We start from the raw sequence: 56,592 nt of genomic DNA on the forward strand, positions 1-56,592 counted from the left end.
GATACGCTCGACGAAGCGGTTGAAGGCGTTGGCCAGCACACCGAACTCATCATTGCTGGCAACCTTAAGGCGCTTGGTCAGATCGCCCTCGCCCTGGGCGATGTCCTGCATGGCGCGGCCCATGTCGGTCAGCGGCGCCATCAGCACGCGGATCAGCATGCCCAGCAGGAGCAGGATGGCGACGATGGCGATGACAGTGGCGATGATAGCGGTATTGCGGAAGTCGCTGAGCATCGCGTAGGCGGAGTCCTTGTTGAGCACCAGCGCGACGTACCAGGTCACGCCCGGCAGGCCCTTCACCGGGGTCATGGAGACCAGCTGGTCTTCGCCGTTGATGCTGACTTCCTGCACGCCCGGCTGCACCTTCGGCGCGCCTTGCTGGTAGACCTCGCCGAGACTCTTGAAGATCAGGCTGCTGTCCGGGTGCAGGAGAATCTTGCCGGCGTCGCTGACCAGGAAGGCATAGCCGTCGCCGTCGAACTTCAGCGAGTTGATGATCGCTGTGATGGTTTCCAGCTTCATGTCGCCGGCGGCCACACCGACCAACTGACCGTTGCGCATGACCGGCATGGACATGGCGAGGATCTGCTCGTTGGTGCCGGCGTCAAGGAAGGGCTCGGTGACGATCAGCCGGCCTGCGGCCACGGCGTCCTTGTACCAGCCACGGCTGCGCGGATCATAGCCATCGGGCATCGGCGCGTAGGGGCGCATGGTGAACACGCCGCTGGCGGCTTCGCCCAGGTAGACCGATTCGAAGTTCTTCTGGAACACCTGTTGCTCCAGCACATGCTGGATGCGCTCGGGTGTCGGCTCGCCATCGGCCAGTTGCGCAGCTTCTGCTTCCACCAGCTGGATGCGACCTTCCAGCCAGCTCTGGATGTTGCTGGCAGTCAGCGTGCCGACCTCGGAAAGATAGGATTCGGTGTCGGAGTGGATCGCCTGGCGCTGGCGCAGATCGTTGAAGAAGATGAAACAGGCGAAGGCAAAGGTGACCACGAGAGAGGCCGCCAGGAGAATCTTCCTGGAGAAGGACAGCGAACGAAGCATCGGTAAAGCATCCTGCTGTGAAACGGGGTTGAGCAGGATGTATCGGCCGGGGTCATGGGAACTTGAGGGAGATATTTTCCACAAGCAATGAGAGGGAACTCCCGTGCGGCGGCACGGGAGTTTCTGAATTCAAGGAAGTACCAGGAATTAGCTGACGGCTTTCTTAACTTCGTCCTGAATGTTTTCCATGATCGTTCCGAGGTCGCCGCCAATAATGCTTGCGCCGCCGATAACCACTACCGAAATCAATCCGGCAATTACCGCATATTCGATTGCTGTTGCACCTTCCTGGTCGGCCGCGAATGCCTTGGCCTTGCAGTACAGCTTCAGGGTCAGGTTTTTTAAGGTCAGGTCCATCACGGGTGCTCCCTCGAAATACCACCGGGGCGGCGCCCCGACTTCATCGTCAGGCTAGGCGTCGTATGGCTGAATGCAATTGTTCAAATAGCATTAATACCAAGGTTATAGTCGGCTCGGTATATAAATAATTGCAGGTCGGAAATTTAACGGCCGCGGTTGACGCTATTAACACAGCTACTAGATTCAGCCTTGTAACAAGCAGAGTCTGGTTATGAGGAATGATTCTTACCGAACTTCCTCGTCTGGCCGAAACAACAATAAAGGTCTGAAGGAAACAGATCGGCAATGCCGGTCCTGGAACTTCTCACGACAAGGCCGTGGACCCTTGGTCCGCATTCCCGACATCGCCCAAGGAAGTGGTCATGAATAGCAAGGTGCTGATGGTATTCGCCGGGCTGTTGCTGGTGTGCGCCGGTGTGGTGGGGTATCTCGGACTCAAGGTCGGCAAGCCGGCCGCGCCGGTTGACGGCGTGGTGCAGGAGGTGGCACCGGCAGCAATGGCCGAGGCCGATAAGCTGCAACGCACCGCTGTGGTGGTGGCCGCCCGCGATCTGCCGGCCCTGAAGGTGATTGGCAAGGACGATGTCAGCGTGGAGATGCTGCGTACAGCCCCCGCTGGCAGCTATCCCAAGCCCGAGGCGTTGATCGGCCAGCGTGTCTGGATCGCCGTGCCGGCGGGCAATATCCTCACTTCCGCCGTGACCGAGCCGGGCGGCCCGCTGGCCCGAACCATCCGGCCGGACGAGCGCGCTATGGCGATTGCCGTGGACGAGGTGATCGGTGGCGGCGGTTTCGTGCTCCCCGGCGACTACGTCGACGTCATGCTCTTTGTCCAGGACCAGCAGAGCACCGAACGTAGCCTCAGCGCCCAGGTGGTGCTGCCGGGTGTGCGGGTGCTGACCTACGGTGAGCAGATCGCCGTTGCCACCGACGGCCAGGCACGCACTGCCGGTGACCCCAAGGACAAGACACCCAAACCGCCGCGCACTGCCGTGCTGGCGGTACCCGCCGAAGCCGCCTCGCGCCTGATGCTGGCCAGCCAGGCCGGCTCACTGCGCCTTGCCGTACGCAGCAAGGACGAGAACCTTTACGAGAAGGAGCAGCAGGGTCGCTATATCCAGGCCTCGCTCGGTGGCGCTTCCAGCCAGCCGATCACCCTCGAGCAACTTATTGGCAAGCCGCGTCAGGCCCAGGCGCCCGCCGTGCGACAGGTCTCCGCCCCGCAGGTCGACGCTGGCGTGGTGGTCTACCGCGGCACCACCGTTTCCCGTGAAGCACATTGAGCAAGGAGTGCATCGATGTCCAAGCGCTTCATCCTTCCCCTGGTCGCCTTGCTGGCCTGCGCCGTCCACTCCACGGCGCAGGCCGTGCCGAGCGCCTGCGCCGGCTTCGCTGATCAGCAACTGAACCTCGATGTCGAGCAGGGCGCCCAACGCGACCAGCAGCTGCCCGTGCCGATCAAGCGCCTGGCCATCGGCGACCCGAACATCGCCGACGTGCAGGTGCTGGACAAGCGCGACTTCCTTGTCACGGGCAAGGCCGAAGGATTGACCAGCCTGCTGATCTGGACCGCCTGCAGCGATCAGCCGATGCGTACCGTGGTGCGCGTGGGCGCACGGGCGGTGGGCGATGTCGGCGGAATCACCGGTGTCGGCGCTGGCAGCCTGCCCAATCAGGTGCAGACCGATATCCGCTTCGTCGAAGTCAGCCGTAGCAAGCTCAAGCAGGCCAGTACATCGCTGGTGCGACGGGGTTCCAATACCTTCGTGCTGGGCTCGCCGGGCAGCCTGGGTAACCTGAGCGTCGATCCCGTCGGCAATCTGGATGGCACCTTCGGCAACTCCAACGGCGGCTTCAACATCATCTGGGGCGGCGGCAGCAGCAAGTGGCTGGGCTTCATCAACGCCCTGGAAGGCAGTGGGTTCGCATACACCCTGGCGCGCCCCAGTCTGGTGGCCACCAGTGGGCAGACGGCATCGTTCCTGGCCGGTGGCGAGTTCCCGATTCCGGTTCCCAATGGCGACAAAGACACCATCACCATCGAGTACAAGGAGTTCGGCGTGCGCCTGACCCTGACCCCGACCGTGATGAATGACAAGCGCATCGCCCTGAAGGTCGCCCCGGAAGTCAGTGAGCTGGACTTCTCCAGCGGCATTCGTACCAACGACATCGCCGTGCCGGCGCTGACCGTGCGGCGCACCGACACCAGCGTGATGCTGGCCGACGGCGAGAGCTTCGTGATCAGCGGGCTGATCAGCAGCAGCACCATCAGCAACATCGACAAGTTCCCTTTCCTGGGCAGCATCCCGGTGATCGGCGCGCTGTTCCGCTCCTCGAACCTGGACAAGGATGACCGCGAACTGCTGATGATCGTTACCCCGCACCTGGTGCAACCGCTGGCCGTCAATGCCGCGCTGCCGAAGCTGCCTGGCGAAGGGCTGCGCGACTACGACCCTGGTTTTGGCGAGTTCTATTTCCTCGAGGACGGCCGTTTCGACAAGCGCAAGGCCAGCAGCGGGATGTCGCGCTGATGGATACCTACGAAGCGCTGACCCGCCAGAGAGCGGGAGGCAAGGCAAAGCAAGGGAGCACGGGCATGAGTCAGACTTTCGTGGCGCTGGTCCAGCATGCCGGTGAGCAGGAGTGGCTGCAGAGCAGCCTGGCCGGCTGCGGGCAGGTGGTCCTGGCCAACAGCGGGACCCTGGAGGAACTGCTGTCGCTGCTGGACGTCACCGGCGCTACGGTGCTGTTCACCAGCCTGAACAAGGCCAACCTGGTCTCCCAGGGCTCGCTCATCGAGGGGCTGGTTTCCGCGCGGCCGCTGCTTTCGGTCGTCGCCGTCGGCGATGGTCTGGACAATCAGCTGGTACTGGCTGCCATGCGCGCTGGCGCGCGGGACTTCGTCACCTACGGCGCTCGCGCCAGTGAGCTGAGCGGGTTGGTACGACGCCTCGGCGGTCGCCTGCCCACGGTACCGGTGAGCGCCACCCAGCAGGGCGAGCTGATCAGCCTGATCAGTGCGCGACCCGATGCCGACGGCGCTTTCGTCGCCCTGCACCTGGCGCTGGCGCTGCAACGCCAGCCGGAGCACCGCGTGCTGCTGGTGGATATCGGCCAGCCCACCGGTGAAGCGCTTGCCATTCTCGGCATGGACCCGGCCTTCACCTTCGCCGATGCGCTGCGCAACCTGCGCCGGTTGGACCAGACCCTGATCGACAGCGCCTTCACCCGCCACGAATCCGGCTTGCGCGTGCTCAGCCTGTCGGACGAGCCAGGCGTGCTGGAACGCATCACCACCGCCGAGCTGTATCTGTTGCTGGGCAACCTGCGCAGCGCCTTCACGCATATCCTGATCAACCTTACCGGCATCGCCGAGGGTGAGCTCAGCGGCCAATTGCTGATGCAGGCCAGCCGCGTGCTTTGGCTGGTGGATCAGAGCGTGCCGTCCTGCAAGAAGGGGCTGGAACGTCTGCGCCGCCTGCGCGAGCGCACTCCCTCGCTGCCGCGCATCGAACTGCTGATCGAGCGCTACTGGGCCTCGGTGCCACCGGATGCCCCGGCGCTGGGCAAGATGTTCGGCCTGGAACTCTTCGGCGTATTGCCGGCCTCGCCCGAAGCACGGCTGCGCGCCAAGAACGTCGGCCAGAGCCTCTTTGACCTCGCCCCGCGCGACCCCCTGACGCTGAAGCTGCGTGACCTGGCCGAGGCGCTGGGGGCGGGCGTGGCCGAAAAACGCGGGCTGTTCGGCTGGATCGGCCGGGCGAAGGCCGCTCGTTCATGAGCCAGTACTATGGCGGCGGTCACGGCCGTCACGACCAGGACCTGCAGACGCTGAAGATGCGCCTGCACCGCTACATCATCGACGAGATCGACGAAGACGGCATGAACCTGCTGGAGGGCGCGCGGCCGGCGGTGGCGCAGTACGTCTCCGAGAAGGTCTGCGAATACGCTTCGCGCCGCCAGCTGGCGATCTCCCGCTACGAACTGGACCGCCTCGCCGAAGAGGTGGTGGATGAGCTGACCGGCTTCGGTCCGCTGGAAATTCTCCTGCGCGACCCGGGTATCTCGGAAATTCTGGTCAATGGACCGGACCGGGTGTTCATCGAGCACGAAGGCCGGCTGTACCAGAGCGACCTGCGCTTCATCGACGACCACCATGTGCAGCGGGTGATCCAGCGCATCCTCGCGCCCCTGGGCCGGCGCCTGGACGAGTCCAGCCCGATGGTGGACGCGCGCCTTCCCGACGGCAGCCGGGTCAATGCGATCATCCCGCCGGTAGCGCTGGACGGTCCCTGCCTGTCGATCCGCAAATTCAGCAAGGAGCTGCTCAAGAGCGCCGACCTGCTCGGCTACCAGAGCGTCGACGAAGCCATGCTGGCGTTCCTTCGCCAGGCGGTGGCGAGCCGCTGCAACATCCTCATCAGCGGCGGCACCGGCACCGGCAAGACCACCTTGCTCAACGTCATGAGCAGCTTCATCGACGAGCGCGAGCGCATCGTCACCATCGAAGACACCGCCGAGCTGCAGTTGGGTCATGACCATGTGGTGCGGCTGGAAACGCGCCCGCCGAATGCCGAGGGCTTCGGCGAAGTCACCGCCCGCGACCTGATCCGCAACGCCCTGCGGATGCGCCCGGACCGCATCATCCTCGGCGAGATCCGCGGCGTCGAAGTGCTCGACGTATTGCAGGCGATGAACACCGGCCACGATGGCTCGATGAGCACCGTGCACGCCAACTCGGCAATGGATTCGCTGCTGCGCCTGGAGATGCTGGTGGGGCTCACCGGCCAGCGCGTACCGGAGCAGACCCTGCGGCAGATGCTCTGCTCGGCGCTGGACATCATCGTGCAGATCACCCGCCTGTCCAATGGCCGCCGCTGCGTCAGCGAGATCCTCGAGGTGCTGGAAGTGCGTGACGGTGTCTACGTCACCAACTCGCTGTTCAGCCTCGACCGGCGCGGCACCGGGCAATTTGTCCGCACTGCGCAGCCGAGCGGGCTGAAGTTCCGTCAGGTGCTGATGTGAGCGGCGCCCTTTGGATGGTCGTGGCCAGCCTGGTGATGGCGACGCTGGGTGTGCTGCTGGCCGGCATGAGCTGGCGCACACGGCACCAGGAACTGGTGATGCGCCGCCTGAGCGGGGAAAGCGTGGCTGCCAGCGGCAGTCGCGGGCGTAGCAGCCATTGGCTGGCACGGCGGATGCGCCGTGCGGGAATCGACGAAATGGGCCGTTGGGTGCTGGGGATGATCTTCGTCGCGCTCCTGCTGGGGCTGCTCGGGCAGCGCCTAATGGGGCCGCTGGGCGCGCTCTGCGGCGTAGGGCTGGGCGTGCTGGGCTTCCATGGGCTGCTCAACCTGCTGTACCGCCGCCGGCTGCAGAAGATGATCCGGCAGATGCCCAATTTTCTCGACCAGGTGGTGCGCAGCCTGCACTCCGGGCGCACCCTGGGCGATGCCATCACCCAGGCGGTGAACGTCGCCGACGACCCGCTGCGGGAAATCTTCTCGCTGGTGAATAACCACGTCCTGCTGGGCATCAGCCTGCCCGAGGCGCTGCAGGAAGTGGCGGAACTCTACGATGTCGAGGAACTGCATGTGCTCTCCCTCGGTGTGGCAGTGAACCACCGTTATGGCGGCAACACCACCGACCTGCTGGATAACATCATCAAGGTCATCCACGAGCGCGAGAAGCTCGGTCGCCAGTTACGCGCCATGACTGGCGAAACCCGCATGAGCGCCCTGGTATTGGCACTGCTGCCGGTGAGCCTGGGCGCCTACATCCTGTTCAGCAATCCGGGCTACCTGATGAACATGTGGCACGACCATGGCGGCCGCCTGATGCTGCTGACTTCCCTTGGATTGCAGATGCTGGGGTGCTACACGCTCTGGCGCATGCTCAAGAGCATCTGAGGAGGCCGGCATGCCCCTGATGTACGGATTGATGATGGTTATCCTGGCCCTGGCGGCGATCCTCCTGTGGCTTTCCCAGAGCCGCGCCGCCGGCCGCGAGCAGCGTCTGATCCAGCAGCGCCTGGGAGCGGACTCGTTGCCGCGCGGCGCCAGCCTGCGCATGGCACAAGCGTTCGACCGGATGAGCGACAGCGGCCTGGGCCGGCGGCTCCAGCTGCGTGACGAGGAAGTCCGGCTGCTGCTCAACCAGGCCGGTTGGTCGGGCAGCACGCCACGCCGGATCTACCTGATGTCGATCGTCTTGGTACCCATGCTGTTCGTGACCATCGTGCTGGTGATCCTCGCCATGCCAGGTCACGCCCACACCTCGCCGTTGCTGCCGCTGTCCTTCGCCGCCGGGGTCGGCTTCCTGCTGCCAAAGCGCGTGCTGGCCCATTTCGCCGGCAAGCGCCGGCAGGCACTGGCTGACGAAGTGATCCTGTTCATCCAGCTGATCCGCATCCTCTTCGATTCCGGCCTCACCGTGGAGCAGAGCCTGCGCGTGGTCTGCCGCGAAGGTCGAAGCATCGTGCCGGTGCTGGTGTACGAACTCGACGGCGTGCTCGCCCATGCCGAAAGCGGGCTGGACCTGGCGGACGAGCTGGAGCTGCTGAGCAAGCGCCTGGGGGTGGTTGAACTGACCGACTGCTGCAATGTATTGCGCCAGATGGTGCGCCAGGGGGGCAGTGCGCGCGGCTCCCTGATAACGCTCAAGGAACTCTTCGAAGACCGGCGCCTGACCGGCCTGCAGGAGAAAGTCAGCAAGATGTCGGCGAAGATGAGCCTGGTGATGATGACGCTGCTGTTCCCGGCGCTGCTGATCATCCTCGCCGGGCCCGGTTTTCTCGCGATCACCAAGGCCCTGGGGAGAATGGGATGAGAAACGCTTGCATGATCGGCCTGCTCGGGCTGGCGCTCGGCGGCTGTGCCAACCTCGACACCCTCGGCGGGCCGAGCGTCGGGCAGAACTGCAACGAAAAGCTCGGCCAGTCGGTGGAGCTGCAACTCAACCTGGCCCGCGAGATGCTCGACAACGGTCGCGCCCATGCGGCCCTGGCCAACCTGGAAACCCTGCCGCCCAACTCGCTGGAAGTGCGCGAAAGCAAGGCACTGGCCCTGCGGCGGATCGGCGATCCCAAGGCGCGGATCGTCTACGAAGGCCTGCTGGGCAGTTGCAAGGCCGCCGAAGCGCATCACGGCCTGGGGCAGATCGCCATGCGCGGCGGCAATACCGTGGAGGCGGAGCGCGAGCTGCGGGAGGCGGCGCGGCTGCAGCCCACCGACAGCGCCCTGCGCAACGACCTGGGCTACGTCCTGCTGCGGCGAGGCGAGCTGGAAAAGGCGCGCTTCGAGTTCATCACCGCCATGGAGCTGAACGAGCACGACAAGCTGCCGGCCACCAACCTGCTCAGCGTCATGCTCATCCAGGGCGAGAGCAGCGAGGCCAGCCGGCTGATCCAGAGTGTCGGGTTGTCCTCGGACCAGGTCCGCGCGGCCCAGGACCAGGCCCGGGACCTGCGTCCGGCCAGCCCGCCGATTCCGTCCAGCCCGCCGGCGGTCGAGGTGGAAAGCGTCAGCTATGTGGACGACCCGGTTGAGGACTCGCAGCCGGCGCTGGTGAATTCGACACCGGCAGTCGCGCGTGACGCCAAGCTGCTGGTCAAGGCCCGCTGAGATGGGCAGGGAGGGAAGCATGAAGACATGGATTCTGGCCGGCGCGCTGCTGGCGATGCCGGTGCCGGGCCAGGCGGCGGAGACCACCCACACCGAAGCTGGCACCACCGCTCGTGACCAGCAGGAGGTGCTGACCTGGCTGGATCTTCAGAGCAGCGGCAAGGCTGCCTCGCCCAACCGGCAGAGCGCCACGCCGGCCGAGCGTGACCGCGCCTACCAACGCTACCTGAAGAGCTATACCCACGAGATTCCCGAGTACCTGCTCGACGACGACAACGGCTTCAGCACAGACAAGAACTGATCCTTTCTGGAGGCTGCCATGGGACGTGAACGGCAGCGAGGCGCGATCGGCATCATGGCGGCAGGAACGCTGCTGCTGGCGCTGATCTGCCTGGCATTGGTGATCGACACCGGGCGGCTGTACTTCGAACAACGCAAGCTGCAGCGCGTGGCGGATATGGCGGCACTGGAAGCGGCCACCCAGGGCGGTATGTGCGGCGTTGCCAACGCCAATCTCACCGCCCTGGCCCTTGCCAGTGCTGCGCGCAACGGCTTTGTGCCGGCTGCCGGCGATTCGCTGACTGCGACACTGGGCAACGTGAATTTCGATGATCAATACGGCAGCGCGGAATCCCGCCGCATCTTCGCCACCGGCGGCGAAATGGCTGATGCGGTGGAGATCAAGGCCAGGCATGAGGTCCCGGCGAGCCTGATTCTCAACGTGGCGAGCCTGCTCAAGGATACCCCGGCGCGCACCGTACTCCAGGCTCGCGCCGTGGCGCGGCGGCCCGCCATGGCCGGCTTGTCGGCGGGGACCGGATTGCTGGCGCTCGACAGCAGCCAATCGCTGCTGCTCAACAACCTGCTGAACGCCCTGCTGGGCAGCAACCTGTCGCTGAACGCGGTTGGCTACAAGGGATTGGCCAACGCCAACGTCAGCCTGCTGGGGCTGTCGGATAGCCTGCGCGCCGCCGGGGTCGATGTAGCAACTGGATCGGTGGATTCCTTGCTGGGCGCCCAGGCGACGCTGGCGCAGTTGCTCGGTGCGACCGTCGACGCCATCGACCCCAGCCAGGTTCTGGACCTGGATACCACGCTGCTCCGTAATCAGTTGATCAAGACAGGCGTGCAGTCGGCAACGCTGACGCTGGGCAGCATCCTTTCCGTCGTCGCGCCCGACTCGGTGCAGGACCAGGCGCTCCAGGGCAAGGTCAATGCGCTGGACCTGATCACCGCACTGGCGATGGTGGCCAACAAGAAGCATGCCGTCAGCCTGGCGACGAACGTCAATCTGGGGGGCTTGCTCGGCGCCACGGTGGACCTCTGGATCATCGAGCCGCCACAGATCGCCTTCGGCTACCCCGGCAAGAACAGCGATGGGCAGTGGCGAACCGAAGTGCGGACCGCCGCCTTGCGGGCTAGCGTGAAAGCGAATGTCGGGCTGCCGGGCGTCCTGGATATAGACCTGGGGCTCGCGCTCAGCGTCGCCCAGGGCACGGCGGCGCTGGACACCATCCAGTGCGCCGGCGTAGGCAAGCCCGTCAACGTGAGGGTGGCCGCCCTGCCGGGAATAGCGTCGCTGCAACTAGGAACTTACTCGAACCTGCAGACGGGGGCGCTCGCGCCGATCAAGGTCAAAGTGCTGAGCGGTTTGGTGTCGATCGACGTTTCGGCCAGCACCGTGGTTGGCGGGACCTCGGCGACCAACCTGGACTACGTCGTTGAGGATGTCGCCGACCTGCCCAGCGAAAACCAGACGGCTGCCAGTTCCCTGGGCAGCTCCCTCGACAACGCATTGGCCACCCTGGCTTCATCGCTGAAGGTGGAGGCCAAGGTGCTGGGACTCGATCCGCTCGGGGTGATCGGCGCGACCCTGGGAGGGCTGGTCAGCAGCGTGCTGAGCCTGCTCAATCCCGCAATATCCGCCCTTGGGCATGTGGTGCTCGATCCGTTGTTGCGGCTGCTGGGCGTGAGCATCGGCACCATCGACGTGCGCCTGATCGACCTCCAGACCGGCGGCGCGGAGCTGCTGATCTGAAGGTATCCGATGCGCTGCCGGGGCTCAGTGCACCGCGCTGCTCTGGGTTGCGCTGGGCGAGATGGCGAGGGCAAGCTGGGTGCGGTTGTGCATGTGCATCAGTCGCAGGACCTGGGAAACATAGAGCTTCACGGTGTTCTCGGTGATGCCCAGGTCGTAGGCGATCTGGTAGTTGGTCAGCCCCTTGCTCACCAGGCGCGCCACCGCCTGCTGGCGCGGCGAGAGCTTGTTGAACAGCGGATTGTTCACCACCGGCGTCATCTGCTCGGCGTTGCTCGGCGCGGTGCTGGCCGAGGGTTCCGGCTGCTCCTGCTTGAGCGCGCTGCTGCTGGCCGGTTGGCCGCCGCCGTGGACCTCGTACTTGATCTTGTGGATATCCCGCGAGATCGAGTTGAGCGATTCGGCAAGGTATTCCAGGCGCTGGTTCACGTGGCTCAGGCTGAGCTGGCTGCGGATGCGTTCGTGCAGGCGGCTTTCCAGGCGCTCCAGCCCCTTGAGCAGGTCCATCGGCGCCACCGGCTTCTGGTAGTAATCGGCGACACCCACGCGCATGGCCTCGATCACTTCCTGGCTGCCTTGCTGGCCGGTCAGGATGATGGTTTCGAAGAAACGGGCCGACCCCGCCACTTCCTTGAGCGCCTCCACCACACGAATGCCGTTGTCGCGTCCCAGGCCCAGGTCGCAGATCACCAGGCCGATCGACGCTTCGTCGCGGAATTTCTGCAGGGCGCTGTCCTTGCTGTCGCTGATCACGCAACGGTAGCCGCTGCTCTCCAGCAGTTCCGACAACTCCGAAGTCACCTGGGGTTCGTCATCGATGACCAGGACGCTGAAACGGCGATTGGCCGTTTTATCCATGACTGCACGCTCCTTGAAAAGGCACTATCCATTGTTTTTATCGTCCGGCCGTTCAATTACCGTAGCCGGATCGTTCCATCAGGCGATGGATGGTATTAACCCTTAGCATATAGTCGTTAAGTTTGGATTCTGCCAATTGTCGGAATCTTTTTTATTGAATGAGCGAGAGGGTCGTCAGAAGACCGGCAAATAGCGCGAAGATGAAAGGGAAGGACTTGAATTTTGACGGTTGCAGTCGTGCTAATTGCGATTTGCAATTAGCCGGTACTTTATCCGAATCAATCCAAAGTTTGCTGGCACACATCAGCGCCACACAGAACAGGCAGGCCAGCGCCAAGGTGTACAACACCGTCAGCGGATCGCTGGCCAAGCCAAGGGCGACCAGCAGTTTCACGTCGGCCGCGCCGAGCTTCCCCAGCCAGTAACCCGGCACGCTGAGTAGCGCCGCCAGTAGCGCGGCGACCCCTGCGGCCAGCGGCGTAGCGCCCGTCAGCGTATGGCCGGTGAACAGCAGCAGGAGCAGGGCGATCAGCCCACCCCCCAGGGTGAGCCAGTTGCTGACCCGCAGCCGCGTGAGGTCCTGGAAGGCGCAGACAGCGAACCAGCCAAGCAGGCAGAGTTTGAAAAGCATCGAATGTCCTTATCCCGAAACCGCGTCTTCAAAGCAGGCAAGTGGAGTTTTAAGGTATCTGGGAGTGGAACGCTATATTGCATTTGAAGCCAAGTTAAATCGACTCTGGCTCGTAACGCTATTCCCATGTCATACGGGCGAATCCCGCAAGAGCGCCTAGTATTGCTCGGTAGTAGTCGTTATCCGGCGGCCAGTATCTTCAGTAAAGTTTTGCCGTGCCGATAAGCTGAACGATCATTCAAGTTTGAAGTTGCCTGGGAGTATTGCGCATGAACGGAGTCGGCGGGCGCGGCAAGCAGAGAGGCGCGGTAGCTATCGAGTTCGCCGGCGTCTTCATCCTGTTTTTCGCTGTTCTCTACGGCCTGCTTGGATATTGCGTGCCGTTGCTGATGCTTCAATCGTTCAACGATGCGGCAGCGGCAGGTGCCAGAGTGGCGGTTTCGGTGAACCCCCAGGCGCCGGGAGGTTATAACGCCGCGCTCAAGGCCGCGGTGGACAGCGCCGTGACCCAGCGCTTGAGCTGGATGCCAGTGAGCTGGCGCAACGGCTGCTACGGCGGGCAGTTCATGGACACGCCCACCACCGAGTCGGTCTCAGGCCGTGACTACACGCGCGTGCGCGTGTGCGTCAGCTACCCCTATTCCACCTCGCCGATAGTCCCGCTGCTGACGTTGCCCGGGATCGGCACGGTGCCGCGCCTGCCCGACGTGCTCAGCGGCACCGCCAGCGTCCTGCTCTGAGGCATTGGATGTTCGATTTCTGGCGTTCCAGGCCTCGCGCCCTGCATGAGTTGAGCGACAACCCGACGCCAAATCGACCGCTGGCGGCACGCCGGCGCCCGGCGCTACCCGCGGACGAACTGGCGGAACCCGTGGTGACCGGCCATTGGGACCTTTGGCTGGAGCTGGATAGCCGCGACCGCATCATCGCCCGAGGTGGCAGCCAGGCGCACCGGTTGCTGCCACCCATGCCCGGCAATGGCGAGCTGCCAGGGTTGGCGGACTACCTGGATCGCCGCGTGCCCGGTGGTATGCATGTGTCCAGCCTGCGCGGCGGCGAGCGGCTCGACCTGGTGCTGCGCAGCACCGGCGACCTGCCCCTGGTATGCCGCTTCCAGGCCGTGCTGCAGGCCAATGAGCACTGCCTGCTGCTTGGGACCGACATCTCCGACCTGAACTGGCAGTCCGACAGCCAGCAGCACAAGTTGCAATGCCTGAACCTCAGCAAGCTGCTGCTGGCCCGCCTGCGCCATAGCTCCCAGCGCCGCCTGGGCGAGGCAGTCGGTGAAGTGCTGGAGGCATTCTGCAGCAACTTCCACATGCGCAGCATGGCCCTGCTGCTGGAAGGACAGGACCAGCGCCTGCGGATATTCGCCTGCTATGTGCAACCCGGCTTCGACAGCCTGCTGCGGGAAAACCTGGTGGTACCTGCTGACGAGCTACGTTCGGCCAGTGGCGTGCGGCTGCTGGGGGCGGATAACAGCCCCTCGGAGCTGCTCCACTCGCTGTGCTGCGAGCACCTCTACCTGATCCCGGCGCCCGTAAGAGGCGGTCGGCTGGCCGGGCTGGTGGCCGAACCGATGGAGTCGGGCGGCGGCTGGCCGGGGTTGGCGCCGAGCGACTGGCAATACCTGGCGGAAATTCTCACCAACCTCGTGCACGAGCGCACCGAGCTGCACAGCCTGCGCGACAGCAGCCGGCGCCTGAGCCTGCTGCAGGACATGGTCGGCGGCGGCTGGTGGCGGCTACGGGTGGACGAGGGCGTGTTCGAACTGTCGCCGGCGGTTGCCGCGAGTCTCGGCCTGCCGACAGGGCAACTGCAACTGGCGCTGGCGGACCTGCTGAACCAACTGCATCCGGCCGATGCCGACGAACTCAGCCTGCGCCTGCGCAACCTGCAACCGGGCGGGCAACTGGTCCAGGACCTTCGCCTGCGCGGCGCAGCCGCCACCCAGACGCGCCGCTGGCTGCGCCTGCAGGGCCGGCGCCAGGCGCGGGCCGGCGATCAGTTGATGGACGGCGTGTTGCTGGACATCAGCGAGGGCAAGCTGCAGGAGGAGCAGGCCCTGGCCGCCCACGCCCGGCTGCGCAACCTGATCGACAGCGCGCCGGTGGTCATCTACGTACAGCGGGTGGAAGAGGGGCACCTGATTCCCGAGTTCTACAGCGAGAGCGCCGGCAACCTGCTCGGTCTCGACCTGCAGGGTCAGAGCTGGCAGGCGCTGGCCGAGCGGGTGCACCCCGAGGATCTGGAGACCTTCCTTGATCGTGGCCGCGAACTGCTGCGCGAAGGCCGCGTGCGCACCGAATACCGCCTGCGCGACAGTGCCGGCGAATGGCACTGGCTGTACGACGAAGCCAAGCTGCTGCGTGACATCCAGGGCATACCGCAGGAGGCCGTCGGCCTCTGGCTCGACGTCACCGAGCAGCACCTCGCCGCACTGCAGATCGCCGAGAGCGAGGAACGCTACCGCGTGCTGGTGGAAGACTCGCCAGCGCTGATCTGCCGCTATGACCCGGACCTGCAGCTGACCTTCATCAACCACACCTTCGCCCAGGTGTTGGGCGAGCCGGTAGAAACGCTGCTCGGCCGGCGGCTCGACGAGTGGCTGTCGGAGCAGGACTGCAGCGCCTTGCGTGCGCGCCTGGTGGGCGGCGGCCAGAGCGCGGCGGATGACTCCTGGGAACTGCGTTTCTGCCTGCCTGGCCAGCGCAACCTCTGGCTGATCTGGTCCGACCGGCCGTTGCTGGATGCCGAGGGACGCCTGCAGGAAATCCAGGCCGTGGGCCGCGACAACACCGCCGTGCGCCACGCCCAGCAGCAACTGGCCCAGGGCGCGAAAATGGCCAGCCTGGGCGAGATGGTCAGTGGCATGGCTCACGAGATGAAGCAGCCCCTGCACGTCATGCGCATGTCCCTCTACAACGCCCGGCAGAAGTTGGGGGAGCCTGAATACCTGAAGGAAAAACTGGAGCGCGCCGATGCGCAGATCGACCGACTGTCGCGGGTCATCAGCCACATGGGTGTGTTCAGCCGCAAGTCGGAACTGGAGGCGGCGCCCTTCGATCCTTACGACGCCTGTGAAGGCGCCATTGCCCTGCTGGGCGAAAGCCTGACCCAGCAGGGCATCACCCTGGAATGCCGACCACCCGCCCAGCGGGTAGTGGTGCGCGGGTATGCCGATCAACTGGAACAGGTGCTGATCAACCTCCTGGCCAACGCCCGCGACGCGCTGCTCGGACGCGGCGGGGAGGGCGCGCGCTGGGTGGGGGTATCCCAGGAGCCCTGCTCGGACCCTGGCTGGGTGGAGCTGCATGTGCGCGACAACGCAGGCGGTATCGACCCGGCGGTGATCGAGCGCATCTTCGAGGCTTTCTTCACCACCAAACCCATCGGCAAGGGCACGGGCCTGGGGCTCTCGGTGAGCCACGACCTGATCCGCAACATGGGCGGCAGCCTGTCTGTGGATAATTTCAAGGGCGGCGCGCGTTTCGTCATCCGCCTGCCAGGGCAGCCCGTCAATCTGTGACGGGCCTGAAATGAAAAACGCCTGCGCAGGCAGGCGTTTTTCGCGACGCGCGACCGGGCGTCAGCCGATGAAGCGCGAGGACAGCCAGAACAGACCGGCGGCCAGCGCGATCGACACGGGCAAGGTCAGCACCCAGGCCATGAGGATGTTGCGGATCGTGCTGCCCTGCAGGCCGCTGCGGTTCGCCACCATGGTGCCGGCCACGCCCGAGGACAGCACGTGGGTCGTGGAGACCGGCAGGCTGTAGATGTTGGCCATGCCGATGGCGGCGGTCGCGGTGAGCTGGGCGGCGATGCCCTGGGCATAGGTCATGCCCTGCTTGCCGATCTTCTCGCCGACGGTGAGCACCACGCGCTTCCAGCCGACCATGGTGCCAATGCCCAGGGCCAGGGCCACCGCTATGATCACCCAGAAAGGCGCGTACTCGGTGGTGCTGGTCAGGTCCTTGCGCAGCTTCTCCAGGTCCGCCTTCTCGCGGGACGGCAGCTCGGACAGCTTGCCGACCTTCTTCGCGGTGTCGTCCAGGCACAGCAGGTAGCGGCGTACCTGCACGCGTTCGTCGTCGTTCAGGTCGGTGTAGCTGGCCACGCCGTGCAGGTCGCCCAGCAAGCCCTTGAGGGTCGCCTCGGTCTGCTTCGGCTCGCAGCGGTACAGGTCCGGCAGGTCCGCTTCGCCAGCCTTGCCCAGGGCGAGCATCTCGCCGAGGGTATCGGAGTGGCGGTTGTAGAACTGCTGCAGGTGGATGGCCGCGTCGCGGGTGCGCTCGATCTGATAGGTAGTGCTGTTCAGGTCGAGAACGAACTTGGCCGGGACGATGCCGATCAGCACCAGCATGATCAGGCCGATGCCTTTCTGGCCGTCGTTGGAGCCGTGCACGAAACTCACGGTCATGGCCGAGATCACCAGCACCAGGCGGTTCCAGAACGGCGGATGCTTCTTCTCATCGACGTCGCGGCGGGTCTCCGGGGTCTTGTGCATCTTCGACAGCGGATACAGCCACTTCAGGCCGATCAGCAAGGCCCCGGCGACGAGGAAGCCGGCCAGCGGCGAGAAGATCAGCGACAGGCCGATGTCGATGGCCTTGCCCCAGTTGATCCCGTCGGCCACCGGTACGCCGGTGATCAGCGCATTGGCCAGGCCCACGCCGAGGATCGAGCCTATCAGCGTGTGCGAGCTGGACGCCGGGATGCCGAAGTACCAGGTGCCAAGGTTCCAGGTGATGGCCGCGGCGAGCAGCGAGAACACCATGGCCAGGCCGTGGCCGGTGTTCACGTTGATCAGCAGCTCCACCGGCAGCAGGTGGACGATGGCGTAGGCGACGCCGACGCCACCGAGCAACACGCCGAGGAAGTTGAAGATGCCGGAGAGGATCACCGCGCGGTACGGGGACATGGCCTTGGTGTAGATGACCGTGGCCACCGCATTGGCGGTGTCGTGGAAGCCGTTGATGAACTCGAAGGCCAGGACGAACGCGAGTGCCAGCACCAGGCTGACACCCACCCAGACATCGAGTCCGCTGAAGAGATCGAACATGAAAATTCTATGACCGGTCGGAGACGGGGCGGCGATTATGCCAGAAGCTTGGAGCACCGTATTTAGCCTGAAACGGTTTCTCCAATTTGCGCGACGCCTCGTCGCACGGCGCTTTCAGGCAGGGTGGAAAAAGTTTGCAATGCTTCCACACGGGCTGCCGGCCCATCGGATGAATGTTTGCAGGCCAACGGGCGGGCTCCCCCACGGAGCGCCGCGCGCCCATCGCCTCGAGACTTCCCACAGCAGATCCGGGGGAGTCCTTCAGCCTGGGGCCGTCCCTGCGATTTAAACGGAAGCGGCTTCCTGATCCTTTTTCAGTCGTTCTTCTTCGATTCTTTCCAGTTCCCGGTCGAAAGCCTTGTCCTGCACGCTGGGACGCTTGCGCCAGGGTTTCTTGCCGGGTTCGGGCTGGGCGGCATAAAGGGTCACTTCGCCGCCCTGTTCATCCTTGAAGCGTTGCTCCTGGCGCTCCAGTTCCGCGCGCAGTTCGTCTTTGGTCACGATCAATCCTGACAAATGAAGCTGATGACTAGTAAGCAGATGATGACGCGCCGCTTCGCGGGCGACCGACATCACGCCTGGATGTCGCCTGGAAGTGTAGACGCTCAGCTTGCACTGGCGCGGCGGCGGTAAAAACGGCGCGGATTATAACCTTTCGGGGGGGTAGACCGCGCGAGGACCGCCGACGGACGGCTTCAGCCTACTGCTGGTGCGGGCTGGAACGACCTCAGCCGGTGCGGCCGAGGTTCAGTTCGCCGATCTTTTCCAGGCGTGCGCGGACGATGTTGCGGCTGATGCCCAGCAGACGGCCGGTCTGCAGTTGGTTGCCGTGGCAGAAGTGATAGGCGGTGCGGAACAGCACTTCCTCGACGTGCTCGTAGAGGTCGGGCTTGTTGCTTTCGAACAGCTCCAGCAGGGCCTGCTCCAGGGTGGCCTCGACGCGCGGAGCGAGGGCGTGGGGAAATGCCTCGTGGCGTAGCGAGTCGTGGCGCGGCGCCGAGGGCAGCTCGGCCAGTTGCAGATCGCCTGGCTGCACCTGCTGGTTGCGGCAGACCAGCAGGGCGTGGTGAATGGCGTTTTCCAGTTCGCGGATGTTGCCCGGCCAGGTGTGGCCCAGCAGCTTGCGCTCGGCCTCGGGGCTCAGCGAGGCGCGGTTGTAGCCCAGGCGCTGGCAGTGCTCCTCGAGGAAGAATTCGGCCAGCGGCAGGATGTCACCGGGGCGCTCGCGCAACGGCGGCAGGCGGATGGTGGCGACGTGCAGGCGGTAGAACAGGTCTTCGCGGAAGTGCCCGGCAACCACGGCATCGGCCAGATTGACGTTGGTCGCGGCGACCACCCGTACGTTGATCGGCACCGGCGTACGCGAGCCGAGGCGCACGACTTCGCGCTCCTGCAGCACGCGCAGCAGTTTCACCTGCATGTTCAACGGCAGATCACCGATTTCGTCGAGGAACAGCGTGCCGCCGTTGGCCGACTCGAACCAACCGGCCTTGCTGCTGGTGGCGCCGGTGTAGGCGCCTTTCTCGTGGCCGAACAGTTCGCTCTCCACCAGCGTCTCGGAGAAGGCCCCGCAGTTCACCGCCACGAAGGGCGCGCCGCTGCGGCGGCTGAGCTTGTGGATATGTCGCGCGACCAGCTCCTTGCCAGTGCCGGTTTCGCCGATGATCAGCGCGTTGGCCTCACTGGGCGCCAGGCGCTCGATCCGGTTGAGCAGCTCCTGCGAGCGCGGGTCCTTGAACACCAGCACCGTGGCGCGGACCGATTTGGTTTGCTCGCGGGCATTGGGAAGGGTCAACAGCGACATGGCAGTTTCCTGGCGTACCGAATGAGTGGCAGCGCCATACTGCGTTATTTTTTATATTTCAAAAAATTATCAATTAGAATTTATATATAACTTTTTATTTTAAAACGTTGCGGCGAGCCTCACGGAGGTACCCCAAGCGAACCGCCAACACGCTACAGGCCTCGCGAATGCTGGGCTGCGAGCTACGCTCAGAGTGGCAATTCCATCCTGGGAGACCACTCCATGACCACCGTTCGGATTCCGCTGCTCGTCCTCGCTCTGCTTTTCTCGGCGCAAGGCTTCGCCGCCACCGCCGCGCAGACCGCGCAGCAGGAGAAGATGAAAACCTGCAACGCCGACGCCACCACCAAGGCGCTCAAGGGGGACGAACGCAAAGCGTTCATGAGCACTTGCCTGAAGGCCGGCAGTGCTACCAAGGCGATGACGCCGCAGCAGGAAAAGATGAAGTCCTGCAACGCCGATGCGACGCAGAAGGCGCTCAAGGGCGATGAGCGCAAGGCGTTCATGAGCACCTGCCTGAAAAAGTGAGGATGGAGCGCGGCAGGGCCGCGCGGACACGAAAAAGGGCAGCCGTGGCTGCCCTTTTTCGTGTTGGACGGTTCGCGGGCAGGCTTGCTCCTGCGACATGCAAGCGAGCTTGCTCGCGAACGGTATGAGCCCTTACAACCCGGAAAAAACCAGCCAGGCCGCGGCCATGGCGTAGAGGACGATCACCGCATCCATGCGCAGCGCAGGCGGGAGTCGCCGCACGAGGTTCATTTCTTCGCCACCGCGGACCAAAAGCCCTGGGCATTGCGGAAGGGCTGGCGGGCCATCTGTTCGGGACGGGTGATGCCGTCGGCACGCAGGGCGTTGACGAGGGCGGAAAAGGACTTGGCGCTGTAGCTCATGTTCGGCTCCCGATGCTTTCTCTCCTTGGGGTGGAGCTATGAAAACACCGGGGCCACCATCGACGGAAATGGATCGGCTTAAGGGTGACCATCGATGAAATTGATGGAAGGCCAGGACAGCTCAAGCTGGCTCCTGAAATGTCGCGCCTCGCCCGTGACCGGGTCGATGAACTCCAGTTGCCGGGCCAGCAACTTCAGCGGCTTGGCGAAATCTTCCGGCGGCCGCTCACCGCGCGGCGGCAGCGTCGGGTAGAGCGGGTCGAAGCACAGCGCCGCGCCCAGGCCGGACATGTGTACGCGCAACTGGTGACGCTTGCCGGACACCGGGTGCAATCCATAGCGCCATAGAGTGCCGCGTTGCTCGAGCACCTCGATATGTGTTTCGCTGTTGGGCTCGCCTTCCACCTCCTGCATGCGGATGAACGGGTCGCCCTCGACCATCCGCGAGCGATGCACCAGGGGGAATTGCAGTTGCGGCAGCGCCGGGGCGATGGCCTCGTACAGCTTGTCTATACGCCGCTCGCGGAACAGCGCCTGGTAGGCATCGCGGTTGGCCGGATTGGCGGAGAACAGCACCAGCCCGGCGGTGAGTCGGTCGATGCGGTGCAGCGGTACCAGCAGCGGATTGTCCAGGCGCCTGGTGAGACGGGCCAGGAGGGTTTCCTCGACATACTGGCCCGCGGGCGTCACCGGCAGGAAGTGCGGCTTGTCCGCCACCACCAGATGATCGTCGGCATACAGGATGCTTTCCTGGAAGGGGATCGGCGCTTCCAGCGGCACCTCGCGGAAGTAATGGATGCGCAGGGCTTCGCGGTAAGGGTGCTCGGCACCGATGGGTTGGCCGTCGTTGTCCAGTACCTTGCCGCGCGCCATGCGGTCCAGCCAGGTGTCGCGGCTGATCGCCGGGAAACGCGCGCACAGGCAATCGAGCACCGTCGTCCAGGGCCCGGCGGGCAGGTGCAGGATACTGGCGCGTTGCTGGGCAGTGGAGAAGCGGGAGCTGGACATGCGGGCAGGCGACCGGGTTTGACAGGCTGCGCATTAGGCCGCAGCGGCGTGGCGGTCGTCAAAGCCGCACGACTTCCGGTCTTTCAACCGGTCGTTGTCAGGCAGGGATCGGGTTGATCTCCACCGTGATATGCGCCAGTTCTTCATGGACCTGCAGGCGCTGGCGCACCAGCTCGGGTGTCAGCTCGCCGTTGCTGGCGAGGCTGAGGATGCAGGCGTAGCGCGACTTGCCCACCCGCCACAGGTGCAGGTCGGTGATGCGCGCCGGAGCGGGCAGCTCGGCGACCACCTCGCGGATTTCCTCCACCACCGGGGCGTTCATCTCCGCGTCGAGAAGCACCCGGCCGCTCTGCTTGAGCAGGCCGACCGACCATGCGGCCACCAGCACCGCGCCGACCATGCCCATCAGCGGGTCGAGCCAGGCCGCGCCCCAGATCAGGCCGCCGATCAGGGCGATGATCGCCGCCACCGAGGTGGCAGCGTCGGCGAGTACATGCAGGTAGGCGGCGCGCAGGTTCAGGTCGTGGCCATGATCGTGACCATGATGGTCGTGGTGATGATCGGGACCATGATGGTGATCATGGCCGTGGTGATGATGCTCGCCGCGCAGCAGCCAGGCGCAGGCCAGATTCACCAGCAGGCCGATGACCGCGATGGCGATGGCCTGCTGGTAATGGATAGGCGAAGGGGAGAGCAGCCGGGCGACGGACTCGAACAGCATCAGCGCCGCCACTCCCAGCAGCAGGATGGCGCTGGTGTAGCTGGCGAGGATCTCGATCTTGTAGGTGCCGAAGGCGAACCGCGCATCACCCTTGAAGCGCCGTGCGGCCACATAGGCGAAGAACGCCAGGCCCAGCGCCAGGGCGTGGGAGCTCATATGCCAGCCATCGGCCAGCAGCGCCATGGAGTTGAAGATCCAGCCGCCGGCGATCTCCACCACCATCATCACCACCGTCAGCAGCGCGGCGCGCAGGGTATTGCGTTCGGCCAGGGGATTGCCTTCGTGAAACTGATGGTCGTGGCGACCGTCTTGCGGGTGGGCGGCATGCTGCATGATGATGGTCCGTAGAATCTGTCCGGATACTATACCCCAGTATACCTTTGGAGTTTTGACGTGGGACATACCATCAAGGACCAGAAGAAGCTGCTGACCCGGGTGCGGCGCATCAAGGGCCAGAGCGAGGCGCTGGAACGGGCGCTGGAGGCGGGCAGCGAATGCGCGGCGATCCTGCAGCAGATCGCCGCCATCCGGGGTGCGGTGAACGGCCTGATGGCCGAGGTGCTCGAAGGCCACCTGCGCGACCACCTGGGTGCCGAAGACCGCACCGCGGCGCAGCGCCACGATGACCTGGAGGAGGTCATGGGCGTGCTGCGCTCCTATCTCAAATAGCCCCGCTCAACTGGACAGCCGTACCGCCAGTTCATCCACGTCTTCGGCCCAGTCCGAGTCCTGCTGCCAGGCCTCGCGCAGGAACTGGGCCTGGGCCGGGCTCCAGAAGGGCGCGTCGGGGAGTTTCTGGCCTTCGAACAGGCGGTGGTTACCGAGAAAGGCATCGATGTCGCTGCGGCTGTCGGGCAGCCCCAGTTGCTTGAACAGGTTGGCCAGGGTGTGCGGCGTGGTATCCATCGTGGTCTCCTTGGGGCGCCGGGCACGCCAGCATGGCGTGCAGCAATGCAACAACTATAGGAGCAACCGCCGGGCAAGGTGCGGATTGGCAATTGCGGCGGAAATAGATAGCCTGCTTTCAATCGTCCCCGCACACGCTCCGCCACCCACCGTCAGGCCCGTCCATGAGCTCGTCCGAGCAGCGAACCGCCTCCGTCACCCTGCGCATCCTCGCGACCGTCTTCTTCACCTTTGTCCTATTCCTGAGCATCGGCCTGCTGTTGCCGGTGCTGCCCGGCTTCGTCCACGACAGCCTGGGCTACTCCACGGTCGTGGCCGGGGCGGTGATCGGCCTGCAGTACATCGCCACCCTGGTCTCCCGCCCCTTGGCTGGCCACGTGGCCGATACCTACGGCGCCAAGCGCGCCGTGCTGTACGGCCTGGGTGTGCTGGGCGCCGGCGGCGCGCTGGTGCTGGCGTCCACCAGCGTCGGAGCAGTGACCTGGCTGAGCCTTGCGCTGCTGCTTTTCAGCCGCCTGCTGTTCGGCCTGGCGCAGGGGTTGCTGGGAATCGGCACGGCGAGCTGGGGGATTGCCCTGGTCGGCACGCAGAACACCGCCAAGGTGATTTCCTGGAACGGCATCGTCAGCTACGGCGGCATCGCCATCGGCGCGCCGCTGGGGGTGGCCATGTCCGGCTCGCTGGGACTGTGGAGCCTGGGGGCGAGTATCCTCGCGCTCACCGCGCTGGGCTGGCTGGCGGCCCGTGGCCGGGACGAGGTGCCGACCATTCCTGGCACGCGCATGGCCTTCCACGCCGTGCTCGGCCGCGTGCTGCCCTACGGCATGTGCGTGATGCTGGGCTCCATCGGCTTCGGTACCCTGGCGACCTTCATCACCCTGTATTACGGCAGCCAGGGCTGGGCGAACCCGGCCTGGTGCCTGACGGCGTTCGGCGTCTGCTTCGTCGGCGCGCGGCTGATCTTTTCCGGCATGGTCAATCGCTTCGGCGGGTTTGCCGTCGCGGTGGTCTGCCTCGGGGTGGAAGTGTGTGGCCTGCTGCTGCTCTGGCAGGCGCCGGGGCCGGGATTTGCGCTCCTGGGCGCAGCGCTGACCGGCTGCGGCCTGTCGCTGGTCTATCCGTCGCTGGGCGTCGAGGCGGTGCTGCGCATCCCGGCCAGCAGCCGCAGCGCGGGCCTGGGCGCCTACGCGCTGTTCTTCGACCTGGCGATGGGGGTTGCCGGCCCGCTGATGGGCCTGGTCGCCGCCCACCACGGCTACGCATCGATCTTCCTCGCCGCGGCCGGCCTGGCGCTGTGCGGCTTCGTCATCTGCTTCGGCCTGCTGCGCTTCACCCGGCAGCGGCACGAGGAACTGCCCAAGGATTGATGGGAGTGCGGCGGCCGGGTTCGCGAGCAAGCTCGCTCCTACAGGTCCGTGCCGCGGCGGCCGGCCTTTTGTAGGAGCGAGCTTGCTCGCGAACCGCATCACACCGGCGGAAACGCCTTGAAGACGTCCAGCGCCTCGGCCTGTTCCGCCCAGTCGCGCACCGCCGGGTAGCTGTCCGCCGGGATGTCCTCGCAGTGCAGCAACTGCACGAAGGTCCAGGCCACTGCGATGCTCAGCCCGGCCTGGTCCAGCGGCGCGCCGGCGTCCAGCGACATTTCGCGCAGCTCGCCCTCCAGCTGCGCCAGGGCGGCGTGCAGTTGCTGGTCGACCCGCTCCTGCCAACTGACGAGTTGCTTGTCCTCGGGGCGCTGCTGCTCGTAATAGCGCTGCACCGCCTTCTCCATCACTGCCAGGGCCAGGCCCAGCAGGCGCGTGGCGCGCAACCGCGCAGCCGGCTCGAGGGGCATCAGGCTGCGCCCGGCCAGATGTTCGAGGTAATCGATGATCAACGTGGAGTCCATCAGCACCTCGCCGCCGCCCAGCACCAGGGTCGGCGCCTTCACCACCGGATTGATGCCGCGGAATTCCTCGTAGGTGCGGAACACCGACAGCGGCTGGTGGCTGAATTCGATGCCGAGCAGGCGCAGGGTGATGGCGACGCGGCGCACGTAGGGCGAGTCGAGCATGCCGATCAGGTGCGGAAGCTTCTGTTGCATGGGTACGTCCTGTTAGTGGAAATTGCACAGTGGCTGGCGCGGTTGTCCGCCCGTGGCCATGAATCTAGCGGCTTTGGCTGTTTGGAAATAGCGACGATTAATGACCGATTCGGTTAGGAAAACTTACATGAGCGCATTACCGCCGCTTTCCGCCCTGCGCAGTTTCGAGGCCGTGGCCCGACTCGGCAGCGTAACCCTGGCGGCCTGTGAGCTGCACGTTACGCATTCCGCCATCAGCCAGCAGGTGCGCCAGTTGGAAAGCCTGCTGGGCATCACCCTGTTACAGCGCGAAGGCCGGGGATTGCGTCTGAGCGAGGAAGGTCGCCTCTATGCCCTGCAGATTCGCGGCGCGCTGCGCGATATTGCAGAGGCGACCCGCCTGGCGAAGGCGCGGCCGGGGGAGGACGAGCTGGTGGTGGCGCTGACGCCGTCCTTTGGCCAGAAGTGGCTGCTGCCGCGCCTGCCGGCCTTCCGCGCGGTTTATCCACAGTACCGCCTGCGCCTGTTGGCCAGCCTTGAAGTGATGGACCTGCGCCAGGGCCTGGCCGATGTGGCCATCCGCATCGGGCAGGGGCACTGGGAAGGGCTGGCGCAGGAGCGACTGTTCGAGGACGAAGTGGTGGTCGTCGCTGCGCCGGACTTCAATGGTGGGCGCCTGCCCCGAACGCCGGAGCAGATCCTCCGCTGCCCGCGCGTTACCGGCTTCGAATCCTGGCTGGACTGGTGCCAGGCGGCGGGTGTGGCGGTCCCGCAGGAGCCGGCGGAATTCGTGGTGAACGACTCCAACCTGAGCATCGAGGCGGTGCGCATGGGCCAGGGCATTGGCCTGGAGCGCCGCAGCCTGGTGGCGGGCGCATTGAAAAGCGGCGAGCTGGTAGCACTGAGCGATCTGCGCGTGCCGTACGGCTTTCCCTACTGGCTGGTGTGGCCCGAGCGCGAGGCGACCCAGGCCAAAGTGGCGGCGTTCGCGCAGTGGCTGTCTGGCGAGGTGGCCGAGTATCTGCGTTCCGTCGCGGTAGATTGACGGGGCGCAGGAGCGGACTTCGGCCGCTATGGATTCGAATCGCGCCGGAGATCATCGCGGGCATGACCCGCTCTTTCATGGAGCATCGTGGCTGGCCGACGGGCGCGTGCTTTGCCGGTCGATCCAGGACCGGCACAAGGCCGGCCCCGGCTGGCCTCAGAAGACTTCTTCGATGTAGTGGAACGGGTAGTCCGGGCTCTTGTACTTGCCGATCTTGCCGCGCTTGGGCAGCTTCACTTCCTCGCGCGGGATTTCCTTGTACGGCACGTGCTTGAGGATGTGGCTGATGACGTTCAGGCGCACGCGCTTCTTGTCCTCGGAAGGCGCGACGATCCACGGCGCCCAGGGCGAGTCGGTGGCGGCGAACATCAGGTCGCGGGCGCGGGTGTACTCGTCCCAGCGGGTGAAGGACTTCACGTCCATCGGTGACAGCTTCCAGATCTTGCGGCCGTCGGTGATGCGGTCCTTCAGGCGGCGCTCCTGCTCCTCCGGGCTGACCTCCAGCCAGAATTTCAGGAGGATGATCCCCGATTCGGTGAGCATCCGCTCGAACAGCGGGGTCACGGCCAGGAACTTGTCGGCCTGCTCTTCGGTGCAGAAGCCCATCACGCGCTCGACACCGCCTCGGTTGTACCAGCTGCGGTCGAAGATCACCACTTCACCCGCCGACGGCAGGTGGCGGATATAGCGCTGGGCATAGAGCTGGGATTTCTCCCGCTCGGTGGGCGTGGGCAGCGCCACCACGCGGAAGACTCGCGGGCTGACGCGCTCGGTGAGCGCCTTGATGGTGCCGCCCTTGCCGGCGCCGTCGCGGCCTTCGAAGACGATGCAGACCTTCAGCCCCTTGTGCACCACCCATTCCTGCAGTTTGACCAGTTCCACGGAGAGCTTCTTCAACTGCTCCTCGTAGTCCTTGTTCTTCATTCTGCCTTGCGGTTTGACAACCTTGGTTTCGGCTTTGCTCTTCTTGCCCATCGTGGTCTCCATGTCGGGGCGTCGGGGTACCACTCCAGAGCATAGCGGTGGTTGGCCATCGAGCATCTGCGAAAGCGATCCGTTGTCCGCCGGACTTTGCCGCTAGCTGATCGGAAAGATCACTCAACACGTCGGTAGTGGAGCCGATCCCTCTGCCGGAAGTCCACGAACACACTGGCGCGCTTTTCTTTTCGCGTGCGCACAGGAGTGCGTCGCGTCGTCTTCTTCCGCTTCGGATCGATCTGACTCATGCGCTGGAAAACCATTCGCAAGGGCGGCCAACGCGCGTTGGCCGCTACCCTGTATCCCCATCTGCACTGGCGCTGGTCGCGTTGCATCCAACTCATGCCGGTGCTGTCGCAGAGTTACAGGAACGGTTTGCCTCCCGCCCAGAAGCACTGGCGCAAATACCTGTGCCGCCACTGGAACATCCGCCGCCGGCTTGCTGCGCTGCTCGAGCACTATTCGCAGCTGGATTGCCTGCCCGGAGCCTGGCGAGAGAAGTTGCTGGCGCTGGGGGCGGTGCCCCTCAGCCGGGTTCCTCTGAAAAGCGGCGATACGCTGGAAGTACTGCTGGAACCCTCGGACTTCCACCGTGAGGGAGAGCTTGGCCTGTACCTGCGCAACGGCGAGGGCGAGCGCCTGTACTCCCTGAGTTTCACCTTCGGCAAGAATGGCCGGTTGCTGATCGGCGGGTTGCAGGGCCCTCGCACGACGATGGATGAAGGCACGGTCAAATGGCTGGGCAAGGAAATGTTCGGCCTGCGCCCCAAGAGCCTGCTGCTCACCGCTCTTTATGCGCTGGGCGAGCAGATGGGCGGCCGGCAATTACTGGGCATCAGCGACGCCGCGCATACCTGTTCGCACAAGCTCAGGTCCAGTTATGACGCGTTCTGGCTGGAGGCCCAGGGCAATCGGCATGACCACCACTGGTACCGCCTGCCCGAGCGCGAGCCGGTGCGTGACATCGCCGAGGTGAAAAGCCAACGGCGCAGCGAATTCCGCCGCCGCGAAGCGCTGCGCGAAGAGGTCGCCGGCTCCATCCGCCGAGCCTGGGAGCAGGGGGCCGTAGCCGCCTGGGCCGGTCTGTAAAAAACTGCCCCGCCCGCGCGCTTTTTTGGTGAAATGCCCGTCATCCCCGGCGGGCGCTTTCCATCGCCCGCTCCGCACCAGGAGAGACGATGAGCGAGCAGCGACTGACCCCCGGCCTGATGGTGATCCACGGCAACCATCCGGAAGCGCTGCGCGACCTGCTGGTGCAGTGGATGAGCCTGCACCCGCTGGCGCCGCTGGAAAACGAGGTCATCCTGGTGCAGAGCAACGGCATCGCCCAGTGGCTGAAGCTGGCGCTGGGACGCGACGTCGAGGAGGGCGGTTGCGGCGTCACTGCCGCGCTGGACGTGCAACTTCCCGCGCAATTTCTCTGGCGCGCCTACCGCGGCGCGCTGGGCCGCGATGAAATTCCCGAAGTCTCGGTGCTCGACAAGGGCCCGCTGACCTGGCGCCTGATGCGCCTGCTACCCACCCTGTTGGAACGCGATGAGTTCGCCACCCTGCAGCGCTTCCTCTCCGACGATGCCGACCTGCGCAAGCGCCACCAGTTGGCCGAGCGCCTGGCTGACCTGTTCGACCAGTACCAGGTCTATCGTGCCGACTGGCTGGAGGACTGGAGCCGGGGTGCCGACCAGTTGCGCCTGGCCAATGGCACGGTGCGCGAGCTGGAGGCGGACAATCGCTGGCAGGCTGCGCTGTGGCGCGCGCTGCTCGACGATGTCGGCCCGCAAGGCCTGGCCACCAGCCGTGCCGGCGTACACGGGCGTTTCATCGAGAAGCTCAAGGCCGCCGAGCAGCCGCTGCCGGGACTGCCACGGCGTGTGGTGGTGTTCGGTATCTCGGCCATGCCCGCGCAAACGGTGGAGGCTCTAGCCGTGCTGGCGCGCCACGCCCAAGTGCTGCTCTGCGTTCACAACCCCTGCCGTCACCACTGGGCCGACATCGTTGCCGACAAGGACCTGCTGCGCCACGAATACCGTCGCCAGCGCCGCCGCGCCGGCACTCCCGAACTGCTCAGCGAAGACCAGCAGCACCAGTATGCGCAGCCGCTGCTGGCCGCCTGGGGCAAGCAGGGTCGCGACTACATCAACCTGCTCGACCAGTACGACGATCCGGAAAGCTACCGCGCTCGCCTGGGCGCGGTGAGCAACGGGCGCATCGACCTGTTCAGCGAAGTGCAACCGAACAGCCTGCTCGGCCAGTTGCAGGACGACATCCTCGAGCTGCGGCCGCTCAACGAGACCCGCGAGCACTGGCCGGCGGTCGACCCGCAGACCGACGACTCGGTGCGCTTCCACGTCGCCCACAGCCCCCAGCGCGAAGTGGAAATCCTTCACGACCAACTGCTCGCGCGCTTCGACGCCGATCCCACGCTGCGCCCGCGCGACGTGATCGTCATGGTCCCGGACATCAACCCCTACGCACCGCACATCGAAGCGGTGTTCGGCCAGATACCGCGCGACGACAAACGCTTCATCCCCTACACCCTGGCCGACCAGGGCCAGCGCGGCCGCGAACCGCTGCTGGTGGCGCTGGAGCACCTGCTGCGGCTGCCCGACAGCCGTTTCGCGGTAAGCGAAATCCTCGACCTGCTGGATGTCGCCGCCGTGCGCGCGCGCTTCGGCCTGGCCGACGCCGACCTGCCGCTGCTGCGCCGTTGGATCGACGGTGCCGGCGTGCGCTGGGGCCTCGACGGCCAGCAGCGCGAACGCCTAGGCCTGCCCGCCGCCGCCGAAGCCAACAGCTGGCGCTTCGGCCTGCGGCGCATGCTGCTGGGCTTCGCAGTGGGCGAGGGCGAAGCCTTCCAGGGCATCCAGCCCTACGCAGAGATCGGCGGGCTCGATGCCGCCGCCCTTGGCCCGCTGGCCGGGTTGCTCGGTGCGTTGGAAGAAGCCTGCGACCTGCTCGCCGAGGAAGCCGATGCGGCGACCTGGGTGCAGCGCCTGCGTGCTTTGCTGGAAGACTTCTTCCTGGTGAGCGACGACCACGATGAACTGCTCCGCCAGCAACTGCTGAACCTGCTCGAAGGCTGGCTGGAAACCTGCGGCTACGCTGGCTTCAGCGACCCGCTGCCACTCTCGGTGGTGCGTGAGGCCTGGCTCGGCGGCCTGGATGCCGGCGGTCTGAACCAGCGCTTCCTCGCCGGTGCAGTGAGCTTCTGCACGCTGATGCCGATGCGTGCGATTCCCTTTCAGTTGGTCTTTCTGCTGGGCATGAACGACGGCGACTACCCGCGCCCGCAATCGCCGCTGGACTTCGACCTGATGCGCAACGACTACCGCCCCGGCGACCGCTCGCGGCGCGAGGACGACCGCTACCTGCTGCTCGAAGCGTTGCTCTCCGCGCGCCGCCAGCTCTACGTCAGCTGGGTTGGCCGGAGCATCCGCGACAACAGCGAGCGCCCGCCGTCCGTGCTGATAGGCCAATTGCGCGACCACCTCGCCGCTGGCTGGCGCAGTGCCGAGGGCGGTGACCTGCTGCACGGCCTGACCCTGGAGCACCCGCTGCAACCCTTCAGCCGCGTTTATTTCGATGCGTCCTCGGTACAGGGTATCGACGGGCTCTACACCTATGCCCGCGAGTGGCGAGATGTCCACCGCGAGTACGGTGGCGAGACGACTGATGCGCCGCTGTCGCCGCCGGTGCTGGACGCACCCATCGGCCTGCGCGTGCTCGCCGACTTTCTCGCCAACCCGGTCGGCGCCTTTTTCCTGCAGCGTCTCAAGGTGCGTTTCGGCGAGGAGCACCTGACCGGCCAGGACGAAGAGCCCTTCGAGCTGAATGGCCTGGATGTGTGGCAGTTGCAGTTCGAACTCTGCGAGCGCCTGCGCCCGTGGGTGGAACAGCACTGGCAGGCCGATCAGCTCACGGTGCAACTGAGCGCCCAGGTGCAGCGCCTGCGCCGTGAGGGCCGGCTACCGCTGGCGGCGTTCGGCGACTTCTCCGCCCAGGCGCTGGTGGCGCCGCTGCACGACCTGCTGGCGCGTTACCGCGAGCAACTGGAGCACTGGTCGCGGGTGGAAGACGAGCAGCGTGAACTCGTCCACCAGCACGCCGGCATCGAGCTGGCCGACTGGCTCGGCGGTCTGCGCCGCAACGCCGACGGCCAGCTCGCCAGCCTGCAACTGGTCAGCGGCAAGCTGCATGAAGGCAAGGGCTACAAATGGCATGGACTGGTGCGCCCGTGGGTGCGCCACCTCGCGCTGCAGCTGTGCGGCGAACCGGTGACCAGCGTGCTGGTCGGCCTGACCGGCACCCTCGAATTCCCGCCGATGCCGGCGCAGGAAGCGCGCGCCGAGCTGAACGCGCTGCTGGACGCCTGGTTCCAGGGCATGAGCCGCCCGCTGCCGGTCGCCTGCAAGGCAGCGTTCGCCTGGCTGGCCGCCGGAGCAGACGCAGAGCGTGCTGCCCGTGAAGCCGCCAAGCGCTATGACGGTGGCTTCAACCTGAGCGGCGAGGCGACGTCCTCGGCAGCGCTGGCGCGCGTCTACCCGGATTTCGCCGCGCTCAACGCCAGCGGCGAATTCGCGGCCTGGGCCGAAGCGCTCTACGGGCCCTTGTTCGAACTTCTGCAGCGCAAGGAGGCCGGACAATGAGTGCCGTCGAGCTCAATCCTCTCGATTTCCCGCTGCACGGCAGCCGGCTGATCGAGGCCAGTGCCGGTACCGGCAAGACCTTCACCATCGCCTTGCTATACGTACGCCTGGTCCTCGACCACGGCGGCGAGCAGGCCGCGTTCGGCCGGCCGCTGAGCCCGCCGGAAATCCTCGTGGTGACCTTCACCGAAGCCGCAACCCAGGAACTGCGCGAGCGTATCCGTGCGCGCCTGGGCGAGGCCGCGCGCTGCTTTGCCGAGCCCGAACAGAAGCACGACGGCCTGCTGCTGAAGCTGCGCGACAGCTACGCCGCCGAGCGCTGGCCCGGTTGCGCACGCCTGCTGCGGCTGGCCGCCGAATGGATGGACGAAGCCGCCGTGTCCACCATCCACAGCTGGTGCTACCGCATGCTGCGCGAGCACGCCTTCGACAGCGGCAGCCTGTTCACCCAGGACCTTGCCGCCGACCAGAGCGAACTGCTCGCCGAGGCCGTGCGCGACTACTGGCGACGCAACTTCTACCCGCTGGGCGCAGCCGCGGCCAATGCCGTGCGCCATTGCTACGCCGGCCCCGAAGCGCTGGCCCGCGCCCTGCAACCGTTGTTGGCGGCGCAGGAGGCCGGCTTCCGCTACGCCGACCAGCCGCTGACCGCCCCGGCTTCGCTGGCCGAACTGCTGGAAGCCACCGGTCAGTTCTACGACGAACTCGCCGCCGCCGAAACCCGCGCCCGCGAAGCCTGGGCGGCGGATCGCCAGGGCGTCGCCGAACTGCTGCGCAACCTGCGCGGCGACCTCAACGGCAACAGCTATCGCGGCAAGGATGACGATGCCGTGTTCGCCGGCTGGATCGAGGCACTGGATGCCTGGAGCGACGGTGCCGACGCGCCGGACAACCTGGCGAAGTTCGGCCAGACGCGGATCAAGCTGAAAGCCAAGGCCGTGGTGCCGGAACACCCGGCGCTGCTGGCCATCGACGCCTGGGTCGAACGTTCCGAGCAGCGCCCGGAGATCGCCCCGCACCTGCTGCTGCATGCACTGGGCGAAGTGCGGCACAACCTCGAAGTGGAAAAGCAGAAGCGCGCCGAACTGGGCTTCGACGACCTGCTGGTGCGCCTCGACCGCGCCCTGGCCGGCAGCGGCGGCGAGCGCCTGGCCGAGCGTATCCGCGAGCAGTTCCCGGTGGCGCTGATCGATGAGTTCCAGGACACCGACCCGCTGCAGTACCGCATCTTCGAGCGTGTCTACCGCATCGGCGAGAACCCGCGGAACCTCGGCCTCTTTATGATCGGCGACCCCAAGCAGGCGATCTACGCCTTCCGTGGCGCCGACATCCACACCTACCTGCGCGCCCGCGCCGCCACCGCCGGACGGCACTACACGCTGGGCACCAATTACCGCTCCACCCTGGCCATGGTTAACGCGGCCAACCGCTGTTTCCTCTACGCCGAAGCCCACGGACGCGGTGCGTTCCGCTTTGCCGTGGAAGGCCAGGAAAACCCCGTGCCCTTCCTCGAAGTGGGCGCCCGTGGCCGCGATGAAACACTGCTGCTCGAAGGCAGCGAAACGCCGGCCATGACCTTCTGGCAACTGGACAACGAGGGGCAGGTCTGCGGCTCCACGCTGTATCGCCAGGAGATGGCCGCGCGCAGCGCCAGCGCTATCCAGCGCTGGCTGAGCTCGGCGCAGAGCGGCTTCCGCGATGCCGATGGCCAGTGGCGTGCCTTGCGTCCCGCCGACATCGCAATCCTCGTGCGTGGCCGCAGTGAAGCGGAGGCGGTGCGCGGCGAACTGGCGAAACGCCGGCTCGCCAGTGTCTACCTGTCGGACCGTGACTCGGTGTTCGACAGCCCCGAAGCCGTCGACCTGCTGCACTGGCTGCGCGCCTGCGCCGACCCCGGCGACGATGGCGTGCTGCGCATCGCCCTGGCCACCCGCAGTCTGGCGCTGGACTGGGCGACCCTGGAACGGCTGAACCAGGACGAGCGCTTCTGGGAAGACATGGTGCTGCGCTTCCGCGACTACCGCCTGCTCTGGCAGCAACAGGGCGTGCTGCCGATGCTGCGCCGCCTGCTCGCCGACTTCGCCCTGCCGGCGCGCCTGCTACGCGAAACCGACGGCGAACGCAGCCTGACCAACCTGCTGCACCTGGCCGAATGGCTGCAGCGCGAGGCTGTTGAGCTGGATGGCGAGCATGCGTTGCTGCGGGTACTGGCCGAGCAGCTGGAAAACCCTTCCAGCGAAGAAATCCTCCGCCTGGAAAGCGACGCCGACCTGATCAAGGTGGTGACCATCCACAAGTCCAAGGGCCTGGAATACCCGCTGGTGCTGCTGCCCTTCATCTGCACCTGGCGCGAACTGGATGGCAAGAGCGGCAACCCGCCGAGCTTCCAGTCCGGCGAATCCCGCGTGGTCGAGCTGGCCCGCGACAAGGAACTGACCAAGGCGGCGTTCCAGCAGGCCAACGACGAACGCCTGAGCGAGGACATGCGCCTGCTCTATGTGGCCCTGACCCGCGCGCGCCATGCCGTGTGGCTGGGCATGGCGCCGCTGGTGATGAGCAACAGCAAGAACCCCGAACTGCACAAGGGCGCCATGGGCTACCTGCTCGGCGGCGGCAATACGCTGTCCATCGAGGACGTGACCACGCGCCTGGTCGAGCTGCAGGCCGGGCAGCCCCTCATTGCCCTGGAGCCGGCGCCACAGATCGGAAGCGAGCAGTTCGTCGGCGTTCAGGCCGGCGAGCTGGGCGCCGCGCGCGAACCGCGCCGCCGGGTGGCGGAAAAGTGGTGGATCGCCAGCTACTCGGCGTTGGCCAACATGACCGCCGTGGGCGCCAGCGAGGACGACAGCGAAGTCGCCCCCGCGCCGGCCGCCGACGAACCTATCAGCGCCGGCGAAGACCTGCTGCGTGAAAGCAGCCTGGAAGAACACCGCGAGCTTGAAGCGGTGCCCGCACCCTTCAGCCTGCACGCCTTCCCGCGCGGTGCGAACCCCGGCAGCTTCCTCCACGGCCTGCTGGAGTGGGCCGCCGACGAAGGTTTCACTGCCGACGAAGAACAGCTGCGCGACCAGATCGCCCGGCGCTGCGCCGTGCGCGGCTGGGAAGAGTGGATCGAGCCACTCACCGGCTGGCTGGGCCAGTATTTGCGCACGGCTTTTTGCCTGCCCGCTGCGGCCCCGGTCAGCCTGTCCGGGCTGGTCACCTTTCAGAAGGAAATGGAGTTCTGGTTCTCCACCCGCAATGTCGACACCCAGCGCCTCGACGCCGCCGTGACCCGCCACACCCTGGGCGGCGCAGCGCGGCCGACGCTGCAGCCGAACCTGCTCAACGGCATGCTCAAGGGCTTCATCGACCTGGTATTCGAACACGAGGGCCGCTACTACGTGGCCGACTACAAGTCCAACTGGCTGGGGGCGGACGACGAGGCCTACACCCAGGCGGCGCTGCGCGAGGCGCTGCTGGAGCACCGCTACGACCTGCAATACGCGCTCTACCTGTTCGCCTTGCACCGGCTGTTGCAGGCGCGCCTGCCCGACTATGACTACGACCGCCACATCGGAGGCGCGATGTACCTGTTCCTGCGCGGCAGTTCCTCGGCAACCCAGGGCATGTACCTGGAGCGCCCGCCCAAGGCACTGATGGACGAACTGGACCGCCTGTTCCGAGCGGAGATGCCGGCATGAAGAATACTGCCGAGATGCTCGAACTGATTGGCCGCTGGGCCGAGCGTGGCTGGCTGCGCGAGCTGGACCGCGCCTTCGCGACCTTCCTGGTAGAACGCGCGGCGGATGCCGACCCGTTGCTGATCCTCGCCGCCGCCCTGGCCAGCCACCAGCTCGGGCGCGGGCACGTCTGCCTCGACCTGGAAGCGACCCTGGCCGACAGCCGCTTTGCCCTGTCCCTGCCGCCCGAAGGCGATTCGGTCAAGGACGCACCAGAACTACCCGGCGTGCTGCTGGATGGCTTCGACCTCGATGCCTGGCGCGCCGTGCTCAACGACCCGCGGCTGGTCGGCGTTGGCCCAGGCGACACGCCGTTGGTGCTCTCCGGCCGCCGCCTGTATCTGCGCCGCTACTGGCAGTACGAGCGCGAAGTGCGCGCCGGTATCGACCAGCGCCTGCGGCAGGGCGATGCACTGCGTGCCGCACTGCCTGCCGCACAGCTGCGCCAGGCGCTGGATGCGCTGTTCCCGAAAAAGGCAGGGGCGCCGGCGGATTGGCAGAAGCTCGCCTGCGCGCTGGTCGCCGGCAACGCCTTCGGCATCGTCACCGGCGGCCCCGGCACGGGCAAGACGACCACCGTGGTGAAGCTGCTCGCCCTGCTGCAAAGCCTGGCGCTGGGGGAGGGCGGGCGACCGCTGCGCATCCGCCTCGCCGCGCCCACCGGCAAGGCGGCCGCGCGGCTGAATGAATCCATCGCCGGCGCCGTGCAGCGCCTGGATCTGGCCGGTCTGGCCAATGGCGAAGCGGCGCGCGAAGCCATTCCGACCGAAGTCACCACGTTGCATCGCCTGCTCGGCAGCCGGCCGGACAGCCGTCAATTCCGCCACCACGCTGGCAACCCGCTGGCGCTGGAGCTGCTCGTGGTGGACGAAGCCTCGATGGTCGACCTGGAAATGATGGCCTCGCTACTCGCCGCGCTACCTGCGCGAGCGCGGCTGATTTTGCTGGGCGACAAGGACCAGCTGGCCTCGGTAGAGGCTGGCGCGGTACTCGGCGAGCTGTGCAGCCGCGCCCGTGAAGGTCACTACCGTCCGGCCACCCGCGACTGGCTGGAAGCGGTGACCGGCGAGGAGATCGCCCCGGCGCTGCTGGACACCGCCGGCAGTGACCTCGACCAGGCCGTGGCCATGCTCCGTCACAGCCACCGCTTCAGCGCCGAGAGCGGGATCGGCCAATTGGCCGAAGCGGTCAACGCCGGTGATGTTCCGGCCTTGCGCCAGGTCTGGAAGGCGCAGCACGAAGACCTCGCCCGCATCGCCGTGGATGCCCGGGAAACCCGCAGCCTGCGCGATCTGGTGATCGACGGCGGGCGCGGCGGCGACCTGTTCGGCCCGGTCGGTTACGCCCATTATCTGTGTGTGGTCAGCGGTTCGCGCCCGGCCGACGACGCCGATCAGGCCGCGCTGGATGACTGGGCGCGAAAGGTGCTCGAAGCCCATGGCCAGTTCCAGCTGCTCTGCGCGCTGCGTCGCGGGCCCTGGGGCGTGGAAGGGCTGAACCTGCTGATCGGCGACCTGTTGCAGCGCGAGGGCCTGATCCCCTCCGCCCATGGCTGGTTCACCGGGCGCCCGGTGCTGGTCACCCGCAACGACTACGGCCTGGGCCTGATGAACGGCGACATCGGCATCACCCTGGCGCTACCGCAGGCGGCCGACGACGGGTCGCTGCGCTGGGTGGCCCGCGTGGCCTTCCCGGCGGGCGACGGCAGCGACGCCATCCGCTGGATCCTGCCCAGCCGCTTGCAGGCGGTGGAAACGGTGTTCGCCATGACCGTGCACAAATCCCAGGGCTCGGAATTCACCCACGCCGCGCTGCTGCTGCCCGACAGCCTCAATCCGATCCTTACCCGCGAGCTGGTCTACACCGGCATTACCCGCGCGCGCAAATGGTTCACCCTTGCCAGCGCCGGGCGCGGCTGGCAGGTGCTGGAGGCAGCGACTGAGCGACGGGTGCAGCGGGCGAGCGGGCTGCTGGATCGGTCGTGATTTAGCGACGCTGGCCGGGGCGACCCATGGCGCCATGAGGCTCCGTCAGGTCGGCTGATCGCTGCACCAGTCCTCGACGAGCAGCCCCGGTACCCGGCGAAACTCGCGGGTGTTGTTGGTCACGACGATGCATTGGGTCGCCAGGGCATGCCCGGCGATGCCCGTGTCGTTCGGGCCGATCGGCGTGCCCGCGTCGAGCAGTTGCCGCATCAGCTTCGCGGAGGCATCCACGGCGTCGCTATCCCAGGGCAGCACGTCATCCAGACGCTGAACCAGCGCGTCGATCCATGCCGTCACTGCTCGGGGGGCTTTGGGTGATGCCGCGCCGTAGCGCAGCTCCGCATAGGTGATAGCCGAGATCACCAGCCGATTCCCGGCTTCCGCGGCGTGCTGCAGTCGCTGTAGAACCTGCGGTGGGTTCTTGCGCATGATGAACGAACAGATGTTGGTATCCAGCATGTAGGTCACGGGAGCCGCCACAGGTCACTCCTCGCCGTCGCTGAAATCGACCCGGCCGGGTTCGATCACCGTGGGGCGATCGGACAGAATGTCGGCATCGATGGGCTCAAGTTCGGCCAAGCTGCTCCAGGTGGGGCGGGCCGGACGCAGCGTCAGGGTGTCGCCTTCACGGGTCATCACCAACTCGGTCACGCCCTTGAACTCCATGTCCCGGGGGATTCGGACGGCCTGGTTCTTGCCATTGCGGAACAGGGAAACGGTGGTGGTCGGCATGGTGCACCTCCTGGTCAAGGGGAACGAAACCTGAGGACTACAGTTTAACATATGCCAGGCATATGTCCGTATCGGGGGTGGAGCCGCGACGGGTGCCAGCCCGCATTTCCCCGCTTTTTAGATTTGTCTGATGTCCACCCGGCAAGCTTTTCGCCAGGCTGGCAGGCATGAAACTCAAGCAATTCCTTCGTCGTCAGGATTCCTCCTTTTCCACTCCGAAGGCCGCGCGAAAGCTGCTTCGTCTGTTGGCCTGGCTGGTGATCGCCTGCCTGTTCTTCACGTTGAGCCTGTTCCTTGCCGCGAGCTTCAACAGCGAGGTGTCGCAGCTGCGCCGGCAGATGAATGCCGCCATGTACGAGGCCCAGAACTACCTGGGGCAGCGTGAGTCGCTGTTGGAGCACATCAGCCGCGGCGTGACCTGGAAAGCCCGCGAGCCGCTGTTGCAGTGGCGCCAGTTGAGCGCGCCGGTGCCGCCCCATGAGCAGGTCTATGTCACGCTCGGCGAGCCGGGTTCGAGCTGGAGCCTGGCGCTGTCGGGGCGCGACCTTTCGGAGCTGGAAGCCAAGCGCTTGAACCTGATCTACGTCTCGCCCGCGCCGGAGCGCTTCGTCACCCGGCTGTACGGGGCGCCAGCGCTCAATGCCGTGGTGCCGGCCTCGGTGCTCGAAGTGCTGGGGCAGCCCGGCACGGCGACAGAAGAGAGCCAGGTACGCTGGCTTGCCGATCCGACCGACCCGCAGGCGCGGCAGTACCTGTTCACCCGTGCGACCAGCGAGCAGGACAATGGCTGGCTCGGGCTGGAGATGTTTGGCGCCGATCTCTCGGCGGCGCTCGCCATGCCCGACGCCGGGCGTTTCCTGCTGCTGGACCGCGACCACCGGACCATCCTCGGCAGCGCGGTCACGCCGCAGCTGGGCCTGCAATTCAGCGACCTTTGGGCAGGCGACAACTTCGCCTTCAGCGGCCCGGGCCTGATTCCCAGCCACCTGGCGCTGCTCAAGCACCTGGGCAGTTCCGACTGGTCGCTGATCTACTACTTCAACCTGTCTGACCTGCTGCTGCCGATCTGGCCCAGGCTGCTGGCCTCGCTGGCCTTCCTGCTGGGCTGCTGTCTGGTGGTCTGGGGCATGTGCCGGCGCATCAACCGCCGCCTGATCGGCCCGGCGCAGCACCGACTCAAGACGCTGGTGGAGAACGAGGACTTCCACCGGGCCATGATCCAGACCGCGCCGGTGGCGCTGTGCGTGCTGCGGCGCAACGATGCCGAAGTGATGCTGGAGAACCGCCTCGCCCAGCAATGGCTGGGCAGCGGCGACGAACGTCGGTACTGGACCTACGGCTGGCTCGAGCGCGGTTTCAACAGTGGCGAGGACGGCGGCTCGGAAGAAGTGGAAACCCACACCGGCCGGCACTTGTACCTGAGCTACACGCCAACCCGCTACAAGGGCGAGGAAGTGCTGTGCTGCGCCTTCAGCGACATCAGTGCGCGCAAGCAGACCGAGGCCGCGCTGGCCGAAGCCAAGCGCCTGTCCGATGCCGCCAACGAGGCCAAGACGCTGTTCCTGGCAACCATGAGCCATGAGATCCGCACGCCCCTCTACGGAGTGCTGGGCACCCTTGAGCTGCTGGGCCGCACCGTGCTGGATCACCAGCAGTCGGGCTACCTGCGCGCCATCCAGCGTTCGTCCTCGACCCTGCTGCAACTGATCAGCGACGTGCTCGATGTCTCCAAGATCGAGGTCGGCCAACTGGGCCTGGAACCGGTGGAGTTCTCGCCGCTGGAGCTTACCCTCGACAGTATCCAGTCCTACGCCGCTGCCGCCCGCGCCAAGGGCCTGCAGATCTATGCCTGCTGTGACTGCCTGATGCCCGAGCGGGTGCAGGGGGACGCCACGCGCATCCGCCAGATCCTCAACAACCTGCTGAGCAATGCGGTGAAGTTCACCGACAGCGGGCGCATCGTGTTGAGGGTCCGTTCGGAGCCCGGCGAAGGCTGGCATGACACGCTGCACTGGCAGGTTGCCGACACCGGCATCGGTATTCCCTGGGACCAGCAGGAGCACCTCTTCGACGCCTTCTACCAGGTTTCCGGCAACGCGCGCATGGCGGGCGGAACCGGCCTTGGCCTGTCGATCTGCAAGCGGCTCACCGAACTGATGGGCGGGCAGTTGCGGGTCGTCAGCGACGTCGGCCTGGGCAGCAGTTTCTCCCTCAGCCTGCCGTTGCCCTGTGTGGACCGTCACTCCTCCAGTGAACCCAGGCTGGGTAACTCGATGGTGTGGGTGCATGCGCCGACACGCGAACTGGCCGAGAGCCTCTGCGGCTGGATCACCCGCTGGGGGGCCCGCGCCCAGGTGGTAGCGGCCGACCAGCCCGTCGAAGATGATGCCGCCAGCGTACTGGTGGACCTGCGCTTCAATTCCCATGATCGCAAGCCGCTGCCCGCCTGGCGCGGCTGCCGGGTGCTGGTGACCGACCTGGGCGGCGAGCAGCCGCGCCAGGAAGGTTGTGACTGGCACGTGGGCCGCTACAACCTCGAAGGGCTGCGCCGTGCCCTGGCGGCGGCGCAGGGCTGTGCCAGCGGCGAGGCGGCGCGCCTGGCCGATACCCTGCCCGAGATCGGGCTCGGCCTGCGCGTGCTGCTGGTGGAGGACAACCCGATCAACCAGCTGATCCTGCGCGACCAGCTGGAAACCCTCGGTTGCATCGTCGAGCTCGCCATCGATGGCCGGCAGGCACTGACGCGCTGGCAGACGGACGCCTTTGACCTGGTGCTCACCGACGTCAACATGCCGCATCTCAATGGCTACGAACTGGCCCGCGCGCTGCGCCAGCGGGGCTATCGCGGGCCGATCATCGGCGCGACCGCCAATGCCATGCACGAGGAAAACGAACGTTGCCTCGCCGCTGGCATGAACCGCTGCCTGCTCAAGCCGGTGGACCTGCGCACCCTGCGCCAATGCCTGACCAGCCTGCCCGCGGAGGTGCCGCCATGCGACATCAGCGCATCCTGATCGTCGAAGACCAACCCTTCCAGCGCGAATACCTGCTCAACCTGTTCCGCGAGCAGGGCGTCGTCGAGTTGCGCGCTGCCGAGGATGGCGCCGAGGCGCTGCGCTGGCTGGAGCAGGAACGCTTCGACCTGGTGGTCAGCGACCTGATGATGCCCGGCCTGGATGGCGTGCAACTGATCCAGCGGCTGGCCACGCTGAGCCAGCCGCCGCTGTTGGCGATCATGAGTTCGGCTTCGCGCCCGCTGATGGGCAGCGCCTGCATGGTGGCCCGGGCCCACGGCATCACCGTGCTGGAGCAGATCGCCAAGCCGGCCCGCGCGCCAGTGATCCGCCGTCTGCTGGAGAAGCTTGTCTCGCGCCAGGAGCGCGAGGTGCAACGGCACGGGCCGGCGATTGCCGCGCCCACCCGCGAGGAACTCGAGCAGGCCCTGGCGCAGCGACAGTTGTGCGCCTGGTTCCAGCCCAAGGCTTCGCTGATCGATGGGCGTATCGTCGCGGCGGAAGCGTTGGTGCGCTGGGAGCACCCGCATCACGGCGTGTTGTTGCCGGGCAGCTTCATGGCCGCCCTGACGGCTGCGGGGCTGGATGAGGCGCTGCTCTGGACGGTGCTCGAGCAGGCACTGCAGGCGCAAGCCGACTGGAGCCAACTGGGGTTCCGCCTGTCGGTGGCGGTCAATCTGCCCACCCACCTGCTGGACGATCCTGATTTGCCGGACCGTCTCGCCGCCTTCGTCGCCGCCCGGGGCGGGGTCCCGGCGCACATCGTCTTCGAGCTGCTCGAATGCAGTGCAACGGCGACACCGGCCAACTACTACGCCGGCACCTGCCGCCTGCGCATGAAGGGCTTCGGCCTGGCACAGGACGATTTCGGCCAGGGCTACAGCTCGCTGTACAACCTGGTCTCGACCCCCTTCACGGAGCTGAAGATCGACCGCGCGCTGGTGCATGGCTGCGTGGATGACGAGGGGCTGGCGGCGGCGCTGGAAAGCATCGTCAAGCTGGGCCGGCAACTGGGGTTGGAGGTGATCGCCGAAGGCGTCGAGCATCCGGACGAGCTGGCGCTGTTGCGCCGGCTGCATTGCGACTGCGCCCAGGGCTACCTGTTCTCCGAGGCGGTGCCGCCTGCGGTATTCACCCGCCAGTTGCTCCAGGAGCGCGCCGCCATGGCTCATTGATCCACGGCAGGGACATCGCAGATGCGCAGGCGATTGCCGGCCTCCCGGGGGGCTGGCGGGTCGCCTTATCGCGTACTCACATCTAAAGTCTGCTGGTATCCGGCGGGCCCTCCGCCGCCACTTTCCCGCGACACCGGATGCTTTGCATGAAGGAACATGACCACGGCTCGATTCGTAAACTGGCCAGCACTTCGCTGCGCCTGAACGTCGTTCTGCTGTGCGCGGTTTCCCTCGCCCTGATGCTGGTGGGCGCGTGCTACTGGGCCCTGGGCCGGGTGGTGCAGGAAGAGCGCGACAAGGTGCATTTCCATTTCAGCCGGCTGGTGGGGGATATCCACGAGCATGAGGCTTTTCTCAACCGCATCGCCCTGCAGAGCGACGAGTCCACCCAGCGCCAGGACCTGGACGTGATCCCGCTGCAGCGACGCATGCTGATCCGCGAAAACGGGCTGGAGATCCACGAGGGGCGGGAGTTCTCCTTCGCCATGTCCTTCACCCTCGCGCATCAGGTGCGCCCTGTCGATCCACAGGAACGGCCCGGCACCTTTTCCTTCGGGGTGATGCTGGCGAACTTCTACAGCAGCTACTGGAGTGCCTCGTCCTATCCCTCGCCCCAGGTACTGGTGCTCGACCTGCATGGGCCCACCAGCCTGGCGGTGCCTTCCATCGGCAACTTCCGCGGGCAGCGGCCGCTGACGCGGGGCAACTACCTGGCGGTGATCGAGGGTGTGCGCGAGGCGCTGGAGAAGCGCTCGCCCAAGCGCAGCGACACCCAGGTGCACTGGGCCCAGGCGCAGCCCTATACCGGCGGCGAGAACCGCGAGCTGCTGGCTTACGTCAGCCTCGATTTGCCCGATGCGCTGTGGTGGGAGTCGGACCTGGACCGCCGCGTGGTGGCGGTGTCGCTGCTGGATATGGGACGCATCAATGACCTCGAGGAGGTGCTTGACCGGCCGGTGTTCGACGAGCTGGAACTGATCTCGCCGGGCGGCCAGGTGCTGATCGATTTCCAGGGCGGTGAAAAGGATTACCAGGATGGCCTGAACTTCAGTACCGACGGCCTGGTGTTCAAGGTCCGCAGCGAGTTCGATGGCGGTTGGACCGCGCTCTATCGCCTGAGCTACGCCAGCTTCTTCCGCTACGCCAAGTGGCAGTTCATTGGCGGGCTGGCGCTGATCCTTGGCAGCCTGGCGGGCGGCTGGTTCGCCATCCGCTGGTATTCGCGGCGGGTGATCAAGCCTGCGCGCCGCGCCCATCTGGACATAGTCGAGAGCGACGCCTTCAGCCGCGCGGTGATCCAGACCGCGCCGGTCGCGCTGTGCGTGCTGCGGCATGGCAGCCACCAGGTCGTGATGCAGAACCGCCTGGCCGAGCAGTGGCTGGGCGATGCCGAAGCCATCACCCGCATCAGCCGCGACTGGGACCTGAGCGGGAAGATCGGCGGGGGGGATGGTGAGCTGGTCTTCGAGGTGGAAGGTCGTGCCCTGCACGCCAGCTTCGCGCCGACCCGCTACCGCGGCGAGAACGTGGTGCTCTGCGCTTTCAATGACATCAGCGCGCACAAGCAGGCGCAGCAGATGCTGGCCGATGCCAAGCTGTCGGCGGATGCCGCCAGCGAGGCGAAATCGGTGTTCCTTGTCACCATGAGCCACGAAATCCGCACGCCGCTCTATGGCGTCCTGGGCACGCTGGAGCTGCTCGGGCTGACCGAGCTGACCCTGCAGCAGCGCGACTATCTGGCGACCATCCAGCGCTCGTCGTCGACCCTGCTGCAGTTGATCAGCGACATCCTCGATGTGTCCAAGATCGAGGCCGGGCAGATGGCCCTGGAGGCGGTGGAGTTCAACCCGCTGGAGCTGGCCGAGGAGGTGGTCGCAGGCTATGCGGGCGTCGCCGAGGGCAAGGATCTGCAGCTTTATGCCTGCATCGATTCGAACGTCCCTGGCCTGGTGCGCGGCGATGCCGCGCGCATCCGGCAGATTCTTGCCAACCTGCTGAGCAATGCGCTGAAGTTCACCGACATCGGCCGCGTGGTGCTGCGCCTGCGCATCGTGCTCGGCGAGCAGGGCGAGACGGCGCTGCAATGGCAGGTCACCGATACCGGTATCGGCATGTCCGATGCGCAGCAGCAGCGTCTCTTCGAGCCCTTCTATCAGGCCCACGGCCACGAGCATACGGTCAGCGGTACCGGCCTTGGCCTGTCGATCTGCGCCCGGCTGAGCCAGTTGATGGGAGGGCGGTTGCGCGTGGTGAGCGAAACCGGATTGGGCAGCAGCTTCACCTTCACCCTGGCGCTTCCGGTGCTGGAGCGTAGCCAACCGCTGGCCGACGGCAAGCCGTTGCTGCCGCAACCGATCTACGTGCGGGCGCCGGTGAAAGAACTGGCGCAGAGCCTGGCCGACTGGATCGATTGCTGGGGCGGCTCGGCGCTGGTCCAGGAGCAGCTGCCGCCGGATGTTCCGCCCGGCGCGGTGCTGCTGGATCTGCTCGAAGCCGCTGGCGAGTCGCAATGGAGCGGCCCTCGGGTGCGTGCGTTGACGGATGGCGGGGTGCAGCCGCAGGCGTCCGCGCAGGGCTGGGAGGTCAGCCTTTACCACCTGGCCGGCATTGCCCAGGCGCTGCGTCTGGCTCAGCAGGGCGGAACCAGCGAGGCGCGCCAGGCGCCGCGGGTCGCCCGGCTGGGCAAGCTTGGCCTGCGAGTGCTGGTGGCCGAGGACAACCCGATCAACCAGGCGTTGCTCAAGGAGCAACTCGAGGAGCTGGGCTGCCGCGTCACCCTCACCAGCAATGGGCGCGAGGCACTCCAGCGTTGGGCGCCCAACGCTTTCGACGCGCTGCTGACCGATGTGAACATGCCGGTGATGAATGGCTATGAGCTGGTGGGCGAACTGCGCCGCCACGACAGCCGGCTGCCGATCATCGGCGTCACCGCTAACGCTCTACGCGAGGAAGGCGAGCGCTGCATGGCGGTGGGCATGAATGCCTGGCTGGTCAAGCCGATGAGCCTGCGCACGCTGCACGACGGACTGCTCAAGGTCTGCGGCCATGCGACGGCAGAAACGGCGGAAAACGAAGCACTGCCCGAAGCGCCGGCGCAGGACCGACTGCAGGTTTCCGAGAAGATGCGCGAGCTGTTCCTGCGCACCATGCGCCAGGACATGCAGGGCGTGACGGAGGCCCTGCGAGTCGGTGATCTTCCCACCGTCCGCCAACAGGTTCATCGTCTGCGGGGGGCACTTGCGGTGGTGCAGGCCCATGGGCTCAGTGATGCCTGCGGCGCGGTGGAGGAAGCCTTGATCGCGCAACCCGCCGGGCCCGAACTGTCTGCGGCGGTGACCACGCTGCTGGGACGAATCGAGGCGGCCCTGGCCAACCTCTGAAAGCCTGTCCGGTAACCGGGGCTATTCTGGAATAATGGCCGTGCCCTTGTGGCGGGCCGGCGAACGCAAACGTTGGGACTCAAGAAAACTCATGGAAAAAGTCAGAGTGGCACTAGCGGACGACCATCCCATTGTCCTGATGGGGGTTCGCGAGGTGATCGAACGGGACGATCGCTTCGAGGTGATAGGCGAGGCGCATAACTCCAGCGAGCTGGTGGCCCTGTACCGCGAGCAGCGGCCGGCCATCGTCATCACTGACTACAATATGCCGGGGGACCAGACCTACGGGGACGGCATCAAGCTGATCGAGTACCTGCTGCGCAATTTCCCCGACACCCGCATCCTCATCCTCACCATGCTGTCCAACCCGCTGATCCTCTCCAGCCTTTACGACCTGGGCGTGTCGGGGGTGATCCTGAAGAATGGCGATCTCGACGAAATCCTCGTGGCGCTCAAGGCACTGGCCCAGGACCGCATCTACCGCGGGCCGGGCATGCAGTCGGCAAGCAGCGTGCTGGCCAGCGGGGACGACGTGGAGGGGCGCATCGCCAGCCTGTCGGTGAAGGAATACGAGGTGCTGCGCCATTTCATCTCGGGCATGAGCGTGCGCGACATCGCGCTGCTGCTCAACCGCAGCGTGAAGACCGTGAGCGCGCAGAAGATCTCCGCCATGCGCAAGCTGGACGTGGATACCGACCAGGCGTTGCTGACGTTCTGCGTGATGGCCAATCTGTTTCAGTAGGCCCGCGCAATATAGGAGCGGGCCATGCCCGCGATCCGCCCATCACCGAACTCCCCATGAAGCCCGAGTGATCAGCGCAGCGCCGCAGTGCCCTGCTGGCTGTTTCCGCCATCGTCGATCCACAGGTAACGCACCTCCCCGCCGCTCGCCGGTAGGGCCTGGGTCGGCGTCAACACGCGCTTCGAAAACGGCGGCAGCAGCTCGGCCGGCAGCGCCGAGCCGGCGTTGCCCTGGCGCACCTCGGCGGCGGCCAGGGTGATGAAATAGGCGGTGGGATTTTCCACCTGCAGCGCATTGCCGGCCCTGCGGAAGAGCAGTTTGCGGGGAGCCTCCTCAGCATCCTTCGCCAGTGCCCGCGGGCGGTAGATGACCTTCATCTGCGTGCGCAGGGTAACGGTCAGGCGCGATTCCCCTTCGCCCAATGGCTCGTCGGATTGGGGCGGAATCTCGTAGAGGTTGAGCCAATACAGCGACTCGCGGTCCCTCGGCAGCGCATCGCCGGTATAGAGCAGGCGCAGGCTGCGCATCTGGCCGGGGTTCAGGCGGAATACCGGGGGCAGCGGCATGATCGGCGCCTGCGCGGTTTGCGGCGCGGCGTCGAGGTCGCCGTCGTCGATCCAGGTCTGCACGATGACCGGGTAGCTGTTCTGGTTCACCAGCGCCAGGGAAGCCTCGCGCTTGCCTTCGTCGAAGATCACCCGCGTGCGTTCGGCAGTGACACCGCCGTGGGCATTGGCGCCAACCAGCACGGCCAGGCCCAGCAGGGCGGCGCGCAGCCGCTTACTGCACACGGATCACCACCTGCGCGGTGGCTTCCACGCGGCCGGGGGTGACGGTGGGCATGCTGCCGAGGCTGAGTTTTTCCAGGCGCGCGCGGAAGGTCTCGCTGTACTGGGAGATGCCGTTGACCTCGCCGGTCTTGTTCGAAGCGTTACCGATCACCGGGTACCAGCCGCGCGCTTCGGCGTTGCTGCCGTTGGCGGAATCCTCGTTGGCCAGCAGGTTCATCGCGCTGCCGTTGCGCAGCAGGCGGATGCCCACGCCCTGGGCCATGCCGGGCTGGCCATAGCGGTCGGAGACCAGGTAGGAAAGCCCGCCGCTGGCATTCACCAGCCCCAGCCCGGAGGAGGCGGCCAGCGCGCCGGCCGAGACCTTGATGCCCAGGGCGGTACCGCTGGTGCCGGTTTGGCTGGTGCTGGGGGTGGTGCTGCTGAGCACGCCGCTCTGGCACTTGAAGTCGACCTGGAAGGGCATCTCGCGGCTGGCACCGGAATTTATCTCACCGATGGAGATCGACGGGAATACCACATGCGGCGTGACGTTGGTGACGGCGCAGGTGGGGTAGCGCTTGAGCGTGACGTCGCCGTACAGGCCGATGGAGGCGGGCCAGTTGCCGTACCAACCGGAGTAGTTTGCATAGTGGGTTTCACCGACCCTGGGGTAGGACAGCCCCGGTCCCTTGATGGCGATGTAGCCGGCGGGCTGGGTGTAAAGATAAGCCTGAGAGGCGATGGTCGCCGAATAGTAACGGGTCGATTCCAGCGGCGCACTGAAGAGCTCGGCGCGGACTGCGCTGAGGTTCTTCGCCTTGACCAACTGGAAACCGCGCGAATCGATGTCCAGCCCGGTGAGCAGGCGTTCGCGCCAGACGTCGGTGAAGTACTGGCCGGTCTCCACGTGGGTCAGGCGCAGCAGCACGTTGGGCCAGGCAGTGCGGTAGGCGGCCTGCAGGCCGATGGAGTTGCCTACGCTGTCGCCGCCCTGGTACCAGCCGCTGTAGAGGTCGTCGGCGTTGGAGGAGAACATTTCGTAGACCTCGTCCCCCGCTGTGCAGCGGAAGAACACCTTCTCTGGATCGTAGCCGGCAGAGTTTCCGTACTGCGTGAGCGGTGCGACTGAACTGGCGATCAGGGTGCCGTCGGGCTGGAAGCTGGAGTCGCTGACGTTGATCACCGACGGCAGGCCGAGGGAGCCATTGCTGTTGTCGAGGGAGCCAGACCAGGCGCCAGCGCTACCTTCGCCTGGGCGGATCGCCGTATTGGAGGTGGTGGTGGCGCTGCCCACGCTGGTGACCTTGTAGCAGGTAGCCCACGCACTTGGCGCGAGCAGCAGGGCGAGCAGCGGCAGGCTGCGCAGGACTGGATTCATGAAGCCTCCGGTAGACAGGTTGCCTGCAGGCGCACCAGCACCTGGTCGAGGTCGGCGCCTTTCAGGTCATAGGGCAGCAGGCAGCTGTCCTCCGCCCGGTCGCCCCATTGCACGCGCAGCCGGCCCTTCTCGCCCTCGGCGCGGGCGTAGACCTGCCCGCCCTGGCCGACCATGCCGATGTTCACACCCTTGCCGTCGAGCACGTCGGCGCCCAGCGGCAGCGGCTGGCCATCGGGCAGCCGGGCCTGGATCAGCAGCGGGTGCCCGGTGAGGGTCTTGAACTCGACCCGCACGGCAGCGCCGGCGTAGGGCGCGATCTTGCGTTCGGTTTCCACCAACTCGGCGTTTTCGTCGATGCCTTGCGGGTCGAGGCTGATGGGGTTGTAGCGGTAGGGCGAAAGCGAGGGCACCACGGCATAGCCGTTGCCGTCCACCCGCGCGCCCTGGCCGCCGCGCACGCCGGCGCCGCTGGCGCCCTTGGCTTCCACCAGGGCGAAGGTATCGCCGACGTAAGGGCCCAGGGTCAGGCCGCCGCTGTGCAGCACCGCCGCGCCGCGCATGCCGCCGTTGACCTGGCGGTAAGTGGAGCTTTCGGCGTAGCCGGCGTTGAAGGTGGCGACCGAGGTCTGCTGCTGCACGCTGCCGTTGAAGTCGGTGCCCTGGCCTTCGCTGTCGCGCCCGGCGGAGAGGGCGTAGCTCAGGCTGCGGTCTTCGCCCAGGGTGCCGTTGAGGCCGGTCTGGTAGGTGCTGCCGCTGGTGTCGCCACTGCGCCGCGAGGCCATGGCGCTGAGGTTCGGCGCGCGGCTGGTGGAACCCAGCGGCATGGACAGGCTCAGGGTCAGGGTGTTGTTGCGGTTGCTGCCGTGCTGCAGGTTGTACTGCGGCGGTTGCGACGGGTCGTAGTCGTCGTTGACGTCGCGGTACCAGGTGGTCTGCTGGCGCGAGTAGGAGAGGTTGTAGCTGAGCTGGCGCCAGGTGTTGGAGTAGCCGACCTGCAGCTGGGTATCGCGGCTCTTGCCGTCGTAGTAGTCGGCGGTGGAGCCGGACAGGTAGAGGTTGCCGTACTGCCCCAGGCCCTGGTTGACCAGCAGGGTGAACTGGTTGCGCTGCTTGTAGCTGCTCGAATCCCAGCTGTCGCCGTGGTCGCCCGCGTCGCGCGCGGAGAGGGCGTCGCCCAGGTCGCGGTAACCCTCGGTGGAGTAACGGTAGCCAGCCAGCGTCAGGGTGGTCTGGGTCGGCTGGAAGGTCCGGCTGTAGTTCAGGCCGACGCGCCAGCCCTGCTTGCGCTGGTTGTTCTCCACGGTGGCGCTGGAGAAGGTGGTGTTCATGCCGAAGGCGCCGTAGGGCGTGGCCAGCACGCCGCCGCCGAGTACCGCCAGGTAGTCCTCGGCGACGCGGGCGCCGAGGTTCGCGGTGAGGGCGTTGGTCAGGCCGCGCTGGTAGGTCAGGTCACCGAACAGGTCGTTGCCATCGCCGTACTGGCGCGCCTGGCCCACCGTCGCGCTATAGCGCGACAGGCCGGGGCGCATGGATTCGGGCACGGCGGAGAAGGGCACGGAGAAACGCGAGACGCTGCCGTCGGCCTCGATCACCTGCACGTCCAGGTCGCCGTCGTAGGCGGTGCCGTAGAGGTCGTCGATGACGAAGGGACCGGGCGCGACCGTGCTCTCGTGGATCTTCTTGCCATTCTGGCTGATCACCACCCGCGCGTTGGTATTGGCCGTGCCACGCACCTGCGGCGCGTACTGGCGTTGCGAGTCCGGCAGCATGCGGTCGTCGGTGGCCAGGCGTGCACCGCGGAAGCCCATGCTGCCGAACAGGTTGCCTTCGGTGTAGCTGTCGCCCAGGGTCAGTTCGCTGCGCAGGCCCGGCAGCGCGCGCTGGGCGTAGGTGCGAATGCTGTTCCAGTCGCTGCGGGTGTTCCCGGCGTAGCTGGAATAGGTGTAGTTGGACTGGTGGCGCAGCCGCCACAGACCCAGGTTCACGCCGCCGTTCAGGCCCAGGTAGCCGTAGTCCGAGTCGCCGCCGCTGCCGGAACCTTCGAAGCTCGAACGGTAGAGGTTGGCATCGTAGTTGACGAAGCCCATGGTGCTGCCGGCGTCCCATTCGTCCGGGCTGACATAGCCGCGCGGTTTGATGTCGAGCAGCGCCTGGGGCACCGCGAGGTCCAGGCGCAGGCGCGCGGTGTCGAGTGTCCAGGTCGAGTTGGGCAGGCGCTCGGTGAGCCAGTGGCAGATGCCCTGGTCGTCCTTGCCGGCCTTCGGGTCGGGGCGGGCCCCCAGGCTCTGGCGCAGGAAGCGTTCGCTGAAACAGGGTTCGGCGCGCTCACCACGCTGGCGCATCTGCACTTCGGCGCGGGTGGCGTACTGGCCGTTGAGGTAGAGGTCGACATGGTAGGTGCCGGGGTCCACCTGGTCGGCGCGGTTGAAGCGCTCCAGGCTGCCGCCGGCCAGGCCCGAGCCCATCAGCAGGCTGTCGTCGAAGCGGTACTGCGCATCGCCCAGCGCTATGCCCGCGATCGCCATGGCGAGGGCTCCCAGGGCGAACGGCAGCAGCGGTCCGTGGGCACGATCAACGCGGCAGGTCATGGCGAAGTTCCACTCTTGCGCCGTAGTCGTTGATCAGCAGGGCGGAGAGGCGTGGCGTACCCGCGGGCAGTGCCGAAGGCTTTTGCGGCGTCCACTGGGCCTGGCCCATCGGCGCGATCATGTCAGGCTGCAACTTCCACTGGCGCTCGCCGACGCTGAGGGTAGCGCTGCCGAAGGAGGCGTAGTAGCCGGTGGGGTTCTCCACCTTCACGCTCCAGTTGCTGCCGCTCTGCACCAGGGAGAAACGCAGTTTCTCAGTCAGCTGTTCGGGGCTGCCGGCGATGCCCGCAGGGCGGTAGAACAGCTTCAGGCGGTTGCGCAGCATCAGCAGCATCTGGTTCTGGTCGGCCTTGGCGGCGTTGCGCGGCGGAATCTGCAGCACATTGAGGTGGAACAGCGATTCGCGGTCCTTGGGCAGGCCGGAGCCGGTGTAGAGGATGCGCAGGGTCTGGCCGCTGCCCGGCGCCATGCGCGATACCGAAGGGTTCACCACGAACGGCGCCTTGGCGGTATCGGGCGTGGAGGCGGGATCGTCGATATCGATCCAGGCCTGGATGACGTTGGGGAAGCCGTCCTTGTTGGTCAGCTGCACGGTCTTTTCCCGGGCGTCGCCGGGGTAGATGACACGGGTGCCGGTGATCACCACGCTGGCCTGGGTCAGTGTGGCGGTGAAGGCTGCCAGCAGGGCGAGCGCGAGCGTCGCCGCGCTAAGCGGGCGCAGAGGGAGGGCGTTCATCCGGTTCACCTGTCTTGCCGGATCGTTCGGGGCGGTCTCCCCTGAACGGCCCGGCGCAATGCGGGGAAGCGGCACCGGGGGGACGGTGCCGCGGGGTATCACTCGTAGCGCAGGGTGTAGGTCACCGAGCCGAGTACCGGGCCGGGGGTCACGGTGGCGGCTTCGGAGATGTACTGCACGGCATAGTCGTAGCTGGCGCTGGTTTCACCATCGGCGAGGACGATGTCGCCGGCCTCCACCGCTGCGCCGCCAGCCAGGTTCACCGGAGTACCGGCGGGGCCGTCGAGCAGTTGCAGGGCAACGCCGGTGGCACCGCTGGTGGCGGTGTTGGTCAGGTTGCCCGACGCGGTGGCGTTGGTGGCCTGGAACAGGGTGGTGAAGTGCTCGTCGGCACCGCTGGGCGCGGCGCAGCCGGTCAGTTGGAGGGTAAAGCTGGTCTCGCCGGTGGTCTGGCCGACGCTGCCGTTCAGGGCGCTGACCGGAACGCTGTCGAGGATCACGGTCGGGTCGGTGTTGCCGTCGACCACGGCCGAGCAGGTCTGGTCGGTCACTTCGCCACTGAAGTTGATGGTGTTGGCGGCGAAGGCAAGGCCCGGCACAGCGAAGGCGGCTGCGACAGCGAGGGCGGTTACGTGAAGTTTCATTCTCTTGAGCTCCATGGTCAGGGTGTTTTGCCATGTCCATCTTGCTTTCAGAGCTTTCCTAAATATCTGAGACGAATCTGAAAGTGTTTTCCTAGGCTGCTGTCGTCCCGACCAGCGGCGCCCAGGTGCGAGGCAGAGCGGCGCGTTGAGAGTGCCGATGGCGCTGTGCGGAAAAACGTCTCCCAGTGTGTCGATTCCTGGCTGCGCGCTTCGACTATGAGGTAACCGCAAACCCATAGCGCCCGGAGACGACCATGAAGTACCTGTGCCTGATCTATGTGGATGACCAGCGCCTGTCGAGCCTGTCCGGGCCCGAATACCGGCGTCTGATGGACGAGTGCTTCGCCAACGACGAATACCAGCGCCGGGCTGGCAGAGTGCTCGCCTCCGAGGCGCTGGAGACGGTAGAGACCGCGACCACCTTGCGGCATGGAGCGGCGGGGTTGTCGATTACCGACGGGCCCTTCGCCGAGACGCGCGAGTATCTGGGCGGCTTCGTACTCATCGATGCGCGTGACCTCAACGAGGCACTGCAGATTGCACAGGGGATTCCCAGCGGTCGCCTGGGCGCGGTGGAAGTCCGCCCGGTGCGCGACTGGGACCGCTACTTTGCCGGGCGCTGAGGCCCGGCTGTTCAAGTGATGGCAACGTCAGGAGGATGTGATGCTCAAGTGGATTGCGTTGGTGATGGTACTGGCTGTGGCGGTGGTCCTGGTGCTGGCGGCGAATCGCCCGGGCACCTTCCGGGTGGAGCGCACCGCGCGCATCCAGGCGCCGCCTGAGAAGGTGCAGGGTTATATCGAAGACTTCCACCTGTGGGCGCAATGGTCGCCCTTCGAGAAGCTCGACCCGCAGATGCAGCGCAATTTTTCCGGTACCGACAAGGGCCGAGGCGCGGTCTACGCCTGGGAAGGCAACGGCAAGGCCGGGGCAGGGCGGATGGAAATCCTCGAAATCGATCCCGGTAGCCGCGTGACCATCGCGCTGGACTTCCGCAAACCGTTCACGGCCAGCAACACCGCCGAATTCACCCTGGTGCCGCGCGATGGCGGCACCGAGGTGACCTGGGCGATGTTCGGCCCGGTGCCCTTCGTGGCGAAGATCATGCACCTGTTCTTCGACGTGGACCGCATGGTCGGCAAGGACTTCGAGGCGGGCCTGGCCAACCTCAAGGCGCTCGCCGAAAAGGGCTGATGCAACCTGTGACCCGAAGGAGGTGAGCCATGTGCCCCCTGTGCGTTTCGACCCTGACGCTGGCGCTGACCAGCGTTCTTTCCGCCGGCGGCTTCAGTGCCTTCGCCGTCACCCGCCTGCGCGGCAAGCGCCGCGCCCGATCACACGAGCAACGGGAGCCTTCCCAGGAGCGTGCGCCATGAAACCGGCCAACCAACATTCTTCCTTCCCAGCGATGCCCCGGGTCGTTTCCCAGGCTGCCTGGCGACAAGCGCGCATTCGCCTGCTGGAGCAGGAAAAGGCTGCGACCCACGCCCGCGACGCGCTCAATGCCCAGCGCCGCGAGCTACCGGTGGTGCGCATCGACAAGGACTACCGCTTCGAGGGCCCGCACGGCCCGTTGCGCCTGCTCGACCTGTTCGAGGACCGGCCGCAGCTGATCGTCTACCACTTCATGTTCCACCGCGACACGGGGCTGGGTTGCGAGGGCTGCTCCTACCTGGTCGACAACCTCGGCCGGCTGGAGCACCTGCATGCGCGTGGCACTACCTTCGCCATGGTATCCCGCGCACCGCTGGAGGAGATCGCACCGTTCCGCACCCGCATGGGCTGGCAGTTCCCCTGGTATTCGTCATTCGGCAGCGACTTCAATTACGACTTCCACGTCAGCGTCGATGAGGCCGTCGCCCCGGTGGAATACAACTATCGTGACAAGGCAGAGCTGGAACGTCTCGGCCAGGACTACCACGTGCGCGGCGAGCAGCCGGGCATGAGCGTGTTCCTGCGCGACGGCGATCAGGTCTACCACAGCTACTCGACCTACGGCCGGGGGCTTGAGGCGCCGCTGTTCACTTACCACCTGCTCGACCTCACCCCGCTGGGGCGCGGCGAAGGCTGGGGCGGCATGCCCGACTACCAGGGCAAGGGCATGAACTGGACGCGCTTCCACGACGAATACGACGACGCCCCGCAGCCGCGCAGTTGATGCGGTTCCTGAACCTCGAACAGGAGCAAATCCCATGACTGGCGACAAGAATGCGGACCACGGCGAGCTGCACGCCGTGCTGGAAAGCTGGCTGAACGCCGTGCGGGCCTCGGACGTCGAGGGCATCACCCGCCATTACACCCGCGACATCCTCGCCTTCGACGCGGTGAAGCAATTGCAGTTCAAGGGTATCGAGGCCTACGCCAGCCATTGGCGCGACTGTACGCAGATGTGCCGGGAGCCAACCTTCGACATCCACCAGATGAGCTTCGAATGCGGCGGCGACACCGCGTACGGGCACTACCTCGCCTACTGCGGCGGCACCGACGACAAGGGCCAGCACAACGCTTCCTGGGCACGCGTGTCGGTCGGCCTGCGCCGCGAGGCCGGGCGCTGGAAGATCGCCCACGAGCACTTCTCCATCCCCTTCGATCCGGCGACGGGGCAGCTGCTGTTCGATGCCAAGCCCTGACCACGACCGGGACCGGGTCTGGACCTCGCTCCTACGAAAGCCCCTTGCCCCAACGCAGCACCCCGCAATGATCGCCCGTCGCATCCGTCCGACCACCTCCCACCTTGGAGGAAATGCGTGCAGGATAGGCAGACCTCACCCACGCCAAGGACCTTCGGCCCATGCACGAGTACGCCGCCCAGCCCCTGCGCGATGTGATGGACGACGTCTACCGCCGTGAATCGCGCCGGGTACTGGCCACGCTGATCCGCCTGCTGGGGGATTTCAACCTGGCCGAGGAGGCCCTGCACGAAGCCTTCGTCGCCGCCGTGGACCAGTGGCGACGCGACGGCGTGCCGGCCAACCCTCGTGCCTGGCTGGTCTCCGCCGGGCGCTTCAAGGCCATCGACGGCCTGCGCCGGCGCTCGCGTTTCGACGCCTCGCTGACGCAGATCGCCGCGCAACTGGAGATCGATGCGCAATCAGTGGAGGAGCAGGCCGACGAAAGCGTCGAGGACGACCGCTTGCGGCTGATCTTCACCTGCTGTCACCCGGCGCTGCCGGCGGACGCGCAGGTGCCGCTGACCCTGCGCGAGGTCTGCGACCTGAAGACTGAGGAAATCGCCCGGGCCTACCTCGCCACGCCCTCGACCATCGCCCAGCGCATCGTCCGCGCCAAGGCGAAGATCCGCGATGCGCGGATTCCCTACCAGGTACCGGAAGCCGCCGAGCTGCCGGAGCGCCTGGCCAGCGTGCTGCGGGTCATCTACCTGGTGTTCAACGAGGGCTATTCCGCCTCGGCGGGCGACTCGCTGACCCGCACCTATCTGTCCGCCGAGGCCATCCGCCTGGGCCGGCAATTGCTGGAGTTGCTGCCGGAGCCCGAAGTGATGGGCTTGCTGGCGTTGATGCTGCTGCACGAATCGCGGCGCGAGGCGCGCACCGCCGAGGACGGCGAACTGGTATTGCTGGAGGACCAGGACCGCTCACGCTGGAACCGACAGCTGATCGCCGAGGGACAGCAACTGATCAGCGCTGCGCTCGCAACCCGACGAGTCGGCCCGTACACCCTGCAGGCGGCCATTTCCGCCGTGCACGCCGCCGCAGCCGACATGGCCAGCACCGACTGGGCGGAGATCGTCGGCCTCTATGACCTGCTGCTGGCGATGCAGCCCTCGCCGGTGATCGAGCTCAACCGCGCCGTGGCACTGGCCATGCGCGACGGACCGAAAGTCGGGCTGGCGCAGGTGGACGCCATCCTCGCCCGTGGCGATCTGCAGGACTACCACCTGGCGCATGCCGCCCGCGCGGACTTCTGCCGGCGGCTGGGGCGCCATGCGGATGCTCGCACGGCCTACGGGCGCGCGCTGCAGCTGGCGAAGCTGGAGCCGGAGCGGCGCTTTCTTGAGCAGCGGCTGCGCGAACTCCAGTGCTGACCG

General features: G+C 66.2%; 49 protein-coding genes. 29 read left to right on the forward strand and 20 right to left on the reverse strand.

Translation table 11 applies throughout. From position 1 onward, the window contains the following. Both C167_RS0116340 and C167_RS35310 read right to left on the reverse strand, forming a co-directional pair. Positions 1-1,047: cache domain-containing protein (locus C167_RS0116340; RefSeq protein WP_017519360.1), on the reverse strand; the 1,047-nt coding region annotated here is incomplete at its 3' end. A 147-nt stretch (positions 1,048-1,194) separates the two neighbouring features. Beyond that, positions 1,195-1,404 (reverse strand): Flp family type IVb pilin, encoded by a 210-nt coding sequence (locus tag C167_RS35310; protein ID WP_017519361.1) that lies wholly within the window; start codon positions 1,402-1,404, stop codon positions 1,195-1,197. A gap of 365 nt (positions 1,405-1,769) precedes the next feature. Between C167_RS35310 and cpaB the strand changes: the two genes are divergently transcribed. From cpaB to C167_RS0116390, 9 genes are all read left to right on the forward strand, one after another. Next, positions 1,770-2,690: a Flp pilus assembly protein CpaB gene (gene cpaB / locus C167_RS0116350; RefSeq protein ID WP_017519362.1), complete on the forward strand. Its 921-nt coding sequence runs from the start codon at positions 1,770-1,772 to the stop codon at positions 2,688-2,690. Positions 2,691-2,705: 15 nt separating this feature from the next. Then, the gene (locus C167_RS0116355; protein WP_017519363.1) at positions 2,706-3,938 is read left to right on the forward strand and encodes a type II and III secretion system protein family protein; all 1,233 of its coding nucleotides are present in this window, start codon (positions 2,706-2,708) and stop codon (positions 3,936-3,938) included. Positions 3,939-4,003: 65 nt separating this feature from the next. After that, complete coding sequence (tadZ, locus tag C167_RS0116360; RefSeq protein WP_017519364.1) at positions 4,004-5,188, forward strand: type 4b pilus Flp biogenesis protein TadZ; 1,185 nt, start codon at positions 4,004-4,006, stop codon at positions 5,186-5,188. Continuing rightward, positions 5,185-6,432: a type 4b pilus Flp biogenesis ATPase TadA gene (tadA, locus tag C167_RS0116365; RefSeq protein WP_017519365.1), complete on the forward strand. Its 1,248-nt coding sequence runs from the start codon at positions 5,185-5,187 to the stop codon at positions 6,430-6,432. The genes tadZ and tadA overlap by 4 nt, the downstream gene beginning before the upstream one ends. Then, the gene (locus tag C167_RS0116370; protein WP_017519366.1) at positions 6,429-7,316 is read left to right on the forward strand and encodes a type II secretion system F family protein; all 888 of its coding nucleotides are present in this window, start codon (positions 6,429-6,431) and stop codon (positions 7,314-7,316) included. Before tadA ends, C167_RS0116370 begins: the two co-directional genes overlap by 4 nt. Positions 7,317-7,326: 10 nt before the next feature. After that, a complete protein-coding gene (locus C167_RS0116375) occupies positions 7,327-8,235 on the forward strand; it encodes a type II secretion system F family protein (RefSeq protein WP_017519367.1) in 909 nt (302 codons plus the stop codon). Next, positions 8,232-9,029, forward strand: a complete 798-nt coding sequence (locus C167_RS0116380) for a tetratricopeptide repeat protein (protein ID WP_026079106.1) — start codon at positions 8,232-8,234, stop codon at positions 9,027-9,029. The genes C167_RS0116375 and C167_RS0116380 overlap by 4 nt, the downstream gene beginning before the upstream one ends. A gap of 19 nt (positions 9,030-9,048) precedes the next feature. After that, positions 9,049-9,330 carry a DUF3613 domain-containing protein gene (locus C167_RS0116385; RefSeq protein WP_017519369.1) on the forward strand — a complete coding sequence of 94 codons (282 nt, stop codon included), beginning with the start codon at positions 9,049-9,051 and terminating at the stop codon, positions 9,328-9,330. A gap of 18 nt (positions 9,331-9,348) precedes the next feature. Next, positions 9,349-11,067 carry a pilus assembly protein TadG-related protein gene (locus tag C167_RS0116390; protein WP_017519370.1) on the forward strand — a complete coding sequence of 573 codons (1,719 nt, stop codon included), beginning with the start codon at positions 9,349-9,351 and terminating at the stop codon, positions 11,065-11,067. A gap of 24 nt (positions 11,068-11,091) precedes the next feature. On the opposite strand, the gene C167_RS0116395 is transcribed toward C167_RS0116390, so the two are convergent. Next, positions 11,092-11,925 carry a response regulator transcription factor gene (locus tag C167_RS0116395; RefSeq protein WP_017519371.1) on the reverse strand — a complete coding sequence of 278 codons (834 nt, stop codon included), beginning with the start codon at positions 11,923-11,925 and terminating at the stop codon, positions 11,092-11,094. A 151-nt stretch (positions 11,926-12,076) separates the two neighbouring features. After that, the gene (locus C167_RS0116400) at positions 12,077-12,556 is read right to left on the reverse strand and encodes a prepilin peptidase (RefSeq protein WP_017519372.1); all 480 of its coding nucleotides are present in this window, start codon (positions 12,554-12,556) and stop codon (positions 12,077-12,079) included. A 269-nt stretch (positions 12,557-12,825) separates the two neighbouring features. Here C167_RS0116400 and C167_RS0116405 point away from each other — a divergent pair, with 269 nt between their 5' ends. Then, on the forward strand, positions 12,826-13,296 hold the full coding sequence (locus C167_RS0116405; RefSeq protein WP_017519373.1) for a TadE family protein: 471 nt from the start codon (positions 12,826-12,828) through the stop codon (positions 13,294-13,296). An 8-nt stretch (positions 13,297-13,304) separates the two neighbouring features. Next, a complete protein-coding gene (locus tag C167_RS0116410; RefSeq protein WP_017519374.1) occupies positions 13,305-16,085 on the forward strand; it encodes a PAS domain-containing sensor histidine kinase in 2,781 nt (926 codons plus the stop codon). Positions 16,086-16,145: 60 nt separating this feature from the next. On the opposite strand, the gene C167_RS0116415 is transcribed toward C167_RS0116410, so the two are convergent. The 3 genes from C167_RS0116415 to C167_RS0116425 all read right to left on the reverse strand — a co-directional run bounded on the left by C167_RS0116415 (position 16,146) and on the right by C167_RS0116425 (position 19,422). Then, positions 16,146-17,618, reverse strand: coding sequence for an inorganic phosphate transporter (locus C167_RS0116415; RefSeq protein ID WP_017519375.1), 1,473 nt, complete (start codon positions 17,616-17,618; stop codon positions 16,146-16,148). Positions 17,619-17,903: 285 nt separating this feature from the next. Next, positions 17,904-18,119 (reverse strand): hypothetical protein, encoded by a 216-nt coding sequence (locus tag C167_RS32645; protein ID WP_017519376.1) that lies wholly within the window; start codon positions 18,117-18,119, stop codon positions 17,904-17,906. Positions 18,120-18,345: 226 nt separating this feature from the next. Then, the gene (locus C167_RS0116425; protein ID WP_017519377.1) at positions 18,346-19,422 is read right to left on the reverse strand and encodes a sigma-54 interaction domain-containing protein; all 1,077 of its coding nucleotides are present in this window, start codon (positions 19,420-19,422) and stop codon (positions 18,346-18,348) included. A gap of 222 nt (positions 19,423-19,644) precedes the next feature. On the opposite strand from C167_RS0116425, the gene C167_RS0116430 reads away from it, so the two are divergent. Beyond that, positions 19,645-19,950: a PsiF family protein gene (locus C167_RS0116430; RefSeq protein ID WP_017519378.1), complete on the forward strand. Its 306-nt coding sequence runs from the start codon at positions 19,645-19,647 to the stop codon at positions 19,948-19,950. 227 nt (positions 19,951-20,177) lie between these two features. Here C167_RS0116430 and C167_RS35315 read toward each other — a convergent pair whose 3' ends face one another. From C167_RS35315 to dmeF, 3 genes are all read right to left on the reverse strand, one after another. Beyond that, complete coding sequence (locus C167_RS35315) at positions 20,178-20,312, reverse strand: hypothetical protein (RefSeq protein ID WP_017519380.1); 135 nt, start codon at positions 20,310-20,312, stop codon at positions 20,178-20,180. A gap of 78 nt (positions 20,313-20,390) precedes the next feature. Next, positions 20,391-21,320, reverse strand: a complete 930-nt coding sequence (locus C167_RS0116445; RefSeq protein ID WP_017519381.1) for a pseudouridine synthase — start codon at positions 21,318-21,320, stop codon at positions 20,391-20,393. Positions 21,321-21,417: 97 nt separating this feature from the next. Beyond that, on the reverse strand, positions 21,418-22,374 hold the full coding sequence (gene dmeF, locus C167_RS0116450; protein ID WP_017519382.1) for a CDF family Co(II)/Ni(II) efflux transporter DmeF: 957 nt from the start codon (positions 22,372-22,374) through the stop codon (positions 21,418-21,420). A 60-nt stretch (positions 22,375-22,434) separates the two neighbouring features. Here dmeF and C167_RS0116455 point away from each other — a divergent pair, with 60 nt between their 5' ends. Further along, complete coding sequence (locus tag C167_RS0116455) at positions 22,435-22,710, forward strand: metal/formaldehyde-sensitive transcriptional repressor (RefSeq protein WP_017519383.1); 276 nt, start codon at positions 22,435-22,437, stop codon at positions 22,708-22,710. A 6-nt stretch (positions 22,711-22,716) separates the two neighbouring features. Here C167_RS0116455 and C167_RS0116460 read toward each other — a convergent pair whose 3' ends face one another. Continuing rightward, positions 22,717-22,947: a DUF2789 domain-containing protein gene (locus C167_RS0116460; protein WP_017519384.1), complete on the reverse strand. Its 231-nt coding sequence runs from the start codon at positions 22,945-22,947 to the stop codon at positions 22,717-22,719. 164 nt (positions 22,948-23,111) lie between these two features. Between C167_RS0116460 and C167_RS0116465 the strand changes: the two genes are divergently transcribed. Next, positions 23,112-24,314 (forward strand): MFS transporter, encoded by a 1,203-nt coding sequence (locus C167_RS0116465; protein ID WP_017519385.1) that lies wholly within the window; start codon positions 23,112-23,114, stop codon positions 24,312-24,314. A 98-nt stretch (positions 24,315-24,412) separates the two neighbouring features. Here the strand turns inward: C167_RS0116465 and C167_RS0116470 are convergent, their stop codons facing one another. Further along, positions 24,413-25,030, reverse strand: a complete 618-nt coding sequence (locus C167_RS0116470; RefSeq protein ID WP_017519386.1) for a glutathione S-transferase family protein — start codon at positions 25,028-25,030, stop codon at positions 24,413-24,415. A gap of 127 nt (positions 25,031-25,157) precedes the next feature. On the opposite strand from C167_RS0116470, the gene C167_RS0116475 reads away from it, so the two are divergent. Then, positions 25,158-26,054, forward strand: coding sequence for a LysR substrate-binding domain-containing protein (locus C167_RS0116475; RefSeq protein WP_017519387.1), 897 nt, complete (start codon positions 25,158-25,160; stop codon positions 26,052-26,054). A gap of 156 nt (positions 26,055-26,210) precedes the next feature. On the opposite strand, the gene ppk2 is transcribed toward C167_RS0116475, so the two are convergent. Beyond that, positions 26,211-27,029: a polyphosphate kinase 2 gene (gene ppk2, locus C167_RS0116480; protein ID WP_017519388.1), complete on the reverse strand. Its 819-nt coding sequence runs from the start codon at positions 27,027-27,029 to the stop codon at positions 26,211-26,213. A 249-nt stretch (positions 27,030-27,278) separates the two neighbouring features. Between ppk2 and C167_RS32650 the strand changes: the two genes are divergently transcribed. The 4 genes from C167_RS32650 (at position 27,279) to recD (ending at position 37,385) form a co-directional block, all read left to right on the forward strand. Beyond that, positions 27,279-28,121, forward strand: a complete 843-nt coding sequence (locus C167_RS32650; RefSeq protein ID WP_017519389.1) for a VirK/YbjX family protein — start codon at positions 27,279-27,281, stop codon at positions 28,119-28,121. A gap of 89 nt (positions 28,122-28,210) precedes the next feature. Further along, positions 28,211-31,678, forward strand: coding sequence for an exodeoxyribonuclease V subunit gamma (recC, locus tag C167_RS0116490; protein ID WP_017519390.1), 3,468 nt, complete (start codon positions 28,211-28,213; stop codon positions 31,676-31,678). Continuing rightward, complete coding sequence (gene recB / locus C167_RS0116495; RefSeq protein ID WP_017519391.1) at positions 31,675-35,361, forward strand: exodeoxyribonuclease V subunit beta; 3,687 nt, start codon at positions 31,675-31,677, stop codon at positions 35,359-35,361. The genes recC and recB overlap by 4 nt, the downstream gene beginning before the upstream one ends. Beyond that, entirely contained in the window at positions 35,358-37,385 is a 2,028-nt protein-coding gene (gene recD, locus C167_RS0116500; RefSeq protein ID WP_017519392.1) for an exodeoxyribonuclease V subunit alpha, read from the forward strand. Before recB ends, recD begins: the two co-directional genes overlap by 4 nt. Before the next feature lie 45 nt (positions 37,386-37,430). On the opposite strand, the gene C167_RS0116505 is transcribed toward recD, so the two are convergent. Both C167_RS0116505 and vapB read right to left on the reverse strand, forming a co-directional pair. Further along, complete coding sequence (locus tag C167_RS0116505; protein WP_037006188.1) at positions 37,431-37,844, reverse strand: type II toxin-antitoxin system VapC family toxin; 414 nt, start codon at positions 37,842-37,844, stop codon at positions 37,431-37,433. A 24-nt stretch (positions 37,845-37,868) separates the two neighbouring features. Then, positions 37,869-38,117, reverse strand: coding sequence for a type II toxin-antitoxin system VapB family antitoxin (gene vapB, locus C167_RS0116510; RefSeq protein ID WP_017519394.1), 249 nt, complete (start codon positions 38,115-38,117; stop codon positions 37,869-37,871). Positions 38,118-38,284: 167 nt separating this feature from the next. On the opposite strand from vapB, the gene C167_RS0116515 reads away from it, so the two are divergent. The 4 genes from C167_RS0116515 (at position 38,285) to C167_RS0116530 (ending at position 46,428) form a co-directional block, all read left to right on the forward strand. After that, positions 38,285-41,131: an ATP-binding protein gene (locus C167_RS0116515; protein WP_017519395.1), complete on the forward strand. Its 2,847-nt coding sequence runs from the start codon at positions 38,285-38,287 to the stop codon at positions 41,129-41,131. Next, positions 41,110-42,306, forward strand: coding sequence for an EAL domain-containing protein (locus C167_RS0116520; RefSeq protein WP_017519396.1), 1,197 nt, complete (start codon positions 41,110-41,112; stop codon positions 42,304-42,306). The genes C167_RS0116515 and C167_RS0116520 overlap by 22 nt, the downstream gene beginning before the upstream one ends. A 146-nt stretch (positions 42,307-42,452) precedes the next feature. Then, complete coding sequence (locus C167_RS0116525) at positions 42,453-45,686, forward strand: hybrid sensor histidine kinase/response regulator (protein WP_017519397.1); 3,234 nt, start codon at positions 42,453-42,455, stop codon at positions 45,684-45,686. Positions 45,687-45,777: 91 nt separating this feature from the next. Then, positions 45,778-46,428, forward strand: a complete 651-nt coding sequence (locus C167_RS0116530) for a response regulator (protein ID WP_017519398.1) — start codon at positions 45,778-45,780, stop codon at positions 46,426-46,428. 71 nt (positions 46,429-46,499) lie between these two features. On the opposite strand, the gene C167_RS0116535 is transcribed toward C167_RS0116530, so the two are convergent. The 5 genes from C167_RS0116535 to C167_RS0116555 all read right to left on the reverse strand — a co-directional run bounded on the left by C167_RS0116535 (position 46,500) and on the right by C167_RS0116555 (position 52,544). After that, the gene (locus C167_RS0116535; protein ID WP_017519399.1) at positions 46,500-47,219 is read right to left on the reverse strand and encodes a molecular chaperone; all 720 of its coding nucleotides are present in this window, start codon (positions 47,217-47,219) and stop codon (positions 46,500-46,502) included. Then, on the reverse strand, positions 47,209-48,576 hold the full coding sequence (locus tag C167_RS0116540; RefSeq protein ID WP_017519400.1) for a fimbrial protein: 1,368 nt from the start codon (positions 48,574-48,576) through the stop codon (positions 47,209-47,211). Before C167_RS0116540 ends, C167_RS0116535 begins: the two co-directional genes overlap by 11 nt. Further along, positions 48,573-51,164, reverse strand: a complete 2,592-nt coding sequence (locus C167_RS0116545; RefSeq protein WP_017519401.1) for a fimbria/pilus outer membrane usher protein — start codon at positions 51,162-51,164, stop codon at positions 48,573-48,575. Before C167_RS0116545 ends, C167_RS0116540 begins: the two co-directional genes overlap by 4 nt. Beyond that, positions 51,148-51,900, reverse strand: coding sequence for a molecular chaperone (locus C167_RS0116550; protein ID WP_017519402.1), 753 nt, complete (start codon positions 51,898-51,900; stop codon positions 51,148-51,150). The genes C167_RS0116545 and C167_RS0116550 overlap by 17 nt, the downstream gene beginning before the upstream one ends. Before the next feature lie 98 nt (positions 51,901-51,998). Next, positions 51,999-52,544 carry a fimbrial protein gene (locus C167_RS0116555; RefSeq protein ID WP_017519403.1) on the reverse strand — a complete coding sequence of 182 codons (546 nt, stop codon included), beginning with the start codon at positions 52,542-52,544 and terminating at the stop codon, positions 51,999-52,001. A 254-nt stretch (positions 52,545-52,798) separates the two neighbouring features. Here C167_RS0116555 and C167_RS0116560 point away from each other — a divergent pair, with 254 nt between their 5' ends. The 6 genes from C167_RS0116560 to C167_RS0116585 all read left to right on the forward strand — a co-directional run bounded on the left by C167_RS0116560 (position 52,799) and on the right by C167_RS0116585 (position 56,589). Continuing rightward, a complete protein-coding gene (locus C167_RS0116560; protein ID WP_017519404.1) occupies positions 52,799-53,167 on the forward strand; it encodes a YciI family protein in 369 nt (122 codons plus the stop codon). Between the two features lie 40 nt (positions 53,168-53,207). Further along, on the forward strand, positions 53,208-53,738 hold the full coding sequence (locus tag C167_RS0116565) for an SRPBCC family protein (RefSeq protein WP_017519405.1): 531 nt from the start codon (positions 53,208-53,210) through the stop codon (positions 53,736-53,738). Positions 53,739-53,767: 29 nt separating this feature from the next. Next, entirely contained in the window at positions 53,768-53,920 is a 153-nt protein-coding gene (locus C167_RS34525; protein WP_017519406.1) for a hypothetical protein, read from the forward strand. Then, on the forward strand, positions 53,917-54,702 hold the full coding sequence (locus tag C167_RS0116575; protein ID WP_017519407.1) for a DUF899 domain-containing protein: 786 nt from the start codon (positions 53,917-53,919) through the stop codon (positions 54,700-54,702). Before C167_RS34525 ends, C167_RS0116575 begins: the two co-directional genes overlap by 4 nt. Positions 54,703-54,736: 34 nt before the next feature. Continuing rightward, positions 54,737-55,174, forward strand: coding sequence for a YybH family protein (locus C167_RS0116580; RefSeq protein WP_017519408.1), 438 nt, complete (start codon positions 54,737-54,739; stop codon positions 55,172-55,174). 161 nt (positions 55,175-55,335) lie between these two features. Then, positions 55,336-56,589, forward strand: a complete 1,254-nt coding sequence (locus C167_RS0116585) for an RNA polymerase sigma factor (RefSeq protein WP_017519409.1) — start codon at positions 55,336-55,338, stop codon at positions 56,587-56,589. Positions 56,590-56,592 lie beyond the last annotated feature (3 nt).

Source organism: Pseudomonas nitroreducens TX1, from assembly GCF_000313755.1.
Taxonomy (GTDB): domain Bacteria; phylum Pseudomonadota; class Gammaproteobacteria; order Pseudomonadales; family Pseudomonadaceae; genus Pseudomonas; species Pseudomonas nitroreducens_A.

What these genes read in the sequence shown, in the direction of transcription:
- C167_RS35310 (WP_017519361.1), bottom strand. Translation starts at nt 1,404, where the DNA reads ATGGACCTGACCTTAAAAAACCTGACCCTGAAGCTGTACTGCAAGGCC.
- cpaB (WP_017519362.1), top strand. Translation starts at nt 1,770, where the DNA reads ATGAATAGCAAGGTGCTGATGGTATTCGCCGGGCTGTTGCTGGTGTGC.
- C167_RS0116355 (WP_017519363.1), top strand. Translation starts at nt 2,706, where the DNA reads ATGTCCAAGCGCTTCATCCTTCCCCTGGTCGCCTTGCTGGCCTGCGCC.
- tadZ (WP_017519364.1), top strand. Translation starts at nt 4,004, where the DNA reads ATGAGTCAGACTTTCGTGGCGCTGGTCCAGCATGCCGGTGAGCAGGAG.
- tadA (WP_017519365.1), top strand. Translation starts at nt 5,185, where the DNA reads ATGAGCCAGTACTATGGCGGCGGTCACGGCCGTCACGACCAGGACCTG.
- C167_RS0116375 (WP_017519367.1), top strand. Translation starts at nt 7,327, where the DNA reads ATGCCCCTGATGTACGGATTGATGATGGTTATCCTGGCCCTGGCGGCG.
- C167_RS0116380 (WP_026079106.1), top strand. Translation starts at nt 8,232, where the DNA reads ATGAGAAACGCTTGCATGATCGGCCTGCTCGGGCTGGCGCTCGGCGGC.
- C167_RS0116385 (WP_017519369.1), top strand. Translation starts at nt 9,049, where the DNA reads ATGAAGACATGGATTCTGGCCGGCGCGCTGCTGGCGATGCCGGTGCCG.
- C167_RS0116390 (WP_017519370.1), top strand. Translation starts at nt 9,349, where the DNA reads ATGGGACGTGAACGGCAGCGAGGCGCGATCGGCATCATGGCGGCAGGA.
- C167_RS0116395 (WP_017519371.1), bottom strand. Translation starts at nt 11,925, where the DNA reads ATGGATAAAACGGCCAATCGCCGTTTCAGCGTCCTGGTCATCGATGAC.
- C167_RS0116400 (WP_017519372.1), bottom strand. Translation starts at nt 12,556, where the DNA reads ATGCTTTTCAAACTCTGCCTGCTTGGCTGGTTCGCTGTCTGCGCCTTC.
- C167_RS0116405 (WP_017519373.1), top strand. Translation starts at nt 12,826, where the DNA reads ATGAACGGAGTCGGCGGGCGCGGCAAGCAGAGAGGCGCGGTAGCTATC.
- C167_RS0116410 (WP_017519374.1), top strand. Translation starts at nt 13,305, where the DNA reads ATGTTCGATTTCTGGCGTTCCAGGCCTCGCGCCCTGCATGAGTTGAGC.
- C167_RS0116415 (WP_017519375.1), bottom strand. Translation starts at nt 17,618, where the DNA reads ATGTTCGATCTCTTCAGCGGACTCGATGTCTGGGTGGGTGTCAGCCTG.
- C167_RS0116425 (WP_017519377.1), bottom strand. Translation starts at nt 19,422, where the DNA reads ATGTCGCTGTTGACCCTTCCCAATGCCCGCGAGCAAACCAAATCGGTC.
- C167_RS0116430 (WP_017519378.1), top strand. Translation starts at nt 19,645, where the DNA reads ATGACCACCGTTCGGATTCCGCTGCTCGTCCTCGCTCTGCTTTTCTCG.
- C167_RS35315 (WP_017519380.1), bottom strand. Translation starts at nt 20,312, where the DNA reads ATGAGCTACAGCGCCAAGTCCTTTTCCGCCCTCGTCAACGCCCTGCGT.
- C167_RS0116445 (WP_017519381.1), bottom strand. Translation starts at nt 21,320, where the DNA reads ATGTCCAGCTCCCGCTTCTCCACTGCCCAGCAACGCGCCAGTATCCTG.
- dmeF (WP_017519382.1), bottom strand. Translation starts at nt 22,374, where the DNA reads ATGCAGCATGCCGCCCACCCGCAAGACGGTCGCCACGACCATCAGTTT.
- C167_RS0116460 (WP_017519384.1), bottom strand. Translation starts at nt 22,947, where the DNA reads ATGGATACCACGCCGCACACCCTGGCCAACCTGTTCAAGCAACTGGGG.
- C167_RS0116465 (WP_017519385.1), top strand. Translation starts at nt 23,112, where the DNA reads ATGAGCTCGTCCGAGCAGCGAACCGCCTCCGTCACCCTGCGCATCCTC.
- C167_RS0116470 (WP_017519386.1), bottom strand. Translation starts at nt 25,030, where the DNA reads ATGCAACAGAAGCTTCCGCACCTGATCGGCATGCTCGACTCGCCCTAC.
- C167_RS0116475 (WP_017519387.1), top strand. Translation starts at nt 25,158, where the DNA reads ATGAGCGCATTACCGCCGCTTTCCGCCCTGCGCAGTTTCGAGGCCGTG.
- ppk2 (WP_017519388.1), bottom strand. Translation starts at nt 27,029, where the DNA reads ATGGGCAAGAAGAGCAAAGCCGAAACCAAGGTTGTCAAACCGCAAGGC.
- C167_RS32650 (WP_017519389.1), top strand. Translation starts at nt 27,279, where the DNA reads ATGCGCTGGAAAACCATTCGCAAGGGCGGCCAACGCGCGTTGGCCGCT.
- recC (WP_017519390.1), top strand. Translation starts at nt 28,211, where the DNA reads ATGAGCGAGCAGCGACTGACCCCCGGCCTGATGGTGATCCACGGCAAC.
- recB (WP_017519391.1), top strand. Translation starts at nt 31,675, where the DNA reads ATGAGTGCCGTCGAGCTCAATCCTCTCGATTTCCCGCTGCACGGCAGC.
- recD (WP_017519392.1), top strand. Translation starts at nt 35,358, where the DNA reads ATGAAGAATACTGCCGAGATGCTCGAACTGATTGGCCGCTGGGCCGAG.
- C167_RS0116505 (WP_037006188.1), bottom strand. Translation starts at nt 37,844, where the DNA reads ATGCTGGATACCAACATCTGTTCGTTCATCATGCGCAAGAACCCACCG.
- vapB (WP_017519394.1), bottom strand. Translation starts at nt 38,117, where the DNA reads ATGCCGACCACCACCGTTTCCCTGTTCCGCAATGGCAAGAACCAGGCC.
- C167_RS0116515 (WP_017519395.1), top strand. Translation starts at nt 38,285, where the DNA reads ATGAAACTCAAGCAATTCCTTCGTCGTCAGGATTCCTCCTTTTCCACT.
- C167_RS0116520 (WP_017519396.1), top strand. Translation starts at nt 41,110, where the DNA reads ATGCGACATCAGCGCATCCTGATCGTCGAAGACCAACCCTTCCAGCGC.
- C167_RS0116525 (WP_017519397.1), top strand. Translation starts at nt 42,453, where the DNA reads ATGAAGGAACATGACCACGGCTCGATTCGTAAACTGGCCAGCACTTCG.
- C167_RS0116530 (WP_017519398.1), top strand. Translation starts at nt 45,778, where the DNA reads ATGGAAAAAGTCAGAGTGGCACTAGCGGACGACCATCCCATTGTCCTG.
- C167_RS0116540 (WP_017519400.1), bottom strand. Translation starts at nt 48,576, where the DNA reads ATGAATCCAGTCCTGCGCAGCCTGCCGCTGCTCGCCCTGCTGCTCGCG.
- C167_RS0116545 (WP_017519401.1), bottom strand. Translation starts at nt 51,164, where the DNA reads ATGACCTGCCGCGTTGATCGTGCCCACGGACCGCTGCTGCCGTTCGCC.
- C167_RS0116550 (WP_017519402.1), bottom strand. Translation starts at nt 51,900, where the DNA reads ATGAACGCCCTCCCTCTGCGCCCGCTTAGCGCGGCGACGCTCGCGCTC.
- C167_RS0116555 (WP_017519403.1), bottom strand. Translation starts at nt 52,544, where the DNA reads ATGAAACTTCACGTAACCGCCCTCGCTGTCGCAGCCGCCTTCGCTGTG.
- C167_RS0116560 (WP_017519404.1), top strand. Translation starts at nt 52,799, where the DNA reads ATGAAGTACCTGTGCCTGATCTATGTGGATGACCAGCGCCTGTCGAGC.
- C167_RS0116565 (WP_017519405.1), top strand. Translation starts at nt 53,208, where the DNA reads ATGCTCAAGTGGATTGCGTTGGTGATGGTACTGGCTGTGGCGGTGGTC.
- C167_RS34525 (WP_017519406.1), top strand. Translation starts at nt 53,768, where the DNA reads ATGTGCCCCCTGTGCGTTTCGACCCTGACGCTGGCGCTGACCAGCGTT.
- C167_RS0116575 (WP_017519407.1), top strand. Translation starts at nt 53,917, where the DNA reads ATGAAACCGGCCAACCAACATTCTTCCTTCCCAGCGATGCCCCGGGTC.
- C167_RS0116580 (WP_017519408.1), top strand. Translation starts at nt 54,737, where the DNA reads ATGACTGGCGACAAGAATGCGGACCACGGCGAGCTGCACGCCGTGCTG.
- C167_RS0116585 (WP_017519409.1), top strand. Translation starts at nt 55,336, where the DNA reads ATGCACGAGTACGCCGCCCAGCCCCTGCGCGATGTGATGGACGACGTC.